60 protein-coding genes and 1 tRNA gene (2 of these 61 only partly in view) are annotated in these 55,675 nt (G+C 53.5%); 34 read left to right on the plus strand and 27 right to left on the minus strand.

From position 1 onward, the window contains the following. The 3 genes from acnA to IE151_RS11615 form a co-directional block, all read left to right on the plus strand. A protein-coding gene (gene acnA / locus IE151_RS11605) for an aconitate hydratase AcnA (protein WP_189490285.1) crosses the window boundary here: on the plus strand, window positions 1-10 show its 3' portion. 2,693 nt of this gene lie to the left of the window's left edge; 10 of the gene's 2,703 nt are visible here — the last part of the coding sequence; its start codon lies off the left edge, out of view; the stop codon is at window positions 8-10. Window positions 11-148: 138 nt separating this feature from the next. Further along, window positions 149-913 carry a DUF1223 domain-containing protein gene (locus IE151_RS11610; protein WP_189490287.1) on the plus strand — a complete coding sequence of 255 codons (765 nt, stop codon included), beginning with the start codon at window positions 149-151 and terminating at the stop codon, window positions 911-913. 253 nt (window positions 914-1,166) lie between these two features. Continuing rightward, entirely contained in the window at window positions 1,167-1,532 is a 366-nt protein-coding gene (locus IE151_RS11615) for a DUF2794 domain-containing protein (protein WP_189490289.1), read from the plus strand. Here the strand turns inward: IE151_RS11615 and IE151_RS11620 are convergent. Together IE151_RS11620 and IE151_RS11625 are read right to left on the minus strand one after the other, a co-directional pair. Then, window positions 1,529-2,122, minus strand: a complete 594-nt coding sequence (locus IE151_RS11620) for a GNAT family N-acetyltransferase (protein ID WP_308430498.1) — start codon at window positions 2,120-2,122, stop codon at window positions 1,529-1,531. The genes IE151_RS11615 and IE151_RS11620 overlap by 4 nt on opposite strands. A 47-nt stretch (window positions 2,123-2,169) precedes the next feature. Next, complete coding sequence (locus IE151_RS11625; RefSeq protein ID WP_210310889.1) at window positions 2,170-2,994, minus strand: lytic murein transglycosylase; 825 nt, start codon at window positions 2,992-2,994, stop codon at window positions 2,170-2,172. 413 nt (window positions 2,995-3,407) lie between these two features. Between IE151_RS11625 and IE151_RS11630 the strand changes: the two genes are divergently transcribed. Next, window positions 3,408-5,849 (plus strand): putative bifunctional diguanylate cyclase/phosphodiesterase, encoded by a 2,442-nt coding sequence (locus IE151_RS11630; protein ID WP_189490291.1) that lies wholly within the window; start codon window positions 3,408-3,410, stop codon window positions 5,847-5,849. A gap of 57 nt (window positions 5,850-5,906) precedes the next feature. Here IE151_RS11630 and IE151_RS11635 read toward each other — a convergent pair whose 3' ends face one another. Beyond that, window positions 5,907-6,941: an aspartate-semialdehyde dehydrogenase gene (locus tag IE151_RS11635; RefSeq protein ID WP_189490293.1), complete on the minus strand. Its 1,035-nt coding sequence runs from the start codon at window positions 6,939-6,941 to the stop codon at window positions 5,907-5,909. A 502-nt stretch (window positions 6,942-7,443) separates the two neighbouring features. On the opposite strand from IE151_RS11635, the gene IE151_RS11640 reads away from it, so the two are divergent. Further along, window positions 7,444-9,324 carry an MFS transporter gene (locus IE151_RS11640; RefSeq protein ID WP_189490295.1) on the plus strand — a complete coding sequence of 627 codons (1,881 nt, stop codon included), beginning with the start codon at window positions 7,444-7,446 and terminating at the stop codon, window positions 9,322-9,324. 70 nt (window positions 9,325-9,394) lie between these two features. Here IE151_RS11640 and leuB read toward each other — a convergent pair whose 3' ends face one another. Both leuB and leuD read right to left on the minus strand, forming a co-directional pair. Continuing rightward, a complete protein-coding gene (leuB, locus tag IE151_RS11645) occupies window positions 9,395-10,507 on the minus strand; it encodes a 3-isopropylmalate dehydrogenase (protein ID WP_189490297.1) in 1,113 nt (370 codons plus the stop codon). A 134-nt stretch (window positions 10,508-10,641) separates the two neighbouring features. Continuing rightward, window positions 10,642-11,247: a 3-isopropylmalate dehydratase small subunit gene (gene leuD, locus IE151_RS11650; protein ID WP_189490299.1), complete on the minus strand. Its 606-nt coding sequence runs from the start codon at window positions 11,245-11,247 to the stop codon at window positions 10,642-10,644. A gap of 109 nt (window positions 11,248-11,356) precedes the next feature. Between leuD and IE151_RS11655 the strand changes: the two genes are divergently transcribed. Both IE151_RS11655 and IE151_RS11660 read left to right on the plus strand, forming a co-directional pair. Next, window positions 11,357-12,226 carry an HpcH/HpaI aldolase/citrate lyase family protein gene (locus IE151_RS11655; protein WP_244636725.1) on the plus strand — a complete coding sequence of 290 codons (870 nt, stop codon included), beginning with the start codon at window positions 11,357-11,359 and terminating at the stop codon, window positions 12,224-12,226. Window positions 12,227-12,228: 2 nt separating this feature from the next. Continuing rightward, window positions 12,229-12,435: a DUF1737 domain-containing protein gene (locus IE151_RS11660; RefSeq protein ID WP_189490303.1), complete on the plus strand. Its 207-nt coding sequence runs from the start codon at window positions 12,229-12,231 to the stop codon at window positions 12,433-12,435. Here IE151_RS11660 and IE151_RS11665 read toward each other — a convergent pair. The 4 genes from IE151_RS11665 to trxA all read right to left on the minus strand — a co-directional run bounded on the left by IE151_RS11665 (window position 12,429) and on the right by trxA (window position 14,785). Continuing rightward, window positions 12,429-12,854: a metallopeptidase family protein gene (locus IE151_RS11665; RefSeq protein ID WP_189490305.1), complete on the minus strand. Its 426-nt coding sequence runs from the start codon at window positions 12,852-12,854 to the stop codon at window positions 12,429-12,431. The genes IE151_RS11660 and IE151_RS11665 overlap by 7 nt on opposite strands. A gap of 62 nt (window positions 12,855-12,916) precedes the next feature. Then, a complete protein-coding gene (locus IE151_RS11670; RefSeq protein WP_189490307.1) occupies window positions 12,917-13,126 on the minus strand; it encodes a Trm112 family protein in 210 nt (69 codons plus the stop codon). 11 nt (window positions 13,127-13,137) lie between these two features. Next, entirely contained in the window at window positions 13,138-13,809 is a 672-nt protein-coding gene (locus tag IE151_RS11675) for an LON peptidase substrate-binding domain-containing protein (protein WP_189490490.1), read from the minus strand. A gap of 19 nt (window positions 13,810-13,828) precedes the next feature. Then, window positions 13,829-14,785 carry a thioredoxin gene (gene trxA, locus IE151_RS11680; RefSeq protein WP_189490309.1) on the minus strand — a complete coding sequence of 319 codons (957 nt, stop codon included), beginning with the start codon at window positions 14,783-14,785 and terminating at the stop codon, window positions 13,829-13,831. Window positions 14,786-15,082: 297 nt separating this feature from the next. Between trxA and IE151_RS11685 the strand changes: the two genes are divergently transcribed. Further along, window positions 15,083-15,157, plus strand: a tRNA-Gly gene (locus tag IE151_RS11685). 100 nt (window positions 15,158-15,257) lie between these two features. Here IE151_RS11685 and holA read toward each other — a convergent pair. Further along, window positions 15,258-16,301, minus strand: a complete 1,044-nt coding sequence (gene holA, locus IE151_RS11690; RefSeq protein ID WP_189490311.1) for a DNA polymerase III subunit delta — start codon at window positions 16,299-16,301, stop codon at window positions 15,258-15,260. A 246-nt stretch (window positions 16,302-16,547) separates the two neighbouring features. Here holA and ffh point away from each other — a divergent pair, with 246 nt between their 5' ends. The 3 genes from ffh to rpsP are packed head-to-tail and all read left to right on the plus strand — an operon-like array spanning window position 16,548 to window position 18,846. Next, on the plus strand, window positions 16,548-18,095 hold the full coding sequence (ffh, locus tag IE151_RS11695; RefSeq protein WP_189490313.1) for a signal recognition particle protein: 1,548 nt from the start codon (window positions 16,548-16,550) through the stop codon (window positions 18,093-18,095). Between the two features lie 11 nt (window positions 18,096-18,106). Further along, complete coding sequence (locus IE151_RS11700; protein ID WP_189490315.1) at window positions 18,107-18,421, plus strand: chorismate mutase; 315 nt, start codon at window positions 18,107-18,109, stop codon at window positions 18,419-18,421. A 50-nt stretch (window positions 18,422-18,471) separates the two neighbouring features. Continuing rightward, entirely contained in the window at window positions 18,472-18,846 is a 375-nt protein-coding gene (gene rpsP / locus IE151_RS11705) for a 30S ribosomal protein S16 (protein WP_189490317.1), read from the plus strand. Window positions 18,847-18,886: 40 nt separating this feature from the next. Here rpsP and IE151_RS11710 read toward each other — a convergent pair whose 3' ends face one another. The 10 genes from IE151_RS11710 to hemE all read right to left on the minus strand — a co-directional run bounded on the left by IE151_RS11710 (window position 18,887) and on the right by hemE (window position 30,438). Beyond that, the gene (locus IE151_RS11710) at window positions 18,887-19,828 is read right to left on the minus strand and encodes a response regulator (protein WP_189490320.1); all 942 of its coding nucleotides are present in this window, start codon (window positions 19,826-19,828) and stop codon (window positions 18,887-18,889) included. Between the two features lie 76 nt (window positions 19,829-19,904). Beyond that, on the minus strand, window positions 19,905-21,884 hold the full coding sequence (locus IE151_RS11715; protein WP_189490322.1) for an ATP-binding protein: 1,980 nt from the start codon (window positions 21,882-21,884) through the stop codon (window positions 19,905-19,907). Window positions 21,885-21,938: 54 nt separating this feature from the next. Then, window positions 21,939-22,805, minus strand: a complete 867-nt coding sequence (locus IE151_RS11720) for a ParB/RepB/Spo0J family partition protein (RefSeq protein ID WP_189490324.1) — start codon at window positions 22,803-22,805, stop codon at window positions 21,939-21,941. Between the two features lie 16 nt (window positions 22,806-22,821). Continuing rightward, complete coding sequence (locus IE151_RS11725) at window positions 22,822-23,634, minus strand: ParA family protein (protein ID WP_189490326.1); 813 nt, start codon at window positions 23,632-23,634, stop codon at window positions 22,822-22,824. Further along, window positions 23,624-24,283 (minus strand): 16S rRNA (guanine(527)-N(7))-methyltransferase RsmG, encoded by a 660-nt coding sequence (gene rsmG / locus IE151_RS11730; RefSeq protein WP_189490328.1) that lies wholly within the window; start codon window positions 24,281-24,283, stop codon window positions 23,624-23,626. The genes IE151_RS11725 and rsmG overlap by 11 nt, the downstream gene beginning before the upstream one ends. Next, on the minus strand, window positions 24,280-26,133 hold the full coding sequence (gene mnmG / locus IE151_RS11735) for a tRNA uridine-5-carboxymethylaminomethyl(34) synthesis enzyme MnmG (protein ID WP_189490330.1): 1,854 nt from the start codon (window positions 26,131-26,133) through the stop codon (window positions 24,280-24,282). The genes rsmG and mnmG overlap by 4 nt, the downstream gene beginning before the upstream one ends. 89 nt (window positions 26,134-26,222) lie before the next feature. Beyond that, the gene (gene mnmE, locus IE151_RS11740) at window positions 26,223-27,518 is read right to left on the minus strand and encodes a tRNA uridine-5-carboxymethylaminomethyl(34) synthesis GTPase MnmE (RefSeq protein ID WP_189490332.1); all 1,296 of its coding nucleotides are present in this window, start codon (window positions 27,516-27,518) and stop codon (window positions 26,223-26,225) included. Between the two features lie 65 nt (window positions 27,519-27,583). Further along, on the minus strand, window positions 27,584-28,849 hold the full coding sequence (gene rho / locus IE151_RS11745; RefSeq protein ID WP_189490333.1) for a transcription termination factor Rho: 1,266 nt from the start codon (window positions 28,847-28,849) through the stop codon (window positions 27,584-27,586). A 141-nt stretch (window positions 28,850-28,990) separates the two neighbouring features. Next, window positions 28,991-29,485 (minus strand): protoporphyrinogen oxidase HemJ, encoded by a 495-nt coding sequence (gene hemJ / locus IE151_RS11750; protein ID WP_189490335.1) that lies wholly within the window; start codon window positions 29,483-29,485, stop codon window positions 28,991-28,993. Further along, window positions 29,482-30,438, minus strand: a complete 957-nt coding sequence (hemE, locus tag IE151_RS11755) for a uroporphyrinogen decarboxylase (protein WP_244636726.1) — start codon at window positions 30,436-30,438, stop codon at window positions 29,482-29,484. The genes hemJ and hemE overlap by 4 nt, the downstream gene beginning before the upstream one ends. A 466-nt stretch (window positions 30,439-30,904) precedes the next feature. On the opposite strand from hemE, the gene IE151_RS11760 reads away from it, so the two are divergent. Genes IE151_RS11760 through dnaQ form a run of 5 tightly spaced genes read left to right on the plus strand, consistent with a single transcriptional unit; the run spans window position 30,905 to window position 34,522 of the window. Next, the gene (locus IE151_RS11760) at window positions 30,905-31,729 is read left to right on the plus strand and encodes a pyruvate, water dikinase regulatory protein (RefSeq protein WP_189490492.1); all 825 of its coding nucleotides are present in this window, start codon (window positions 30,905-30,907) and stop codon (window positions 31,727-31,729) included. Window positions 31,730-31,759: 30 nt separating this feature from the next. Next, entirely contained in the window at window positions 31,760-32,359 is a 600-nt protein-coding gene (locus IE151_RS11765) for a Maf-like protein (RefSeq protein ID WP_189490494.1), read from the plus strand. Further along, entirely contained in the window at window positions 32,352-33,185 is an 834-nt protein-coding gene (locus IE151_RS11770; protein ID WP_189490339.1) for a shikimate dehydrogenase, read from the plus strand. Before IE151_RS11765 ends, IE151_RS11770 begins: the two co-directional genes overlap by 8 nt. After that, a complete protein-coding gene (gene coaE, locus IE151_RS11775) occupies window positions 33,182-33,769 on the plus strand; it encodes a dephospho-CoA kinase (RefSeq protein ID WP_189490341.1) in 588 nt (195 codons plus the stop codon). The genes IE151_RS11770 and coaE overlap by 4 nt, the downstream gene beginning before the upstream one ends. 51 nt (window positions 33,770-33,820) lie before the next feature. Further along, the gene (dnaQ, locus tag IE151_RS11780; protein WP_189490344.1) at window positions 33,821-34,522 is read left to right on the plus strand and encodes a DNA polymerase III subunit epsilon; all 702 of its coding nucleotides are present in this window, start codon (window positions 33,821-33,823) and stop codon (window positions 34,520-34,522) included. 49 nt (window positions 34,523-34,571) lie between these two features. Here the strand turns inward: dnaQ and secB are convergent, their stop codons facing one another. Beyond that, window positions 34,572-35,072, minus strand: a complete 501-nt coding sequence (secB, locus tag IE151_RS11785; RefSeq protein WP_189490346.1) for a protein-export chaperone SecB — start codon at window positions 35,070-35,072, stop codon at window positions 34,572-34,574. A 98-nt stretch (window positions 35,073-35,170) separates the two neighbouring features. After that, on the minus strand, window positions 35,171-35,647 hold the full coding sequence (locus tag IE151_RS11790; protein ID WP_244636727.1) for an FxsA family protein: 477 nt from the start codon (window positions 35,645-35,647) through the stop codon (window positions 35,171-35,173). A 171-nt stretch (window positions 35,648-35,818) separates the two neighbouring features. Here IE151_RS11790 and IE151_RS11795 point away from each other — a divergent pair, with 171 nt between their 5' ends. The 4 genes from IE151_RS11795 to IE151_RS11810 are packed head-to-tail and all read left to right on the plus strand — an operon-like array spanning window position 35,819 to window position 38,572. Beyond that, window positions 35,819-36,532 (plus strand): Tim44/TimA family putative adaptor protein, encoded by a 714-nt coding sequence (locus IE151_RS11795; protein WP_189490348.1) that lies wholly within the window; start codon window positions 35,819-35,821, stop codon window positions 36,530-36,532. A 17-nt stretch (window positions 36,533-36,549) separates the two neighbouring features. Beyond that, window positions 36,550-37,650, plus strand: a complete 1,101-nt coding sequence (gene mltA, locus IE151_RS11800) for a murein transglycosylase A (protein WP_189490349.1) — start codon at window positions 36,550-36,552, stop codon at window positions 37,648-37,650. Window positions 37,651-37,655: 5 nt separating this feature from the next. Continuing rightward, on the plus strand, window positions 37,656-38,201 hold the full coding sequence (locus tag IE151_RS11805; protein ID WP_189490352.1) for a Smr/MutS family protein: 546 nt from the start codon (window positions 37,656-37,658) through the stop codon (window positions 38,199-38,201). Then, the gene (locus tag IE151_RS11810; protein WP_189490354.1) at window positions 38,198-38,572 is read left to right on the plus strand and encodes a helix-turn-helix domain-containing protein; all 375 of its coding nucleotides are present in this window, start codon (window positions 38,198-38,200) and stop codon (window positions 38,570-38,572) included. Before IE151_RS11805 ends, IE151_RS11810 begins: the two co-directional genes overlap by 4 nt. On the opposite strand, the gene IE151_RS11815 is transcribed toward IE151_RS11810, so the two are convergent. From IE151_RS11815 to hslV, 4 genes are all read right to left on the minus strand, one after another. Beyond that, window positions 38,573-39,628: a DUF1402 family protein gene (locus IE151_RS11815; protein WP_382345213.1), complete on the minus strand. Its 1,056-nt coding sequence runs from the start codon at window positions 39,626-39,628 to the stop codon at window positions 38,573-38,575. It abuts the gene before it with no gap. 71 nt (window positions 39,629-39,699) lie between these two features. Then, window positions 39,700-41,010 (minus strand): ATP-dependent protease ATPase subunit HslU, encoded by a 1,311-nt coding sequence (gene hslU / locus IE151_RS11820; protein ID WP_189490358.1) that lies wholly within the window; start codon window positions 41,008-41,010, stop codon window positions 39,700-39,702. 61 nt (window positions 41,011-41,071) lie between these two features. Further along, entirely contained in the window at window positions 41,072-41,659 is a 588-nt protein-coding gene (locus tag IE151_RS11825; protein ID WP_189490360.1) for a DUF2585 domain-containing protein, read from the minus strand. A gap of 15 nt (window positions 41,660-41,674) precedes the next feature. After that, window positions 41,675-42,223, minus strand: a complete 549-nt coding sequence (hslV, locus tag IE151_RS11830) for an ATP-dependent protease subunit HslV (RefSeq protein ID WP_189490362.1) — start codon at window positions 42,221-42,223, stop codon at window positions 41,675-41,677. Window positions 42,224-42,426: 203 nt separating this feature from the next. Here hslV and hisB point away from each other — a divergent pair, with 203 nt between their 5' ends. The 7 genes from hisB to coaA are packed head-to-tail and all read left to right on the plus strand — an operon-like array spanning window position 42,427 to window position 46,987. Then, window positions 42,427-43,035: an imidazoleglycerol-phosphate dehydratase HisB gene (gene hisB / locus IE151_RS11835; protein WP_189490364.1), complete on the plus strand. Its 609-nt coding sequence runs from the start codon at window positions 42,427-42,429 to the stop codon at window positions 43,033-43,035. A 4-nt stretch (window positions 43,036-43,039) separates the two neighbouring features. Then, the gene (locus IE151_RS11840; protein WP_189490366.1) at window positions 43,040-43,465 is read left to right on the plus strand and encodes a DUF2628 domain-containing protein; all 426 of its coding nucleotides are present in this window, start codon (window positions 43,040-43,042) and stop codon (window positions 43,463-43,465) included. A gap of 21 nt (window positions 43,466-43,486) precedes the next feature. Further along, complete coding sequence (gene hisH, locus IE151_RS11845; protein WP_189490368.1) at window positions 43,487-44,140, plus strand: imidazole glycerol phosphate synthase subunit HisH; 654 nt, start codon at window positions 43,487-43,489, stop codon at window positions 44,138-44,140. Continuing rightward, window positions 44,137-44,877: a 1-(5-phosphoribosyl)-5-[(5-phosphoribosylamino)methylideneamino]imidazole-4-carboxamide isomerase gene (hisA, locus tag IE151_RS11850; protein WP_189490370.1), complete on the plus strand. Its 741-nt coding sequence runs from the start codon at window positions 44,137-44,139 to the stop codon at window positions 44,875-44,877. Before hisH ends, hisA begins: the two co-directional genes overlap by 4 nt. Then, on the plus strand, window positions 44,874-45,674 hold the full coding sequence (gene hisF, locus IE151_RS11855) for an imidazole glycerol phosphate synthase subunit HisF (protein ID WP_189490372.1): 801 nt from the start codon (window positions 44,874-44,876) through the stop codon (window positions 45,672-45,674). Before hisA ends, hisF begins: the two co-directional genes overlap by 4 nt. Beyond that, window positions 45,671-46,000 (plus strand): phosphoribosyl-ATP diphosphatase, encoded by a 330-nt coding sequence (locus IE151_RS11860; RefSeq protein ID WP_189490374.1) that lies wholly within the window; start codon window positions 45,671-45,673, stop codon window positions 45,998-46,000. Before hisF ends, IE151_RS11860 begins: the two co-directional genes overlap by 4 nt. Before the next feature lie 24 nt (window positions 46,001-46,024). Then, window positions 46,025-46,987: a type I pantothenate kinase gene (gene coaA, locus IE151_RS11865; RefSeq protein ID WP_189490376.1), complete on the plus strand. Its 963-nt coding sequence runs from the start codon at window positions 46,025-46,027 to the stop codon at window positions 46,985-46,987. Window positions 46,988-47,038: 51 nt separating this feature from the next. Here the strand turns inward: coaA and IE151_RS11870 are convergent, their stop codons facing one another. Then, entirely contained in the window at window positions 47,039-48,646 is a 1,608-nt protein-coding gene (locus tag IE151_RS11870; protein WP_189490378.1) for a phosphoenolpyruvate carboxykinase, read from the minus strand. A gap of 304 nt (window positions 48,647-48,950) precedes the next feature. On the opposite strand from IE151_RS11870, the gene IE151_RS11875 reads away from it, so the two are divergent. The 7 genes from IE151_RS11875 to IE151_RS11905 all read left to right on the plus strand — a co-directional run. Beyond that, window positions 48,951-49,652 (plus strand): response regulator transcription factor, encoded by a 702-nt coding sequence (locus IE151_RS11875; protein ID WP_244636728.1) that lies wholly within the window; start codon window positions 48,951-48,953, stop codon window positions 49,650-49,652. Between the two features lie 53 nt (window positions 49,653-49,705). Then, window positions 49,706-51,487 carry a sensor histidine kinase gene (locus IE151_RS11880; RefSeq protein ID WP_189490383.1) on the plus strand — a complete coding sequence of 594 codons (1,782 nt, stop codon included), beginning with the start codon at window positions 49,706-49,708 and terminating at the stop codon, window positions 51,485-51,487. Further along, on the plus strand, window positions 51,484-51,945 hold the full coding sequence (locus tag IE151_RS17970) for an HPr kinase/phosphorylase (RefSeq protein WP_210310890.1): 462 nt from the start codon (window positions 51,484-51,486) through the stop codon (window positions 51,943-51,945). The genes IE151_RS11880 and IE151_RS17970 overlap by 4 nt, the downstream gene beginning before the upstream one ends. A gap of 159 nt (window positions 51,946-52,104) precedes the next feature. After that, window positions 52,105-52,506, plus strand: a complete 402-nt coding sequence (locus IE151_RS11890) for a PTS sugar transporter subunit IIA (protein ID WP_189490387.1) — start codon at window positions 52,105-52,107, stop codon at window positions 52,504-52,506. Between the two features lie 18 nt (window positions 52,507-52,524). After that, window positions 52,525-52,812, plus strand: coding sequence for an HPr family phosphocarrier protein (locus tag IE151_RS11895; RefSeq protein ID WP_189490389.1), 288 nt, complete (start codon window positions 52,525-52,527; stop codon window positions 52,810-52,812). Window positions 52,813-52,940: 128 nt separating this feature from the next. Continuing rightward, the gene (ahcY, locus tag IE151_RS11900; protein WP_189490391.1) at window positions 52,941-54,332 is read left to right on the plus strand and encodes an adenosylhomocysteinase; all 1,392 of its coding nucleotides are present in this window, start codon (window positions 52,941-52,943) and stop codon (window positions 54,330-54,332) included. A 313-nt stretch (window positions 54,333-54,645) separates the two neighbouring features. Beyond that, window positions 54,646-55,675 carry the 5' end (the start) of a sensor histidine kinase gene (locus IE151_RS11905; protein WP_189490393.1) on the plus strand. The gene runs 1,412 nt beyond the window's last position, so the window shows 1,030 of its 2,442 coding nt (coding positions 1-1,030); its start codon is at window positions 54,646-54,648; its stop codon lies off the right edge, out of view.

A 55,675-nucleotide genomic window follows, 5' to 3' on the forward strand; every position in this document is an offset into this window, starting at 1 on the left:
AGCTGCCTGATCGGAAGAAATTCCTGATAAAGGGCCCGCTCCGCGCGGGCCTTTTTATTGAGGCGTTCTCTCAAGCTAACGTGACTTCTCCGTCATCACATCGACCGATAGATTATGCTGTCCACAAACAGCGTCGTTCCCAATTGACATGATGATCATACGCCACCATCTCGCCTCGCTGACGATAGCTTTCGCTGTCACAATGATGGCTACGTCCGTTCAAGCTCATGACGGATCGATCCGGGGCGTCGTTGAATTCTTCACAAGCCAAGGGTGCAATGCGTGTCCTCCCGCCGATGCAGTCCTGTCCAGTCTCACGAAGGAAAATGACGTCATCGCGCTTGGCTATCACGTTGACTACTGGAACTATCGTGGCTGGAAGGACACTTTCAGCCAGCACGAGAACACGGTGCTACAGGCCGGTTACATGAAGGCCTTCGGCAAACGCGCTTTGTTCACGCCTCAGGCGGTTATCAACGGCCAAGTGGGGGTCAATGGATCAGATATTATGGCGATTCGTTCCCAACTGGTTGCAACTTCTCAGCAATCTTCCTTGGTGTCTGGCCTCCCTCTCAAGATCGAGGTCGGCAACAAAGGCTCCCGCATCGTTGTAAAACTAGTTTCGACGCAGACAGAGATTCCCGCGGATGCAAAGCTGTTCGCCATTCGTGTCGAGCCTGAGCGAAAAGTGCTTATCGAAAGCGGGGAAAACAAAGGACGAATGATCACCTATCACAACATCGTTCGCGAACGGCAACTGCAACATGCAAAACTCGTGCGCGGTGCAGCCATTTCCATCGACCGCCGCAGTCTTCGGAATGGTGAACCCGGTCAATCGGAGTGGGTATTCGTTGTGCAGCGGGTTACCGCTGATGGCTTGCCAGGGCAGATTTTGGGAGCGGGCAGGCTTTAAAAAGGTCCGGCCCGGCATAAGACACTCTAGGGGCGGGGCGTGAGCCAGATGAGCGTCGAAGACCGGACCGGGTTCAGGCAACGAGGCTTAAACTCCCCTAGGAATGTGTCCTGAAATCGCGCAAAAAATGGCCAAAAAAAGGCGCAAGGTCACCTTTCATATCCTTCGATATTAGAGCGTGATCATATTCCATCCTTGTCCTCGTGCCAAGATTGCGGCACGGTTACGCCTGGTTCAATAAAGAGCACGCGCCGTGTCAGACAGCTCCTCAGATCCCTTCTCGGGTAGCGAAAATATTATCTACCTCCGTCAAAAGAATGGGGCGACCCAGGTCACGTTTAATCGCAAGGAACTCGACGCGATTTTGCGGCTTTACAGCCGCATGGTAGCAGCCAATGAATGGCGGGACTACGCAATAGATCACGGCCCGGAGAAGGCACTCTTTGCCGTTTTTCGCCGCTCCAACGACATGCCGCTTTATATGATCGTGAAACAGCCGGCCCTGGCCCGAAAGCAAGGGGCCTATAGCGTAACCACGCCTGCAGGCCTCACCCTCAAACGAGGTCACGATCTTGAAAAGGTACTTTTCGTACTGGAACGTAAACTTAAGCTCGTCTAACTCGGCACAACTCGTTTCGCGAGATTCTCCCGATAGTATCGTTCCGGAACCGAATCCTCGTTCGGAGCGGCCCGATTGCCCTCGTTCAGTTCTAGCTGCATAAAGCCTGTATCCAGCCAGCGGCCATGCTTGTATCCGCTACCTTGAACGATGCCTATATTGCGAAAGCCCATACGCGTGTGCAGCCTGACCGAGGCGCTTTGCGGTGTAGCATCGCCGATAACGGCAAGAAGCTGCCTGTAACCCGCCGCAGTACAGGTATCAATCAAAGTCTTAAGCAACATTTTGCCAAGACCTTTGCCTTGAGCGGCGGGAGACAGATAAATGGAATCTTCGACCATGAAGCGATAGGCTTCGCGAGCTCGAAAAGGGCCGCCATAAGCGTAGCCAATGACGATCTCGTCGAGAGTGGCGACAAGATAGGGATAGCCGTTCGCTCTGAGCATCAGGAAACGCTGCGTCATATCGGCCAGTGTCGGCGGCTCAAGTTCGTATGTCGCGGTGCCGTTTTCCACGGCATGTGCATAAATATCAGTGATTCCAGGCAGATGCATTTCTTCAGCATCTGCGATCTTGATCGTCGTCATCATATGTCCATCAAAGATGGAAAGAGCCGGAGACGCCCCTTCCCCAGAGATTACTTTGCAATCTTACTGGCAAATAGAGCCAGAGCCTGCTGATAAACAGTGGCCCGATTCCAGTCTTGAAGAACGCGGAAGTTGGGTTCGCCAGGCTGATAACCGGCTCCGGCACGCCAGCCGTGCTGCTTCAAGAAGTTCGCGGTGGATGCGAGGACATCTGCGCGGCTGCGAATTAGATCGACATGGCCATTACCATCGCCGTCGACGCCGAATTTATCGTAGTTCGAGGCTAGGAACTGGGTCTGGCCGATTTCGCCAGCCCAAGCACCACGAAGCTGCTCCGGGGTCATATCCCCCCGCTCGACGATGTGAAGCGCTGCAATAAGCTCGTTGGTGAAGAAGGCAGAGCGGCGGCAGTCATAGGCCAGCGTAGACAACGAACGAATGACGCTCATATTACCTGAATTCGCGCCAAAGCCCGTTTCCATGCCCCAGATAGCCATGAGGATTTCCGGCTGGACACCGTAGCGCTGTTCGATGCGGCTCAGAAGCGCGGCGTTCTGCTTCATGAGATTTTTCGCTTTGGTGACATAGGAAGCCGGTGCGCGTCGTTGCATGAATTGGTCGAGCGAAAGCTTGAAGCTTTTCTGGTTGCGGTCAAGCCGAATCACTTGCGGATCATAAGTCACGCCATTCATCGAGCGTGCTAAGGTTCGCTGACTGATGCCCATGCGAAGTGCCTCAGCCTCAAACTGCCTCTTCCAGGTCTCGAAACCGGCAGCATTGTTTCCGCATTGCGCCGCGTTCGCCGCTCCGGCAGCCAGTGAAACCACCGTGAGTCCAGCAAAAATAGCAGTCTTAACCCTGGTCAGCATCGCCATCCTCTGGCCTCCTCGAAAAATGGTCGGCAACATATTATGCCAAGTTCGTCGGCGAATTGGCTAGCGCATACCATAAAGTCAGCAAAGCGCTTTTTCGATCCAAGCATAAAATTGCTTGCACAGAGTCTTTTGCGTGACACCTAAAAAATCTTCACGAACCAGTTACCAACCTCATGCTCAACAATGACAGTCTTATGACAACCGATTTAAGCGCTTGGTAATCGAGTAGTCGTTAGATCACAAGGTACTGGGCCCCTTGCGGCAGGCATGAAGCCGCTCCAGCGCCATTTCGGCATGATCTTTTGCTTACCTCGCCTGTATCTTAACCAGGCGCGATAAAAGAAAGCCGGCCACCGATGCAACCCGATGAAAGTTTCCCGCAGCAGCTCGCCTCACTAGAAGCGGAGCCTTCTATGCTTTTGACGGAATTTGACGACGTAAAACTGCTGCTTTATCGATGGCAACGGGCCATACCGGTCGGCGAGCCCCTGCCCCGATACGAGGACCTCGCTCTAGGCAATATTGGCCGTTTCGCCGACGAGATTGCCATTGTGCATCATGATGATGGCGCTTCCAGGATCACCCGCGCAGGTAACCGTTTCAATGCCGTATCGGGTTGGCAATGCGCAGGCCGCACACTGGATGATCTTCCCGCGCCTCAAGCACAAGCCATACGCGCGGCCATGGCCGCATCACGTAGAACGCAGACGCCGCAGCTTGCCCTGTATCGCGCCGTGCTGGACGGTCTGGTTTCCACCATCGAAATCATCTCCCTTCCAATGTCTTGCCGCTGGAAGGGAGATTTTTTTCTGATTTTTCAGCGACCGCGCGCCAATGCGATCAATCTGGCGCGCCTGCTCATAAACGCGGCGCATCAAGGAATCATAGCACTAAGCCCGACACACGCTTCAGGGGATCGGCGCCAAGATTTTCTGGTTTTATCGATCAATGAGGGAGCGGCAAACCTTCTTGGCGAACGCGCTGACGATCTTCAAAATGTTCGTCTCTCCAGGATACTTGCCAAGCACCGGCTGCGCAGGCTCCTGTCATTGGCACGACGGCAGTATCTAAGAAATCCGAGCAGCCCATTCGAGGTAGATTACCGGCTTGGTACAAAAACCATCTCCCTGCATGTCAGCATCGCGAATGCAGACGGCATTTATGCCGTTACCTTAACCTCGATCGATGAGTTACGTGCAAGGGAAACCCTGTTTCGCTCCATGTTCGACGATAATCCCGTTCCCATGTATTTGCGTGAGCGAAGCGGACAGCGTTTTCTGAACTTTAACGCGGCTGCCCTCCGTCTTTATGGTTGGAATAGAGAGGACATCGTCGGCAGACAATACGGCGATCTCTGTGCCAGCGGTACGGACGAAGTTGTATTTGGTGAGACATCGAAGCGTCATCGCACGCTGCGCGGCGGTGAATTGGAAGTGATCGAGTACAACCGCGAAATCATGGTGGATGATACGCCAGCAATTCTTTCCACCATCGTTGACATGACCGAGCGGAAGAAATCGGAAGCCCATATAACCTATCTAGCCCATCACGATCCGCTCACAGGCGCGGCTAACCGCAATTATTTCACCCAGGAACTGGAGGCAGCGGTCGAGCGCGCGAGTCGGGGCGACGAAAATTTTGCCGTTATCCTGTTCGATCTCGATAATTTTAAGCTCGTAAACGACACACTTGGCCATGCTGCCGGCGATCAACTTCTCAAAGAGGTAACGAGACGCATCAAGAAACTCGTTCGGAAAAGCGACATTGTAGCGCGCCTTGGAGGCGATGAATTTGCGGTGTTGCTTCCCGGCATGTCCTCTCACAAGCAAACGAGTCAGCTTTCCGCCCGCATTCTCCAACAAATCGAGAGCATATCAGAAATCGAGGGCGCACCGATCAGCATAAGCGCATCGATTGGCGCCGCAATCGCCCCCATCGATGCGACGGATGGCGACGCGCTCATCCGGGCTGCTGATCTGGCACTCTACCGCGTCAAACACGATACCAAGGGCGGATTCCTTCATTTCAAAGAAGAAATGGACGCCAGCGTGAAAGCTAAAAGAACACTCGAAGCGGAACTGCGAAACGCCCAGCCGGACGAGCAGTTCGAATTGCACTACCAACCCATTCTCGCCGTGAAAAGCGGTTACCTGCGGGGCTTTGAGGCACTCATGCGCTGGAACCATCCGCGCATTGGCCGCGTGTCGCCCGCCGATTTTATTCCCCTTGCAGAGGAAACGGGTAAGATCCTTGAGCTTGGCGCTTGGGCGCTGCGTGCCGCCTGCATGGAAGCGGCCAGCTGGCCAGGAGATCTGGTCGTCGCCGTCAACGTATCGGCAGTCCAGTTCCGCAACGGCGGGCTTGAAGCAGCGCTCACACAGGCCCTTAGCGACAGCAACCTGCCGCCACATCGCCTGGAAATTGAAATCACGGAGTCGATTCTGCTGGAGCAGACGGATGCCACCATTTCCATGCTGGAGAATATTCGCGCCCTAGGCATTCGCGTCGCGTTGGACGATTTCGGAACTGGTTTTGCCAGCATGAGCTATCTTCGTCACTTCCCATTCTCGCGATTGAAGATCGATCGTTCCTTTATCCAGGAGATAGCCGAAAGCCAGCAGGCACTGGCGATTGTCCGAGCGATAATAAATCTCGGCAACAGTCTCGGCATCGACACGACGGCGGAGGGCGTCGAAACCGATGCTCAGCTCATTGCCTTGCAAGCGGAAGAGTGCGGTGAGTTGCAAGGTTATCTTTTCAGCCCGCCTGTGAATCAGGCTGCTCTGTCGCAGATAATCTCGACCTATCTCCAGCCCGTCCAATGTGACCAGGCGCGCCTGGAACAGGTGGCTTGAAGCTGAAGAACCCGCCGTAGAGACCGACGGGTTCCCAAAAAGCCGGAAACTGCGAACTCAGGCGGCTTGTGCTCGGGGTGCAATCAAGTTGCGCCCGATCAGAAGTTCGGCAATCTGCACCGCGTTCAGGGCAGCACCCTTGCGCAGATTATCGGAAACAACCCACAGGGCCAGGCCATTCTCGACAGTAATATCTTCTCGGATGCGCGAAATATAAGTGGCGTCATCGCCTGCCGCCTCATGAGGCGTGACATAACCGCCATCCTCATGCTTATCGACGACAAGACACCCTGGCGCATCACGCAAAATGTCACGTGCTTCATCCGCGGTGATAGGCTGCTCAAATTCAATATTGACGGCCTCGGAATGACCAATGAAGACCGGAACACGCACGGCCGTGGCCGTCAGCTTGATCTTTGGATCGAGCATCTTCTTGGTCTCCGCGACCATCTTCCACTCTTCTTTCGTATATCCGTCCTCCATGAAGACATCGATATGCGGGATGACATTGAAGGCAATGCGCTTGGTGAACTTCTTCACCGTGACGGGATCCGCGACGAAGACACCACGGGTCTGTTCGAAAAGCTCATCCATGCCTTCCTTGCCCGCACCCGAAACCGATTGATAGGTGGAAACAACTACGCGCTTGATCCTTGCCTTTTCGTGGAGCGGCTTGAGCGCGACGACGAGTTGCGCTGTCGAGCAGTTCGGATTGGCAATGATATTCTTCTTACGGAAACCTGCAATCGCGTCAGGATTGACTTCCGGAACAATCAACGGAACGTCCTGATCATAACGCCACGCAGATGAATTATCGATCACGACGCATCCCTGCGCACCGATTTTCGGCGACCATTCTTTTGATATCGTTCCCCCTGCCGACATCAGACAAATATCGGTATCGGAAAAATCATAATGGTCAAGCGCGCGTACCTTCAGCATCTTGTCGCCGTAGGAAACTTCCTGTCCGGCTGAACGTCGCGACGCCAGTGGAACGATTTCAGAAGTCGGAAACCCGCGCTCTTCCAGAATATTCAGCATCTCGCGCCCAACATTTCCGGTCGCGCCAACGATTGCAATCTTGAAACTCATTTTGCTCTCCATCCCTCTCCACTCGAACCTGCGACCTGCACAGGGACTTTCCCCGGGGCCAACCCGGGAGAGGGTGAGCAGGCCAAGGGAAATCAGACCGTTTTAATGGTCGTTTTAATTGTTTTCGCTTTGGCCGAAATAGATCGGGCAAGACGAATCGAGGCCGAGGCGCTCACGCCTGCCTGGATTGTCACAGAGATGGCCGAATAATCGCGAACCACGTCTTTCTCCCGTTCGAACTGCGTTTTAAGCTCTTTTATTGCGGAGTCAAACTCTATTTGCGTAGCTTTTTGCTCTGCATCCCCTGCCGTTATTAGCCGAAAGGATAAGTAACACTCTCTGTCATTTTACGCCATGATGCCGCCAAGCGCGTTTTTCGCAGGGAGGAGATCTGTGATTCCCGCGCTCCGCGGGCGTCGCATAAGGCGCCACGCTCGTGCCTGTGTTCTGAGAGGATAGAACTGCAACGCAACTGCGATTCAGGTTTGGGAGGACCGGACTAATGGCAATAACGGCAGACGCCAATCAAAATACGCGTCCCATGACGCGCGAGGAGCGAAAAGTCATCTTTGCTTCCTCACTGGGTACCGTTTTCGAATGGTACGACTTTTATCTATATGGCTCGCTCGCCGTTTTCATTGGCGCGGCCTTCTTCAGCGAATATCCAGAGGCGACCCGAAACATTTTTGCCTTGCTTGCATTCGCAGCGGGTTTTCTCGTGCGCCCGTTCGGAGCTCTGGTCTTCGGTCGTCTCGGTGATATTGCGGGACGGAAGTACACCTTCCTCGTGACGATTGTTGTCATGGGTCTTTCGACCTTCATAGTCGGCATTCTTCCGGGATCGGCAACCATTGGCATCGCCGCGCCTATAATCTTGATCGCGTTGCGTATGCTTCAGGGTCTTGCGCTCGGTGGTGAATATGGCGGCGCGGCAACTTACGTGGCCGAGCACGCTCCGAACGGACGGCGCGGCTTCTACACATCTTGGATTCAGACAACAGCCACGCTGGGCCTGTTCCTTTCTCTGCTGGTCATCCTCGGCATCCAAGCCATGCTGACCAGCGAGCAATTCGCCGCGTGGGGCTGGCGCATCCCGTTCCTGATTTCTTTCTTCCTGCTGCTTATATCCATCTGGATTCGCCTACAGATGAACGAATCCCCTGCTTTCAAGAAGATGAAAGAGGAAGGACGGCATTCAAAAGCGCCGCTCTCGGAAGCGTTCGGCCAGTGGAAGAATGCCAAGATCGCGCTCATCGCGCTGTTCGGCCTCACTGCCGGCCAAGCCGTCGTCTGGTACTCCGGCCAGTTTTATGCGCTGTTCTTCCTACAGAACGTCCTGAAGGTCGAGTCCGTCTCAGCCAATATCATGATAGCGATTGCATTGGCCCTCGGCACCGGCTTCTTCCTGGTCTTCGGCTGGCTTTCCGATAAAATCGGCCGCAAGCCCATCATCATGGCTGGCCTCATCCTCGCCGTGCTGACTTACTTCCCGCTCTTCAAGGCGTTGACTCACGCCGCGAACCCGGCTCTCGCCCAGGCGCAGCAGACGGTCCGCGCGACGGTTACTGCGGCACCCGGCGATTGTACCTTCCAGTTCAACCCGGTGGGTACGGCTAAATTCACGACATCCTGCGATGTGGCTACTTCCTTCCTCGCACGCAGCTCCGTATCCTACGATGTAGTCGAAGGCGCACCAGGCTCCGCAGCTGTCGTGAAAGTCGGAGACCGAGAAGTAACGTCGTATGATGCGTCACAGGAAGGCGCCGCCGCCAATGCAGCAAAGTTCACGCATGATATGAACCTCACGCTGCAGGAGGCAGGCTTCCCGCTCATCCGCGACGCGGCTAAAGTGCCCGACTCCAAGCTAGATGCCTTTATCACAGCCAATCCTGAGCTTGGTCTGTCAGCAGACACGGTCCGTGCAGGACAAGCAGAGCAAATGAACGCCGAGCAGCTGGTCGCTTCGAAAGCCATGACGGCGCAGGAAGCAGCGAGCCTGACCGGTCCTCAGGCAGTCTATACAATTCCCGACGCAGGTGCCTTCAAGATGGTGGCAGCTGCAGACGAAGTGAACTGGCCCCTGACGATCCTGATCCTGTTCATCCTGGTTCTCTATGTGACCATGGTTTACGGTCCGATCGCCGCAATTCTTGTCGAGATGTTCCCGACCAGAATCCGCTACACCGGCATGTCCTTGCCCTATCACATCGGCAATGGCTGGTTTGGCGGGCTACTTCCGGCAACGGTCTTTGCCATGAGCGCGGCCAAGGGGGATATCTACTACGGTCTCTGGTATCCAATAATATTTGCGGCAATGTCCTTCGTGATCGGCATGCTTCTGGTCCGGGAGACAAAGGATAGGGACCTGACCGCAGAAGACTGATACAAATCAGCGTCGCAGATAAAAGCCCCGGATCCAGGTCCGGGGCTTTTTGCGATCAGGATGCTTTTACTTAGCTTATCAATTCGCGATATTTTGCAACAATCAGGTCGCCCATCTCTGCCGTTGAAACCTCGCGGAAGCCTTCCGACAGAATATCGCGCGTACGAACGCCGTCAGCCAGGACATCCGCAATCGCCTTCTCTACAAGATCAGCTTCGCGTACCATCTCGAACGAATAACGCAGGCACATGGCAAAAGAAGCGATCATTGCAATAGGATTAGCAATGTTCTTGCCCGCGATGTCTGGAGCAGACCCGTGAACAGGCTCGTAAAGCGCCTTGCGCTTCCCCGTCCTGGCATCGGGAGCACCGAGCGACGCCGATGGCAGCATGCCGAGTGATCCGGTCAACATGGCTGCTACGTCAGAAAGCATATCGCCGAACAGATTGTCCGTGACTATGACGTCAAACTGCTTTGGCCACCGTACGAGCTGCATCCCGCCCGCATCTGCTAGCATATGCTCCAAGGTTACGTCGGCATAACGCTCCTTGTGGATCCGGGTGACTACCTGGTTCCAGAGCACGCCAGATTTCATGACGTTGCGCTTTTCCATCGAGGTCACCTTGTTGCGGCGCGTGCGCGCAAGCTCGAAGGCAACTGATGCGATGCGTTCAATTTCATAGGTGTCGTAGAGTTGGGTATCAATCGCCCGCTGCTGACCGTTTCCAAGATCTATTATCTGTTTCGGCTCGCCAAAATAAACGCCACCGGTCAATTCGCGCAGGATCAGAATGTCCAGTCCCTCGATGACATCCTGTTTTAACGAGGACGAGGCCGCCAAGGCGGGATAGCAAATTGCTGGACGCAGATTGGCGAAAAGATCGAGTTCCTTGCGCAGGCGCAGAAGGCCGGCTTCGGGACGAACCTCGTAGGCGACCTCATCCCACTTGGGTCCACCCACCGCCCCAAACAGAACGGCATCTGCCGATTGTGCCCGCGCCATATCGTCATCAGAAAAGGGCACGCCATAGGCATCATAGGCACAACCGCCGACGAGAGCTTCTTCGGTTACGAACCCCGCATTCTGCTCGATGTTCATGAGATCGATCAGTTTACGGACTTCCGCCATCGCCTCCGGACCGATACCATCACCAGGAAGAAGAAGAAGCTTGCGCGCGCTCATGAAATTTCCTTTCGCTTCCGATTAGAATATTGAAAGCTTTGCTATCGTCAGAAAATAGATTGCGCAAGCTGAGGCCCGCGCAATTTGCTGAATGATTCAGGCGGAAAATCTTTGTGAAGATTACAAGTCCGGCTTCAAATCCATGGTCTGGATTGCTGGATTTTCATTTCATAAGAGTCGATGGACGGGGCTTTCTCCATCGTCAGGCCGATATCGTCTAGGCCATTCAGAAGACAGTGGCGACGGAACGGATCGATATCGAAGGAGATTGTTCCCCCGTCTGGACCGCTGATCTCCTGCCTCTCCAGGTCAATCGTCAGACGCGCGTTGGCGCCGCGCTCCGCATCGTCCATAAGCTTCTCGAGATTTTCGGGCGATACGACGATAGGCAAAATGCCGTTTTTGAAGCAATTATTATAAAATATGTCAGCGAAGCTTGTCGAAATGACGCAGCGTATCCCAAAATCGAGCAAGGCCCAAGGCGCGTGTTCGCGCGAGGAACCGCAGCCGAAATTGTCGCCCGCAACCAGTATTTGCGCACCTTGGTACGCTGGCTTGTTCAAGATAAAATCCGGATTGTCAGATCCATCATCATTGTACCGCTTTTCGGCGAACAGACCCTTGCCAAGACCGGTGCGCTTGATCGTCTTCAAGTAATCCTTGGGAATGATCATGTCCGTGTCGATGTTGATAATCGGCAACGGCGCGGCAATGCCGGTGAGCTTGGTGAACTTTTCCATGGCTTGGCCTTCACGCTTTCAATAGATTGGTTTGCTGACATCCTTATAGTGCGGCTGTAAAGCAAGAAAAAGTCTCTTTTGCGGATACAAATGGGAGGAAATGGCCAGGATGGCACATCGGTCGGCACTTTATGTCCCAGCCGCCAACAGGCGGGCGCTGGCAAAGACGCTTGATTTACAGGCCGATATTGTAATTGCCGATCTCGAAGATGCCGTCGGTCCCGAAGAAAAGGACAATGCCCGCCAAAATCTTCGCCATCACTTCCAAATGTTGAAGGGAAGCGCCAAGCCGGTTATCCGGATCAACATGACGTCCAGCGAATGGTTCGCTGACGATCTTGCCCTGTGCCTTGAACTGCAACCGCGTGCAATTCTTCTTCCCAAGGTAAACAGCCCGGCCGACATTCGGGACCTGGACCAATTTTTGGATGACGCGGACTGCGATCCTGAGCTTAAAATCTGGGCGATGATCGAGACGCCGCGCGGGATCCTCAATATAACGGCCATCGCGGAGCTGGGCTTGACGCCCGCCCGTCGGCTTGAAGCTTTTGTTGTCGGAACGAACGATCTGGCAAAAGAAACTGGCGTGGCGCTTACACCTTTTCGGGAACATATGCATCCGTGGCTCATGCAGATCGTCCTCGCCGCGCGTGCTGCCGGTCTGATCGCGTTGGACGGCGTCTCCAATGATTTCCGTGACCTAGATGCTCTAGAAGAGCAGTGCCGACAATCGGTCAACATGGGCTTCGATGGACGCACGATCATTCATCCTGCACAAGTGGACACTGCCAATCGCGTCTTCTCGCCATCGAAAGACGAAGTTGCCAGTGCGCGCGCAATCGTGGATGCGTTCGAGCGTGAGGAAAACCGTAACAAGGGCGTCATTGCTTTGAACGGCAAGATGGTCGAACGCCTGCACCGGGACATGGCGCTGCGACTACTCGCCCGCGCAACCCAAACCACCAACGGAGAAAGTTAACAATGAAACTCTATCGCCTGATTACCGGCCCTGATGACGCCACGTTCTGCCACCGGGTGACGGAGGCACTGAACAAGGGTTGGCAGTTGCAAGGCTCTCCCGTGTATGGCTTCGACGCAGAGGCCAGATCGATGCGCTGCGGCCAAGCCGTCATCAAGGAAGTCGAAGGGATCGAGTATGATCCGAGCATCAAGCTCGGTGCTTATTGATCGGCGATCGTCTCGATCCGTTCCATGTCCTCATCCGAAAGGCCGAAGTGATGGCCGATCTCGTGTATGAGGACATGGTTTATGATGTCACCCAAAGTTTCTTCATTTTCCGCCCAGTAATCGAGTATCGCTCTGCGATATAAGGTAACTCGGTTCGGTCCTTCCCCTGTCTGAGGATTCCACCGGTCGGCAATTCCTCTACCTTCAAAAAGGCCAAGAAGATCAAACGGGCTTTCCAGAGAGAGGTCGTCCATGATCTCTTCTGTCGGGAATTCCGCAACCTGAATTACGATCTCGCCAGTCAGAGTGCGGAATTCTTCCGGCAGATGCGCATAGCATTCAAGACCCATAATTTCCATCTCTTCGAGAGAGGGTGAAAGCTGGTTATGCCATGCGCGATTTTGATAAATGCGAGCCATTTAAAATCCTTTTGTCGCCCGCATATAGCCTTTTGTTTCTCTCTGTTAAAGTCGAATGCGTGTCATAAAGAAAGAGTCTGAACCTCGTCCTCCGAAAGCCTGCGCGCCTCGGAAGGCAACATAATCGGGATGCCATCGCGAATCGGATAAGCCAGCCGGGCCTTACTCGACCAGAGTTCCGATCTCTCACGTTTCCATACGAGCGGATTCTTGCTCAAAGGACAGACCAGCAGCTCAAGCATCCTCGCATCGATCGCGGTTTCATCAGGCATCGATACTCCTATTACTGTAGTCGCGTAGAACCCGGCTCCGTTGCCTGCTTAGCCAGTTCCATTTCGGTAATGGCGATCAAAGTCTCTGCACGCGATTTCAAGTCAGGTGCCTCAAGAAGTGCCTGCTTTTCGGCGGGTCCGTAGGGTGCCATCATGCAAAGGCTGTTGACGAGAAGCGCGTTATCCGCTTGCCGGATCATCTCCCAATCGGTTTCGAGACCATTTGCCTCTAGATAGAGCTGAAACACCTCAAGCAAACTGTCGCGGTCGACGGCATCACTCTCCAGAGCCTGATCGAGATCGCTTATAAAAAACTTGGATCGTACCTGCCGATAGGGCTTTCCTCCTGATATTTCTTCAGTAACGCGAAAACGAGATATTCCCTCCAGAAGGATCAGGTAGCGTCCGTCACCATTCTCGCTGAACGAGACGATACGACCCGCGCAGCCTACTGGTTTCAGCCCCGGCTCGCCTTCAAGCTCTTCAGTGTCTGCCATTGTCTGGATCATCCCGATCAGCCTGTTGCTGGCCAGTGCATCGTCGACCATGGCAATGTAGCGCGGTTCAAAAATGGTCAGTGGCAGACGTCCCAGCGGCAGAAGAAGTGCCCCGTTCAGCGGAAACACGGGTACGGTTTCCGGTAAGTCGCTGTCCCTACGATAATGAGCATTGCCTGCTTGAATCACTACGTAACACCTCGCCCTACGAAAACAATGCCGTCGAAAGCTTTCTGCGCCCCTTTAAGGTCGCAGGATCGCCGTTCCCCCAAGCTTCAAAGAACTGGAGCAACTGCTGGCGCGCGCCATCCTCACGAAAAGCTCTGTCCTTGCGAATGACGTAAAGCAGATGCTCCACCGCTTCCTCGCGACGCCCCTGCGCATTGCGGATCAGAGCTAGCTGGAAGCGGGCATCTAGATCATCCGGGTTTTCGACCAGCGTTTGCTCGAACTGTGCCGGGTTTCCGAGCTTCGCAGCCTCCTCCGCAAGTGCAATACGAGTGCGTACGGCAGCGACAGTCGGATGACCCTGCGATTCGGCTGGCAGCCGATCCAGGAGAGCGACAGCATTCTCCATCTGATCATGATCGACATAAAGACCAGCCATACCGGCCACAGCTTCGGCATTATGCGGATCGCGTGACAATGCTTCCGAAAAGAGTTGCGCGGCAACGGCATGATTACCTGCGGCAACAGCCGCTTTCGCCTCATCAATGGCGGTGCCAACCGCTTCCGCGGCCGGATCTGCAGCAGCGATCTTTGCAAGAAATTGCTCGATCTGGCTTTCCGGCAAAGCTCCCATGAAGCCGTCAACAGGTTGACCATCCTTGAAAGCAATCACTGCGGGAATGGACTGGATTCCCATTTGACCTGCAATCGCCGGATGCTCGTCGATGTTCATCTTGGTAAGGCGGATCTTGCCTTTGGTTTTCGCGACAGCTTTTTCAAGCACTGGCGCCAATTGTTTGCAAGGTCCGCACCAAGGAGCCCAGAAATCCACGAGGACAGGTCGAGAGCGCGACTCCTCTATGACATCGCGCACGAAGCTCTCCATTGTAACGTCGATCGAGCTCTCGGCTTGTGGGGATGCATCAGCTCCGCCAAAATTGACCGATGCCTCATACGTATTCTGATTTCCGAAGCCGTAGCCTTGCGTGCTCATATAGTCGCCTCAATGATCTAGCTGCCAAACCCATGCGCCACCCTATCAAGAATGCGCAACAGCATCGACTCGAAAACAAGTCGATGCCATGGTCCTACTGGAGGCATGTGGCGACACCGGGTTGAATTATCAACAAGCTCTCACTACGAGATATAGCATGCAGAGCGGCAGGAACCCTCTATCTGCTGGTTTCTGTGAAAACGAGATAAAATTTGCCGACAACGATCATTTTCGCTGTTGCATTCGGTTTTGTCTTCGGCCATATAGCGCGTGTTCGCAAGACATGGCGAACGAAGAGCGGGTGTAGCTCAGGGGTAGAGCACAACCTTGCCAAGGTTGGGGTCGAGGGTTCGAATCCCTTCGCCCGCTCCAAATTGGCTTTAAAAGCTTCGCATTTGCGAAGCTTTTTTATTTTCAGCTTTAGCCGAAAAAACAGCGCCAGCATTCTCCAGATCGGAACATGGCCGCAAATTCAGCGCATCCGCCTGGCTGCCTCCAAGGTCAACGCAAGGAGCGCATGTCGCGTTGCCGCAACGGAAAGATCCTGACGCTGGCGCACGCGCAGCACTGCTGCCTGCAGCGACCGGAGAGCACGCGTGAGCGCCACGCTGTCCCATCGCTCGACCGTTCGTTCGAAAAGCTTGCGTCGAGAGAAAAATATCGGCGGTCTTGCCCCCGCGACTGCGGAAGACGAGGAAACCCGATCTTGCTCCATTTTGCCGCGCAAGGCTAGAAGCGCGTGAAACTGACGCAACGCACTCCCCAGCAACTGGTTGGCAGCCTGGTTGGAGTTTGCGCTTAGCCGCGCGAATGCAAGGTCGAAGGCATTGACCTTTCCTTCCAGCATCGCATCGATGACGTCGTCAGCCGATACCGAAGCCGAATCGGCCGACAGGGCATTGATATGCTCTATCGTGACCTGCGGATCGGACCCCGCGTAAAGAAGCAGCTTTTCGATTTCTCCACGGGAAGCGAGACGATCTCCGCCAAGATTCTGACGCAGCAATTGTCGCGCTTCCATGGAGATTGTCTTGTTCGCTGCCTGAACGCTCGTTTCGATCAGACGGTCAATTGCCTGCCCCTCATCGGCATAGCAAGGCAAGGCCATGGCAATCTTTGCGTTTTCAACGCTGGCACGAAGGGCGGCTCCCTTCTTCAACTCGCCTGCTTCGATTATAATCACGCAGTCTGAGATCGGCTCGGACAGGACGAGTTTCACCGTTTCGGCAAAGCCCTTGTGTGTCCCCGCGTTGCGAATCCAAACGAGCTTCCTGTCCGCAAACATGGCGACGGACTTGACCTCGTCCATAAGGCGACCCAAGTCCTGCTCGATTTCCGAGGCTTCGAGACGTGTAACCGAAAAAGGATCGTCCAGCGGGACCTTGGTTAGAGCCGCAATCATCCGTGCTCGTTCTGAAACAAGCCCGCGATCCGGACCGTAGACAAGATAAAGCGCCTCCCCCAACCTGCCTTGGGAAAGCCAGCTATCAACTTCATGGGCCTTTTTCTCGCTCATGCGCCATGGCTAGCAGTTTGCGTGTCTTTGGCAAGAGTAGAGACGCATCATCCATACAAACTTGACTCTGTCGGCGTTATACTGTTTAGAACTCTAGAAAATCACGAAGCGACGAACTTCGAAAAGCTGACCGGGACGTGATCCCGGAAGTCAACATCCGACAGCGCGATGCGCCCTCGGATGCCAATTTGCTTTGAACGCTCAAGTTTCGTGTTCCCTGATTGATATTAGACAACGGAGCAGCCCGTGTTCGAGACCCTGCAGGAACGCCTTGGATCGATCTTTAATGGATTGACCGGACGCGGCGCGTTGTCGGAAGCCGACGTCAGCGCTGCGTTGCGGGAAATCCGACGCGCCCTTATCGAGGCCGACGTCTCCCTCGAAGTGGTTAAGAGTTTCACGGACAAGGTACGTGAAAAAGCGGTTGGCGCTACTGTCCTGAAATCCATCAAGCCAGGACAGATGGTCGTCAAGATCGTTCATGACGAGCTTGTCGAGATGTTGGGTTCGGAAGGTTCCGAGATTGACCTGAACGCTCCGGCCCCTGTCGTCATTATGATGGTTGGTCTGCAAGGTTCCGGTAAAACTACCACCACCGGCAAAATCTCGAAGCGCCTCCACGAAAAGCGCGGCAAAAAAGTACTGATGGCATCGCTCGACACGCGCCGCCCAGCAGCTCAGGAGCAATTGCGCCAGCTTGGCGAGCAAATCGGCGTCGCTACTCTTCCTATTATTGCCGGTCAGAACCCCGTCGAAATTTCTCGTCGCGCTGTTCAGGCTGCACGACTGGGTGGCTATGATGTAGTCATGCTCGACACGGCGGGCCGCACTCATATTGACGAGCCATTGATGGCCGAGATGGCGGAAATTCGTCATTCGGCTGATCCGCATGAAATTCTGCTCGTTGCTGACTCTCTTACCGGTCAGGATGCCGTCAATCTCGCGCGTAATTTCAACGAACGGATTGGCGTCACCGGTCTCGTTCTGACGCGTATGGATGGTGACGGACGCGGCGGTGCAGCCTTGTCAATGCGGGCGGTCACTGGCAAGCCCGTGAAGCTGATCGGCGTCGGTGAAAAAATGGATGCGCTGGAGGATTTCCATCCTAAGCGTATTGCCGATCGAATTCTTGGCATGGGCGACATTGTCAGCCTCGTCGAGAAAGCTGCCGAAACCATCGATGCCGAGAAGGCAGCAGCGATGGCGCAGAAGATGCAGTCGGGGCAGTTCGATCTAAACGATCTCGCCGAACAGCTGAAACAAATGCAGAAAATGGGCGGTATGGGCGGCATCATGGGCATGCTTCCAGGCATGGGCAAGATGAAGGATCAGGTGGCGGCAGCTGGCTTTGACGACCGCACCTTCGCGCGCCAGCTCGCAATCATCTCTTCGATGACCAAGAAGGAGCGGACGAACCCCGATCTTCTGAAGCACAGTCGCAAACAGCGTATTGCAAACGGTTCTGGCACCAATGCTGCCGACATCAACAAGCTTCTCAAGATGCATCGCCAGATGGCGGATATGATGAAGATGATGGGCGGCAAGGGAGGCAAGGGCAAAGGTATGATGCGTGGCCTCATGGGCGGCATGGCGCAGAAAATGGGCCTTGGCGGAATGGCTGGCATGGGTGGAATGCCGGACCTCGCTAAAATGGACCCTAGACAGCTTGAAGAATTGCAGAAGCAAGCGGAGAAGATGCAGGGCAAGCTCCCGGGCCTGGGCGCTGGCCTTCCTGGATTGCCTGGCGCCCAAGGCGGCTTGCCTGGCCTTCCTGGATTGCCAAGAAAGAAATAGAGGGAGGAGCAATGTCTGATCAGGCAATCAAGCAACTTCTGGAGCTACGGGCGTCGATCGATAATATCGATGCAGCTCTGGTGAATATACTTGCGGAACGCTTTCGTTGCACCAAAGCAGTCGGTGTTCTCAAGGCCAACTACAACCTACCTCCCGCCGATCCGGAGCGGGAAAAAAAGCAAATCGAGAGACTACGCAGACTTGCAAATGAAGCGCAGCTCGATCCAGATTTCGCGGAGAAGTTTTTAAATTTCATTATTCGCGAAGTGATCCGACACCATGAGGCGATTGCAGCCTCTGCGAATACGGATAATCAAACGGCCTAGTAGCCAATCCGCAGACAGACATCTGCGTTCACTATCTAAAGGAAGAAAAAATGGCACTGAAAATTCGTCTTGCCCGCCGCGGTTCCAAGAAGCGCCCGTTCTATCACATCGTCGTTGCTGACGTCCGTGCGCCCCGCGACGGCCGCTTCATTGAAGAAGTTGGTTCGTGGAACCCAATGCTGGCCAAGGATGCCCAACGCGTCGTGTTGAACGAAGAACGCATCAACCACTGGATCGGTAAGGGTGCATTGCCGACCGACCGCGTCCTTCGTTTCCTGGACCAAGCCGGCATTCAGAAGCGTGACACGCGTAACAACCCGACGAAGGGTGAACCGGGCACCAAGGCCAAGGAACGTCTGGCTGCGGCCGAACAAGCCAAAAAGGATGCGGAAGCTGCCGCCGCGGAAGCCGCCTCCGCCGAATAAGATGTGACTTTGAAAGCTGGCACATCTTATTTGCCAGCTTTCATGACTTCGGGTCACCCAGAAGCTTATCGAGGTTCATCAGGTAGTCCGTGATGAGTTGTTCCGCCTTGGCGGTGACCCGTACATATTGACGCCGCCCGTCCTTCGGGTCGTCCCAACGCGTCACAAGTCTTGCCTCCTCCAGATCATCCAGCCGTCGCGATGCCGTCGAAATTGGTACGCCGGAGGCGATATAAAGACTGGAGACGGAAACTTCCTTCTCGAGCAAATTGTTTTCCATCAAGTCAAGCAACATCTGCCATGCAGGGTCTGAGAACAGACGCTCCTTAAAGAAGCGGGGCCTCAACTCGCGAAAGCGCAAGAGCTCCAGTATCCTCTTTTTTGACATTTGCTGAGGAATGTCCGGCTTTGGTGGATTTGCTCGATTTTCCAGGTGAGCGGTCGGTTGCGAAGGACTATAGACGCATTTCAAAGTACTGACGTCCCTCCTCAAAAGCGAGGTAACGAGATCCGATTCCTGCATCAACTGGTCGAGCTTTTCTTTGTTTCTGTCCAGGGCGGCTAACATGAGCCGGTATTTTGATGCACGCTCATGCGCTTTCTCTACTGCCGCAATCAAATCCGATCGATGAACAGGCTTTGAAAGAAAGTCAACGGCGTCCAATCTCATCGCGGTTACGGCGTTATCCAGTGAAGGATGGCCGGTAATAAGCAAGCTCTGTAACCAAGCCCGATCAGCGAAACGGGCTTTCATGTTCTGTAACATCTCAAGTCCGTCTGCGCCTGGCATTCGTATGTCTGAAACGACAACATTAATCGAAGGCGTCGTCTCCAGGACGTTCAGAGCGGAAGCAGCAGAGGTTGCAGAAGCACAGACGAACCCGCTATCTTGCAATGATGTCGTCATGACACTTACGAGTGCCTCTTCGTCATCTACAAGTAGAACGGATTCTTTTTTCTCACTGTTGGTTCTAGTTTCCATGTAATCAACATAATTTTCAATATTTAAGGGTCTATTCTTTGAATTCTTAAATTACCAACTGCCCTATATTTTGCCGCTATGCGGCAGGTAAAATCAGCAAAAATTTTCCTCCATGATCTGTTTCACAATACGACAAGCTACCGTTCATTTCTTTTGCCATTCCATAGCTCATGGAAAGACCCAAACCCATCCCCTGCCCCGTGGCCTTTGTAGAGAAGAACGGCTCGAACATTCGAGTACGTATATGTACCGGAACGCCCGGACCGTCGTCGGCGACGCTGATCAGCACGGTCTGTCGGTCTAACGATAACTCCGCAGATACGACGATAGACGAGGGATGGGCGCGGCTTGCATAAGTAACGATCGCGTCCCGGGCATTGACGAGCAGATTGAGCACGATCTGCTCGGCCAATGTCTGGTTCGCCAGCAGCTTTGGTTCCGGGTGAGAGAGAACGCACCGGACATTAATCTCATCCAATACAAGTTGATTTCTGAGGAAGAGCAGCGCACCCTGAATGATGGAGGACGCATGAATGGGCTCCACCTTGCCGTCCGTGCGGCGGCCGAAAACGCGCATATGCTTTACGATCGTAGACGCACGTTCAAGTTGCTGGGCAATAAGATCAAGCGAACTGTCTATAAATTCGACCGCTGTCACGCCCTCTTGCAAGCGGCTGCGAACGTTCTCCACGGCAAGCGTCATTGCCCCAAGCGGCTGGTTGATTTCATGAGCCAGACCTGTTGCCATCTCCCCGAGAGTCACAAGTTTCTCCGACTGGCGCAAGGCAAACTCGCGTTCCTTCAGTTCCGTTAAATCGAAGCCGACCGCAATATAATGCGAAACCACGCCCTCGGGACTTCGTAGGCTCGTAACGGTCCACGAAATGTGACGCGCCTTCCCTTGTTGGTCCATGATGTGTGCCTGCTCGGTAATTGGAAGCGAAACGTGCTCCACGCTTTGTGAAATCCCTAGCGTGGTTAGAAAATCGATAAGATCGACAACATGGTACAGGCTGTTGAACAGAGTCCGGAACTGGGCATTAGTAACAACAACCTCACCAACATTATTCGTTGCGGCGATCAGAACCGAACTCGTCTCAAGGATGTTTTGGAGAAAGATCTTATCCCGATGTTCCTGCTCCCGTGCATTGTGCAGGTCCAGCAACTTAAGGCGCCGGGCGAGGTGGTTTCGTAGGAAAACGTCACCTACACCAATGCCACACAAGAGCAGGAACAGAATGCCGCCAAGCCACATCATTTGCAGCTTAAATATCTGCTCGAGATCCTGAATGGACTGATGCGCGCTGATCTTCAACGGATACGGCGCCAACGGCTCCTCAACCACCTGTTTCATTGTATCGGCGACCCCGCGTCGAGCGATAGAAATTATAGCGCTTTCCTTCATGTCCCCCGGCGCGGCGGCTGCGGCCCGAATGACATTGTCCTCGCCGACCAATGAAACCTCTGCATTGCTCTCACCCCCAAGGCCATTGTGAAAGCCTTGGAATACTTCCATATTAACTTTGATGATGACAGAGTGCTGGCCGACCGCCCCTGTGCGCGGGCGATAAATAAAGTCCATGAAGAATACATCACCTCCCGATGAGTTGTGCTTCTCCACGGGTCCGACAGAGATTTCCTCCTCAAAGGTCTCTCGTAGCCACAGAAATGAAAACGGGTGCGGTTCCAATGCCGGCCCTTCCCAATCTGATCCTTTGGCAACGACAATCTCTCCGCTCGCGTTAACGACGAATATGGATTGAAGCATCGGCAGCGCTTTCGCGTATGTGATGAGGAGAGCTTCAACAGCCGCGGGGTCATCACCGGAATCTGCATGTTGCGCAGCTGTTTTTGTCAGTACATCGACAGTTGCAAGAATCCGTCTGGAATGAGCGGCAAAAGCTTTGACGATCGTTACGAGATTATCTTGTCTCGTATTGTACCGCGCATCAAATTCGTCTCTGCTCACATGGTGTGCGACCAGAGCGACAAAGACCAGAAAAATGGTCGCACACAATCGATAGGCGACAGTAATGCCGCGGGAAATGGATCGCACAATGATTTCTCAAAAAGATATAAGTATAAGTAAAATAAAATATAATGAAACGTCTTATTGTTGCAATCTTCTGCAAAGGTCGTCGAGTTGGTCAAGCGTCTTATAGATAATTTTCAGATCTCCACCTTTTTCTCTATGAGAAATTTGAACCTTCAAGCCAATTACATCGGTTAATATTTTCTCAAGCGCCAGCGTATCTGCATCTTTTTCGGCGGGCGCAGATTTTTTACTCGGTTCAACAAGTGGAGCTTGCGCGAGCGCCTCGGCCTGGCGAACAGAAAGACCGTTCGCAATGATCTTTTCCGCAAGCGCCGACGGGTTATCGGCTGTTATCAACGTTCGCGCGTGTCCGGCAGAGAGCTGACCAGTAGTGAGCAGCTCCTGGACCTCGTCAGGTAGCTTCAACAGTCGCAACGTATTAGCAACATGGCTTCGGCTTTTCCCAATTACATTTCCGAGATCTGACTGGGTATAATTATGCTCATCAATAAGCTGCTGATAACCCAGCGCCTCTTCAAGTGGGTTAAGATCCGCCCGTTGGACGTTTTCAATAATTGCCAGCTCAAGTGCGACACGATCGTCGACATCCCGCACGATGATGGGAATATGACGTAAACCTGCCTTCTGCGCTGCACGCCAGCGACGCTCGCCCGCGATAATCTCGTAATAAGAGCCATTATCGCGAGGCCTCACAACCACGGGCTGCATTATTCCGTGCTCTGTGACCGAATGTGCAAGATCCGCCAGATCTGCTTCATCAAACTTCCGACGCGGGTTCTTCGGATTTGCTCGAACGAGCTCTATATCAACCTGACCGTCGGCGCGTACGGACTCGCTTTTCTCAACAACAGGCTTATCGATTTCCCCAATCAACGCAGCGAGGCCACGGCCTAGCCGCTTCTTTGAAAAATCTTCATTCATAGCATCTCTCCCGCGCTCATGCTGCCTGCCGTTGCCTGCGTTCACGTTGAATGACCTCCGACGCAAGCTGGAGGTACGCTTGACTTCCGGAACATTTGAAATCGTATAGAATTGCCGGCTTCCCGTGCGAGGGTGCCTCAGAAATTCTCACATTACGAGGAATTACGGTTTGATAAACTCTATCGCCCATATGCGCGCGGACGTCAGCAACAACCTGATTGGCCAGATTGTTGCGGCCATCATACATCGTAAGAACAATCCCCTGGATAACCAGAGCCGGATTGATGGTATTCTTTATCTGCTCAACCGTGTGTAGAAGCTGACTCAGACCTTCCAACGCAAAAAATTCGCACTGCAGCGGCACCAAGACGGAATCTGCTGCAGCCATGGAGTTTAAGGTAAGGAGATTAAGTGATGGCGGGCAGTCGATGAGAACATAATTGAAATTACAATTCATCTCATCAGACAGCTCGAGCGCGTGTTTTAGACGGACTACACGATCAGAAGCGCCCGAGATTTCCATCTCTACCCCAAGAAGATCCAGCGTGGAGGGTACTATCCAGAGTCCTGGCACTGCCGTCTCTATAGCTGCTTGCTGGATGGTACTCTCACCCAGTAATACCTCGTAAGAAGAAAGCTTTCTCTGCCGCCGATCAATACCCAGGCCCGTGCTCGCATTTCCCTGCGGATCAAGATCAACAATCAGCACTTTTTCGCCGATGGCTGCCAAAGCAGTTGCCAGGTTTATCGCGGTGGTTGTTTTCCCCACGCCGCCCTTCTGATTGGCAACAGTGATGACCCGCGGAAAACTACGTAAGCTAGCTGCCATTTGATCCCCCTGCGCCCTCGCAATTACGGACGTTCGATAGAAGAAGAGCAACGCTTTCTTCGTTCGTTACACTTTGGTGTTGTATCAGATCGAATCGCCAGTTTTGACGGCTTTTTTCTATTTCAGAACGATATTCACGACCTTTAAGAAAAAGGGCGGATGCGCCCGCCTTCAACCAAGGTGAGGACAGTTCTAAAAGTACATCAAGCGGTGCTAAAGCCCTAGCAGTTACCATGTCCACGCGAGGTATTTTTTCGTAAGTGTCTTCAATCCGGTGGGGGAAAACAACTGCATTGACGCCAAGAGCACTGGCCGAAAGCGTCAGAAAGCTGGCCTTTTTCCTGTTCGACTCGATAAAATAAAATTCTCTATCGCTGTTCTGCGCGGAGAGTATGCTTAGAATCAGCCCAGGGAAACCGCCGCCCGTACCGAGGTCGACAACTTTCATGGCTCCTGAAATGTGCGGATAAAGCTGTGCGCTATCCACAATATGCCGATCCCATAAGGCATTGACCGTAGACGGGGCGACAAGGTTGATACTTCTGTTCCAATGTTTAAAAAGCTCTTCAAACTTGACCAAGCGCGCAAAGGTTTCACGTGAAACAGGACCTGCGGCTTCTTCGAGAGTTTTCAACTTTTGGTCGCTCATACAACTTCCAAACGTTTAATCCGCGTGAAGATAATGGCCATAGCAGCCGGTGTCATACCTTCGATCTTTTGCGCTTCAGCAATTGATCGCGGTTTACGCGCTTCCAACTTATCCTTAAGCTCATTCGACAAACCCGGTATATTCCAATCTACCTCAGCCGGAATTAATCGCTGTTCTTCCTGTCTCAACAATTGAGCATCGGTTTGCTGCTTTTCCAGATAGTTCGCATACAACGCATGGACCTCGAGAGCCCTACGAGCAGCAGCTGAGAGATCTGATAGCTCAGGCCAGATGGGCAAAAGATCATCAAGTGCAATATCGGGGTAGCCTAAAAAGTCGATCGCCGTGCGTCGGGCTCCATCCTGGTTCACATTCAACCCGCGTTGCAGCGCCTGGGATGAGGTGAGCTGGAGCGACGATGCCAGGATAATTGCGTCATCTATCTCCCTTTGACGCAACGAGAACCTCGACATCCTTTCTGCACCAACCATGCCAAGGTCAGATGCAACGGGTGTAAGTCGTTCATCCGCATTATCGGCCCGCAAGGAAATGCGAAATTCTGCGCGTGACGTAAACATTCGGTAAGGCTCGGACACGCCTCTCGTGGTAATGTCGTCAATCATCACCCCTATATACGCCTGGGAGCGGCTGAGGACGAACTCGCTCTGCTGTCCGCTATAACGGCTAGCATTTATACCGGCGATTAATCCTTGAGCTCCAGCCTCTTCATAGCCTGTCGTCCCGTTGATCTGCCCCGCCAGAAACAGACCGCCGACACGTTTGGTCTGAAGAGTCGCATCGAGCTCCCGTGGATCTACATGGTCATACTCGATTGCGTATGCCGGTTGAAGCACCTCTACGTCTTCCAACCCTGGGATGGTTCGTAAAAACTCGCTTTGTACTTCCTCTGGAAGGGACGTGGATATTCCATTCGGGTAGATGGTCTCGTCAGACAGGCCTTCAGGTTCCAAGAATATTTGATGGCCATCACGGTCGCCAAAGCGTACGATTTTGTCTTCAATAGAGGGACAGTACCGAGGTCCAACGCCCTTAATTTCGCCCGAGTACATCGCCGACAGATGCAAATTTTCTCGGATTATGCGGTGTGTGTTGGCGGTGGTTCTTGTAATAGCACATTCAATCTGAGGAAGTGTGACGGCATCAGTCATTAAGGAGAATGGGACAGGGTCCTTATCCGCGCTCTGGAGATCGAGCATATCCCAATGAATTGACTTTCTAGCTAAACGTGGCGGCGTACCGGTTTTTAGCCGACCAAGCGAGAAACCATGTCTCAGCAGTGAGTCCGATAAGGAGATAGAAGCCTTATCACCCATCCGGCCAGCGGGAAACCTTCGGTCTCCGATATGGATCACCCCCCTGAGAAACGTACCCGTTGTGATAACAACAGCTGGGCAGCGAATGATCTCCCCGTCCGCCAAAGTGACACCGCAAACATGATTTGCGGCATCCACATCAATTGAAGCGACCTCGTTTTCGATTACCTGGAGCGCTTCATGTTCCGCTAAAATATCTTTAACGGCGCGACTATAAAGAACTCTATCTGCTTGCGTTCGAGGGCCTTGAACCGCCGGACCCTTTTTCTTGTTCAACATCCGAAATTGAATGCCCGATCGATCCGCTGCTCTAGCCATCACGCCATCGAATGCATCAATTTCCCGGACCAGCTGACCCTTGCCTATTCCACCGATGGCAGGGTTACAGGACATAACGCCGATCTTTTCTTTCGACATGGTTACAAGTGCCGTTCGTGCACCTGTTCGCGCTGAAGCAGCAGCAGCTTCAGTGCCTGCGTGGCCACCACCAATCACTAAAACGTCGAATTTTCTCATAATGGTCCACAGAATGTTTCACGTGAAACCACGGCAGATACCACAGAATATGTTTCACGTGAATCCAAAAATACTCTGTTTCACGTGAATCATTTCCCTATGCAAAAGCTAGAGAATATGTGCCCTAGTAAGTCTTCGACATCGATCGCACCCGTAATCCGACCCAGAGCATTTGAGGCGTGGCGAAGTTCTTCCGCCTGAATTTCCAGGGACGTCTCCTTTGAGAAGCGCGTTAGATGGGCCGCGCCAAGTAAAAGGTAGTCGACGTGCCTTTGTCGGCTTGGCACAACGTCAGAGAAGTTTCCCACGGCGTTACGCGCCCGCTCGCCTATCATAGTCAAGAGATGATCCAGATTCTCCCCGGTTTTGATGGAGATAGACGTGTCACCAAGACCCTCTACTCCTCTCAGGTCTATTTTGGTCGAAATTCTGATGCAGTCCTTTGCCTCAATTGCGGAGGCCAGCTCGAAATTTTCCGAGTCTGATAGAAGCAACACTAGGTCGGCTAAGGCTATCTGTTCTTTAGCCCTAATTATGCCGAGGGCCTCTACGTGGCCCGCATCCTCCCTTATCCCGGCAGTATCGGATATAACGCATTTGATCCCGTCGATATCCATACTTACCTGGATTACGTCACGCGTGGTGCCCGCCTCTTCACTGACTATCGCAACTTCGCGCTGGCAAAGAGTGTTTAGAAGGCTCGACTTTCCAACGTTAGGCTCACCTACAAGGACGATCTTGAACCCATCTCGGACAATTTCGCTACGATGTGCTTGAGCAACATGGCCTTCGATTTCCTTTAGAAGCCTTTCCATATCCTCTCTAACATTAGAAGACACAGAACCCGGCACATCTCCTTCGTCTGAAAAATCGAGTTCGGCTTCGATCATCGCCCGCGCATGGAGCATTCTTTGTCTCCATTGCGAGTAGATGATCTTTTGCGCGCCCGACGTATTGATCACTGCCTGAACACGCTGTGCTTCCGTTTCTGCATCGATAAGATCCTTTAGTGCCTCGGCACCCGTGAGATCCATCTTTCCATTAAGGAATGCTCGTTTGGAAAATTCGCCTGGTTCTGCCATGCGAGTCCCAGGAATGGCACCCAGAACCTTCAAGGCCGCTGCAATAACAGCCTTGCTCCCATGCAGGTGGAACTCGGCGCTATCCTCGCCGGTAAAGCTACGTGGCCCAGGAAAAAAGCAACATAGACCATGGTCGAGTGTGTTGCCTTTCAAGTCGGTAAACCGTCCGTAAACGAGCATCCGTTCTCCGACCGGACGGGAGAAAAGCTGTTGGATAATAGATGAACAATCCTTGCCGGTGAGCCTGATCACTGCAACGCCGGACGGCAACGAGCCACTGGACAGGGCAAATATCGTATCCATTCGTTTTCCTTACGAAAAAAGGTGAGCATTTGCCCACCTTTTTCATTTCGTTCCCGAATCGAAAGTTAAGTGTTCATTGAATCGAAGAATTCGCCATTATTCTTGGTCTGCTTCAATTTATCGATCAAGAATTCGATCGCATCGGTAGTTCCCATCGGGGACAATATCCTACGCAGCACAAAGACCTTCTGCAGGTCCTGACGGCCGACCAGAAGGTCTTCCTTGCGCGTACCGGATTTGAGAATGTCCATGGATGGGAAGATACGCTTATCGGCAACTTTTCGATCCAAAACAACTTCCGAGTTGCCTGTACCCTTGAACTCTTCGAAGATCACCTCATCCATGCGGCTGCCGGTATCGATAAGTGCGGTTGCGATAATAGTAAGCGATCCACCCTCTTCAATGTTTCTTGCGGCGCCAAAAAAGCGCTTTGGTCTTTGCAGGGCATTGGCGTCAACACCGCCGGTCAGAACCTTGCCGGATGAGGGAACCACCGTATTATAAGCGCGTCCAAGGCGTGTGATCGAATCCAGCAAAATGACTACGTCGCGTCCATGCTCCACGAGGCGCTTTGCCTTTTCGATAACCATCTCGGCAACCTGCACGTGGCGAACGGCGGGTTCATCGAAAGTCGAAGAGACGACCTCGCCTTTTACCGACCGCTGCATATCCGTCACCTCTTCCGGACGTTCGTCAATGAGAAGAACGATAAGATAACATTCCGGATGATTGGTGGTGATCGAGTGGGCGATGTTCTGGAGCAGAACCGTCTTACCCGTTCGAGGAGGTGCAACGATCAATGCGCGCTGACCCTTCCCGAGTGGTGCGACAAGATCAATTACGCGAGCAGATAAGTCCTTTGTCGTCGGATTATCGATCTCCATCTTCAACCGCTCGTTCGGGTAAAGCGGCGTCAAATTATCGAAGTGAATTTTGTGCCGGATCTTGTCTGGATCTTCGAAGTTGATCGTATTGACCTTCAAGAGGGCAAAATAACGTTCGCCTTCTTTCGGACTGCGGATAGGGCCCTCGACCGTATCCCCCGTTTTGAGGGAAAAACGTCGAATTTGCGACGGCGAAATGTAGATGTCGTCGGGACCTGGCAAATAGTTCGCATTAGCCGAGCGGAGAAAGCCGAATCCGTCTTGGAGAACTTCCACAACGCCTTCGCCGATAATTTCCACGTCCTGCTCTGCAAGTTTTTTCAAGATGGAGAACATAAGCTCCTGCTTTCGCATAACAGAAGCGTTCTCGACCTCGAGCGACTCGGCAAAGGCAACCAGATCGGTTGGCTTTTTGCTTTTAAGTTCCTGGAGTTTCATTTCCTGCATAGATGAGGACTCTGAATAAGAAGATTTTGGAGATGTTGCGGCGACGCTGAAACAACATGATTGGCGTGCAAGCATATAAGGAGGGAGTCGCTCTTTAGCGCTACAATCAGCGCCGTACAAGATGCAGACTAGCCACTTATATCAGAATGGCTTTACGACGACAAGGACGACAATCAGGATCATCAGCAATGTTGGAATCTCGTTCACGATCCGCCAGTAACGTTGCGACCTGGTATTTTCATCGCGGCCAAATCTCGCCACAGCTCCAGCGAGATAACCGTGAAGCGCAGATAAAAGAAGAACGAGCGTTATCTTCAGATGCAGCCAGCCGCCTTGAAAGGCAAATCCGTGCCAAGCAAGCCACAATCCGAAACCCCAGGCTGCCATCATGGCCGGATCGATGATCGCCTTCAAAAGCCGGCGTTCCATGGTCTTGAACAGCCCTGACGCTTCTGAACCTTCCGCGATCGCGCTATGATAGACGAATAGTCGAGGGAGATACAACATTCCCGCCATCCAGGCTATGACCGCGACAATGTGTCCTGATTTCACATAGAGATAAAGGCCGGCCGGAAGCGAAAAAAGAAATGCAACGAAAAGGAGGACCGCGACGGGCTGAAGAATTCTCTTACTCATCCTCTTACCCGTCTGATCATTGCCTCAACGTGCTCGATTGGCGTCGCAGGCAATATGCCATGGCCAAGGTTGAAGACAAAGGGACTACCTGACAATTTCGACATGATGGCGTCAATGCCGCGCTCCAAGGCACTCCCGCCAGCGAGAAGACGCAGCGGATCAAGATTCCCCTGGACACATCCCTGATTCGCCAAATGCTTTGCCCGGTTTGGAGGCACTGTCCAGTCCAAACCCAAGGCCGTTACGCCCGTCTTTTCTCGGTAATGTTCCAAAAATTCCGATGCTCCTTTTGGAAATCCTATGATTGGAATATCGGGAAACTTTTCTCTGACCTTGGTCACGATATGACGAACTGGCTCAACACATGCGAGAGCAAAGCTTTCCTCATCGAGTACTCCCGACCATGAATCGAATATCTGCAACACCTCAGCGCCAGCTTCGGCCTGGCGAATGAGATATTCCGCTGACCGCTCGGAGAGAATGCGCATCAAATCCTCAAACGCTTCTCTGTGCTGGTATAAAAACAAGCGTCCAGGTGCCTGATCTGGGGTACCATGACCAGCGATCATGTACGTGGCAACCGTCCAGGGCGCTCCGCAGAAGCCTATTAATGCGGTTTCTGCTGGAAGGGAGTTAGAAAGACGCGATACGGTTTCATAAACCGGCTGAAGTCGATCATGAAATCCTGCTCTGTCGAGGCTACAAATATCGGCAGCAGTGATTGGCTCCAGTAGAGGCCCCCGTCCTTCCTCGAAGCGAAGGTCTCGTCCCAGGGCGTAGGGCACTACCAGAATATCGGAAAAGAGTATGGCGGCATCGAAATTGAAGCGCCTTATTGGTTGAAGCGTAACTTCCTCAGCCAACTCCGGTGAGAAGCACAGATCCAGAAAGCTTCCTGCAGTTTCTCTCGTCGCTCTGTATTCAGGCAGATATCGACCTGCCTGACGCATCATCCATAGGGGGGGCGTGTCTAGGACTTCGCCTGAGAGTGCTCGAAGGAGCTTCTTTCTAGGTCCATGTTGCTCTGGTTTCTCCACAGAGGCCCTCCTTAAAATTTCTATAGATTCTGAATCTTTTGATTCTTAGACTCTGTTAGTTTCGGGAATTGGCTCTTTTGCACAGACGCGCTGAAAAAACGAAGCTTCTTTTCGCCGCAGGATAATGTAGATGCTGTTTAAAACTCCGTGGACGGTTCTCGAAAGAGCGAAATCTATCAGGGCGTTAAGGTTTGGATCAAAAGCCCTTCCGTCGTTCCGATCTTGGGGATAGACAGATTTCTACGCGCAATTTTCCACATTGGGTATCCAATGCTGACAGTACAAGAGTTTGGGGAAAACGACGTGCTTATCCAGACGCCTTTTTAGCGGAGGCGTTTATCTGGTCCTTTGTCCACACTAACGCACGGCTTCAAGAATGGTTGTGAATAATCCTCAAAGTTTCTTCCATTTGCATCTGATTTCCGACGCAACCGGCGAGACTCTCCTTGCTGCGGGGCGAGCGGTCTCAGCGCAGTACAAGAATGCTCGTGCCATCGAACATATCTATCCTTTGGTTAGAAACGAGAAGCAGCTCGAAAAGGTATTTGAGGAAATCGAGCAGGAACCGGGTATCATACTCTACACAACCGTTGACCAGGAACTCGCCAAAAGCATCGATGAGCACTGTCTGAAGATGGGATTGCCGACTGTGTCCCTGCTGGAGCCGGTTTTGACGGTCTTTCAATCTTACTTGGGCACGCCCGCCGGACGCCACGTGGGCGCGCAGCATGTGCTCGATACTCATTACTTTAAGCGCATCGATGCACTTAATTTCACGATGGAGCATGATGACGGACAACTGGCCGAGGAAGTGGATGACGCCGATATAGTTCTTGTAGGCATTTCACGCACGTCGAAGACGCCAACGAGCATCTATCTCGCTAACCGTGGGGTAAAGACCGCGAATATTCCACTCGTTCCAGGGGTACCTATCCCGCAATCGGTTCTGGATGCCAAGCGGCCGCTGATCGTGGGATTGATCGCTTCGGCAGAACGAATCTCGCAAATCCGTCAGAACCGCATCTTGGCGCCCGACATGAATTCGCGCCATCTGGAAAGCTATGTTGACCGCAGCGCCATTGTTGAGGAACTGGCCTATGCGCGTCAGCTCTGTACGCGACAAGGGTGGCCGATCATCGACGTGTCCCGGCGTTCGATAGAAGAAACAGCGGCCGCGATCCTTGCTTTGCGTTCACGCCACCGCTGAGGCACATTATCTCCCTCACACGGAAAGACTCTGATGCAAAAGATCATCCTCGCCTCCCAAAGTCCGTTTCGCCGAACGCTTCTTCAAAATGCGGGGCTGTCATTCGAAACGATCAGCGCCGATATCGATGAAAGAGCTGCCGAGGCACCAATGCGCCAGACTGGCGCTACGCCGGCTGACATTGCCGAAGTTCTTGCAATAGCCAAGGCTATGGATGTCAGTGCCCGGATACCCAGTGCGCTTGTGATCGGTTGCGATCAAACATTGTCCTTGGATGAAGAGATTTATCATAAGCCAGAATCGATGGAGGCGGCCCGCCGTCATCTTCTCTCGCTTTCCGGAAAGACCCATCAACTGAACAGTGCCGTTGTTCTCGTCAAGGACGGCGAATTGATTTGGAGCCATACAGGTGTCGCCGATCTCACGATGCGCAAACTGGATCCAGCCTTCATTGGGCGCCATCTTGCCAGAGTTGGGGATGTTGCGCTGAAAAGCGTCGGCGCTTATCAGATCGAAGGCGAGGGTATCCAGCTCTTCGAAAAAATCGAAGGCGATTATTTTACAATAGTCGGCCTCCCTCTCCTGGCCCTTCTGGAGAAGCTGCGAGAGCTCGGAGCGATCGATGGCTGACATGAAAAAGGCGTTCGTGTGCGGGCATCCCATTTCTCATTCGAGATCACCTAAAATCCACGGCTACTGGTTGAACCTATTTGGCATCGAGGGCAGCTATGAAGCTGTAGACAAGTCACCCACCGAGTTCGCTGCGTTTTTAGCCAGTCTTGAATCATCCGGATTTGCAGGTGGTAATCTTACGATCCCCTACAAACAGGCCGTGATCCCTCTGCTTGACGAGGTTGACGCCGCGGCGAAAGCGATAGGGGCGGTGAATACGATCTGGTTCGAAAAAGGGCGGCTTCTAGGCAGCAATACAGATGCTTATGGATTTGCTGCCAACCTCGATACTCGGGTTCCGGGCTGGGATGCGGGGAAAGTGGCAGTGGTATTGGGAGCTGGGGGTGCCGCGCGGGCGATTCTGTACGCACTCCGTTGCCGGGGTTTTGATACAATTTTCGTTCTCAATAGATCATTGGAACGCGCGCAGGAACTTGCGAATCTGTTCGGTTGTAGAGCGCTGCAAATGTCACAGTTCGAGGAAATTGCGGATCAGGCCGATCTCTTGGTGAATACGACGTCGCTTGGAATGAGGGGGCAACCTGATCTAAACTTGGACATTACCCGGCTTCCTGAGCGTTGTATCGTCAGTGACATTGTCTATGTTCCATTGAAGACTTCTCTACTCGCGGCTGCAGAGGAAAGAGGATTAAAGACAGTAGACGGCCTGGGTATGCTACTGCATCAGGCTATCCCCGGCTTTGAACGTTGGTTCGGGCCACGCCCGGCGGTAACACCGGAGCTTTACAAGCTGATTATCAGCGACATTGTGAGCGGAACATGATCATACTGGCACTGACCGGTTCCATAGGTATGGGCAAATCAACGACTGCGAAAATTTTCTCAGACCAGGGAGTTCCAGTCCACGATTCTGATATGACGGTCCACGAAATCTATGCAGGTGAAGCCGTACCTTTTATAGAAGAGGCTTTTCCTGGCGCTGTGAAACGCGGAATGGTCGATAGAAGCGAACTGGGTGCATTGGTGTTGAATAATCCTGGGGCGATCAAGCGGCTTGAATCAATCGTTCATCCATTGGTTCGATCACATCGGGATCGTTTTCTGAAATATCACAAAGATCAAAACACATCTGCGGTGCTTCTCGATGTTCCGCTGCTGTTCGAAACAGGGGCGGATGCTGAGGCGGATAAGATTGTTGTCGTGACCTGTGATCCAGCGCTTCAGCGAGAGAGAGTTCTGACCCGGCCTGGCATGACGTTAGAAAAATTCGAAGCAATCGTCGCTCGCCAGATGCCGGATGCTGAAAAGCGTGCACGCGCGGACTTCGTGATCGACACAGGAAATGGCTTGGATGATGCGAGGCACCAGGTGCAAGCAGTTCTGCATAGCCTCGGTATAATCACCTGATAATATCAGTGATTCACGTGAAACAGATTTTTAACCATACCGGATTTCAGCATGCGTGAGATCATATTCGATACCGAAACCACGGGTCTTCACAACCGAGAAGACCGGATTATAGAAATAGGCGGAATTGAACTTCTCAATCGTTTTCCGACGGGCCGGACATTTCACGAATATATCAATCCCGAAGGCCGTAAGGTCCATCCAGACGCGCTTGCTGTTCATGGAATTACCGATGAAAGCCTGCGCAACAAACCGACCTTCAGAGATATTTCGGAGAGGTTTCTCGAGTTCTTCGACGGGGCCTATCTCGTTGCGCACAATGCAAACTTCGATATGGGTTTCATTAATGCGGAACTTGGGAGGCTTGGCCGCCCACCCATTGCACCAGAATGGGTCATCGATACTCTGGCGTTGGCGAAACGCAAGCATCCAATGGGCCCCAATTCCCTCGACGCCTTGTGCCGACGCTATGGCATCGATAACTCCCATCGTGAGAAACATGGGGCGCTTCTCGACTCGGAATTACTAGCGGAAGTTTATATCGAGCTTCTTGGAGGTAAGCAGGCGGGCTTCGAACTCGAAACCGTTGTTGAGGTTCAAACCGTGGAGGTGGAGGAACAGATAACGGTTATCGTGGAGCCGCGGGCGGTCCCACTACCTCCCCGTCTGACGCAGATTGAAATAGAAGCGCATACCAAGCTTGTCGCAAAGCTTGGTGAAAACGCAATCTGGAACAAGGTTTTGCAGCAATAAAAAAGCCCGACGAACCGCCGGGCTTTTCGTCACCGTACCGCTTACCTGATCAGGAAGCGGCTTTCGTGGCGTTCTGTTCCTGCGCCATGCGCTGCTGGAACATCTGTGCAAAGTCAATCGGGTCGAGCATTAGCGGCGGAAAACCACCATTGCGGGTAGCATCGGCTACGATTTGACGCGCGAACGGGAATAAGAGACGCGGGCACTCGATGAATAGGATTGGAAGCATGTGTTCCTGTGGGAAACCTGCAATCCGGAAGACACCACCATAAACCAGCTCGACGTTAAAAAGCACCTCTTCCTCGTACTTCGCCTGAGCGCTCAACGTCAAATTGACATCGAACTCGTTCTCGGCGACTGAATTGGCGTTGACATTGACGTTGATATTTATCGCCGGTGCCTTTTCGCGCCCACGGAGGGAGCGTGGGGCGCCGGGATTTTCAAACGACAGATCCTTCACATACTGTACAAGGACATTGAGAGACGGCTGCTGAGCCCCCTCCCCGTTGACGCCATTACCCGCGGTGGGTGCTGCATCATTTTGAGCCATGAGTGGGTCCTTCTGGAATCCGGTAAGCAAGGGTTGCGATTTGTGCCGTGGCTAGCATGTGAACTTTATCAAAACAAGGAGTGAAGGCCATCTCAGGGTCAGTCGCGACCATCGTCCAGTTGCTTGCCCGAACCGTTCGACGACGGCTCACTCCGATAATTATCGGCTTCGAGATCTATAATGGTTTCGCCTGAGCGTCGTCCTCCGGACGAGCCGTACTGATAGCGGCGGACGACCATGTTGCGGCCAGCAGACCGCCAGAGGAAGTTCCTCACCGGCGGTAAAAAGAGCAATAGGCCAGTAATGTCGGTCACAAATCCCGGGATAATGAGCAGAATGCCCGAGATTGTGATAAAGAAACCGTGAAGAAGAGTTGAGCTGGGATCTTCTCCAGCCTCCACTTCGGTGCGAACCCGGGTGAGCACCTGTAATCCTTGCGATCTCAGGGTCAAAATGCCAACAATCGCGGATAATATGACCAGACCAATGGTGCCCAGTACACCAACCGCACCACCCACGATCACGAAACCGGCGATTTCGAGGAGTGGCAGTAGCATTAGAAGCAAAAACGGCAATGTCTGATCCTTTATCAAACGGGGATTCAATTTGGCATTCTTGATAAATCTCAGATAGGAATGCCAGCGCGGAATTTGAATGCTGGTATGATGCGTTCTATATTGCCTAGATGAGCTTTTGAAATGAACGTTGGGCGGTTCCGTGCCGCTTCGTTCCCCCTCAGACGAGAGATGGTCGCTTTGTTGGATTTCGGCACGCTTTTTTTTATTATCGCTGCGGTGGTGATTTTTTTCCAGCTCCGCTCCGTTCTGGGCCGCAGAACGGGGAGCGAGCGGCCTCCTATCGATCCGTTCACAGCGAATCGTACTCGTCCTGCAGTGCCTCGGGAAACGGGCAATGACAATGTCGTCTCGCTTCCCCAGAATCAATCCGGCCCGGTAGAGGTCGTCGATCCCTACGCACAGATCGACGCCTTTGCGAAGGAGGGTACGCCGGTCAATCATGGCTTGCGAGAAATCCGCGACCTTGATTCGAGTTTTGAACCCAAGTCTTTTGTCGAAGGCGCGCGTACCGCTTATGAAGTGATTATCAAGGCATTCGCAGATGGTGATCGCGCAACCCTGAAGAATCTTTTGTCGAAGGAAGTTTATGACGGCTTCGTAGCCGCGATCTCTGACCGCGAGGGCCGGAATGAGAAGATCGAAACTTCATTCGTGGGCTTCAATGAGTCCAGCGTCGTCGCGGCAGGGATGAGGGGATCGGAAGCAAACGTCACGCTGCGTTTTGTGAGTCAGATCATATCGGCGACGCGTGATGCGAATGGAACAGTGATTGACGGCGATCCCGATCATGTCGCGGAAGTGGTTGATGTCTGGACTTTCGCGCGTGACACGCGTTCCAAGGATCCAAACTGGAAGCTTGTAGCAACCGAAGCAGAAGACTGAGATACGGACCGCCGCTAATGGCTATGTCGGAAGATCTAACGCGTTTGTCTTTTGACAGGCTATCGGGCTGGGAAAAGGACACCGCCCTTCTGGGGGCATTCAGAACTTTTTTGCGCTCGGCGGAAGCCGGTCTACGGGCTGCCACCAACCCTGGCACGCTTGGGATTCCGCCAGAAAGCTTTCATCCGGCGTTCGTTGCGGCTACGAACGATCCTTGTCGCAACGAACATGAAGCACGCGCATTTTTCGAGACTTTTTTCAGGCCCTACCTTCTCTCCCCAAAGTCCGGAGAGAAGCCGTTGATTACTGGATACTACCAGCCAACGCATAAGGCCTCACTTGTACAAACAGAGCGATTTCGTCACCCTCTTTATCGTCAGCCTCATGACCTGGTAAGTGTGGAACCGGGGAGCGTTCCGGGATTGCCGCACGATTACGCTTTTGCACGTCAAACCAAAACGGGTCTGATACCGTATTTCGACCGACGCGCCATAGATGAAGGCGCACTTGAAGATCGAGGGTTGGAGGTCGCATGGCTCGAAAGCCGCGTCGATGTTTTCTTCATTCACGTGCAAGGATCCTCCTTACTCGAGCTTCCGGATGGTAGGACGCTTCGCGTTGGTTACGCTGCGAAATCAGGGCATCCCTTCACGGGGATCGGTCGATATTTGATCGACTTGGGTGAAATCTCCGCGGACGAGGTTTCGATGCAGACGATCCGTGGGTGGCTGGACGAGAACCCTGCCCGGACGGACGAGGTTCTTTGGCGGAACAGGTCCTACATTTTCTTCGGAACTCCAGGAGATTCTGGTCACGACGGCCCGGAAGGGGCATCGGGCGTCAACCTCGTTGCAGGACGGTCCGTTGCCGTTGATTCGCAACGACATGTTTGGGGTACGCCCATCTTCATTAGTTCTACATCGCGGATCAATTTCGGGAATGGCGGCGAGCTGCCTCGCTTGATGATTGCCCAGGACACCGGAAGCGCGATTAGGGGAAACTGCCGAGCCGACCTCTTCATGGGAACGGGGGAAGAAGCAGGTGCATTGGCTGGTGGCTTGAAAGAAACTGGTTCGTTCCATCTCTTGATACCCATCACAGCCTCGGGCCGATTGTAGTGGCGATGAAGAGACGCAAACTTACCACGGAGGATCGAACGCTTTGGACGACGGTCGCAAAAACCGTAACACCGCTGCGACCGGACGAGCTGAACAGGCTTCTAGCGAACGAAATCGGCACAGATAAATCCCTTTTGGAAAGTTTCCGCGTGGATCTTTCCCATCTCGCAAATGATCCGGCCTTGTCGTGGCCAAATTCTGCAAAAGCTTCAACAAAGCCGCTACCGTCTCGCCTCGACAAACCTACTCATCAGAAGATCTCAGCAGGTCGCGTTTCAATCGAAGCGCGGGTTGATCTTCATGGACTGACACAGTCGCAAGCTCACGAAGCGCTGCTCTTCTTTCTGCAGCGTTCCTATGCCGAACAACGCCGCCATGTGCTGGTTATCACCGGCAAGGGCAGCGCCGGCTCGGGTATATTACGTCGCGCCGTCCCGGAATGGATAAAGACCCCTGCGTTTAGGCCCTATGTCAGCGGCCTTGATAATGCCGCCCGCCACCATGGCGGCGATGGTGCCCTTTACATCCGTTTACGAAAGCACCCGCGGTGACGCCCTTCGGCGAGAGGCTGCGCGAGCTTCGCGCCCGTCACGGCGTGACGCAGCGTGAGATGGCGCAAGCCATTGGCGTTACCCCCGCTTATCTAAGCGCCCTCGAGCATGGCAAGCGCGGCAAACCTTCCTGGACACTGCTGCAGAAGATCATGGGATATTTTAACGTCATCTGGGATGATGCCGAAGCGCTGTTTGAGCTGGCTGAGCAGTCGCACCCACGCATCAAGATCGACACTGGTGGCCTTTCGCCTGCCGCAATGCGTCTCGTTTACAAGCTAAGCGAAAATGTCCATCGCCTGCCCGCCGAAACATTGGCAGAGATGGAAGTGGTTCTCGATGCCAGCATTAAATCGGCGCGAAAACTCTAGTCAAAGCAATTTTTCAAGTTCGGCGATGCGATCGTTGACCAACCAACCATAGTAATTCTCCTCGGGCAATCGCGGCGCTTCGCCTCGCTCTTTGCGCTCCTGATTTTCGTGAGCAAGCGCGCGTGCTCTCGCCTCCGGATTGCCCACATTGTAAAGCGTCGACGTGATGCCGGGATTCTTTGATATATCGAAACCAGCAATCGCCTTGTAAGCATCAATCGACTTGCGCAGGACCGCAGCCACATAGGGCAAGGTTCGATCCGGATCCATGATTGTTTCATAGACCTTTTGTGGCTCTCGGTAATCAAGTTTCGGGTACCCCGATATGGCGCTTACCATATCGCTCATCTGCAGCGCCGTCAGAGGGTTCATCTGTCCGAGGCCAAAGGTCTGCCCGGCATAAAGCGGTTGGAAGAACGTCGCGCTGAAGCGGTCGTTGGGAAATTTTTTGCCGTCCACGGACTTTCCCTTGAAGGCGCTGTTCCACACCTGCTCACGGCAGGTCCAAAGATCATAAGAATCTTCTTTAGGATCGCATTTCGAGAACTGAGGCCTTTGCAGGAAGGTTTCGGCACTTTCGCCGGCGTAGGAGAAATTGATTGTATTGGTGAGATAGGCCGCGGCCTTTACATAGTACGTCTGAAGACGGTCATAGGCGTCGACATTATAGGTATGCTCCCCCACGATCGCACCAACGATGTGTATAGGATCGATGCCGTAGGAGCGCGCTACCGATCTGACTTTCGAAACAAGCTCCTTGTCCTTTTCAAACAGCCGGTATGCCTTGCGATACTTCGCCTCGAAACTACTGCCGCCTGCCTGAGTGCGTCGTGTGGACGCTCCTGGCACGTGGGGTTGTTTCTCGAAACGATTGCCTTCTGGCACGACCGTCACCGCCATTGCGGTGGAGGTGAGTGCGGTAAGCATAAAAACTGCAAGAATGGCACGCCTCATGTCGTTGTCCCGTTCGGCAAAAAGAAAGTCCGGAAGCGGCTTCTTTTTGCTGATGGTTAACGAAAAGAAAAGCAAAAACGATAATGAAGCGCGGAAAACCATCTCGATAGGCCAGGGAGATGGCCAGTAGGGTGCGGAAATCACGACATCCGCACCAAATCTATCTACTGGGATTAGAGAACAAACCGTGACAGATCGGTGTTCTGCGCAAGATCGCCGACATTGGTTTGCACATAATCCGCATCGATGGTCACGGTGGAACCTGAACGGTCTGGTGCGTTGAAAGACACATCATCCAGAACACGTTCCATCACTGTCTGCAGGCGCCGAGCACCAATGTTCTCAACGGTGCTGTTCAGATCGACCGCGATGGATGCCAGGCGATCGATCGCATCATCGGTGAATTCAAGCTCGACACCCTCTGTCCGCAGGAGCGCTATATACTGCTTGATAAGGCAAGCCTCCGTTTCAGTGAGGATTCGACGAAAATCGTCCTTGTCCAACGCACGCAATTCGACGCGGATCGGAAGGCGCCCTTGCAATTCGGGCAGTAGGTCGGAGGGCTTGGCGACGTGGAATGCGCCCGATGCAACAAAGAGAATATGGTCCGTCTTTACCGGTCCGTATTTGGTTGCCACCGTAGTTCCTTCAACCAGTGGAAGGAGATCACGCTGCACTCCTTCGCGCGATACGCCGGCACCACCAATGCCCTCACGTGTAGCAATCTTGTCAATTTCGTCCAGAAAGACGATGCCGTCATTTTCCGTCAGGCGAAGGGCCCGCTGCACCATTTCTTCCTGGTCTAGCAGCTTGTCTGACTCGTCGTTGATCAGCAACTGGTATGACTCGCGTACGGTGGTCTTGCGCATCTTCGTGCGCTGACCGCCCATCGCCTTGGAAAGCATGTCATTAATATTCAGTACGCCAATGTTTGCGCCCGGCATACCCGGAATTTCGAAGCCGCCTGGGGCACTGCCGGTGTCAGCCAGCTCGATCTCGATTTCCTTGTCGTCCAGTTCATTGTCACGCAGCTTCTTGCGAAAGCTGTCACGGGTCGCAGGACTGGCCGTCTTGCCAACGAGAGCTTCGAGAACACGTTCTTCAGCGTTCAGATGGGCGCGGGCCTTCACGTCTTCGCGCATCTTTTCCCGCACCAGTCCGATGGCCACCTCGACCAGATCGCGAATGATCTGCTCGACGTCGCGACCAACATAGCCTACTTCGGTGAACTTCGTTGCTTCGACCTTGATGAAGGGAGCGCCAGCGAGTTTCGCAAGCCGCCGCGAAATTTCGGTCTTGCCGACACCTGTCGGACCGATCATCAAAATGTTCTTAGGCATGACTTCCTCGCGCATGCCGTCTTCTAGTTGCTGGCGCCGCCAACGGTTACGCAGTGCAATAGCGACGGCACGCTTCGCTTCCTTTTGGCCGATAATGTAGCGATCCAGTTCAGAAACGATTTCGCGTGGAGAGAAAGTTGTCATCGAAAGTCCTCGAATTATCTGTTGCCGTCTAGATAGGAAGCGAAGCGGCGCGCCTCAACTTCTATCCCATTTGCCACTGCTTGATGCCGTCGAGCGGGTAGAGCAGCATGATGATGTTGAGCGTGAGATTGTCGCGAATGACGACACCAGCAAGCAGCTCGAACGCTATTGCGATCGCGAAGGTCGCCTTCGCCGGAAGTTTGGCTGCGGCCACAAAGCCCAGCCCCGCGAAAATCGTATCGCTGACGGAATTGACGATGGAATCGCCGCGATAGTCGAGTGAGGCCGTTCCCTCGCGGTAGCGGTCGATCACCATGTCGGTGTTCTCGACCAGTTCCCAGCTTACTTCTATTCCGATCGCTAGTGCCAAGCGCATCCCTATAGGCATACGTGGCGCGAGCCATGCAAGCAAAGCGTAGAAGATGAAGCCGTGAATTACATGAGAGAGCGTGTACCAGTCGCTAATATGCTGCGAATTTTCGGAGCTTTGAACGATCCCGTGCCACAGCTTTATGGTTCCGCAGCTACAAATCGGTACGCGTCCCATCAGGTACAGGGCCGCTGCTTGGAGGATTGCGAGGATCAGTACGATCCCTGCCCCGGCCACCCACTTACTCCGATGCGGCTCAACCTGTGCGATCAAACTCATATTCCAAACGTGAATTTAGGCCGCGTCCAACGTCTCGATGGTGAAATTGGCGTTCGTATAGACGCAGATCTGGTTCGCGATCTCCATCGCTTTTCGTGCGATTTCCTCGGCGTTCCTGTCGGTGTCGATCAAAGCGCGAGCTGCCGAAAGAGCGTAATTGCCTCCCGATCCAATAGCCATGACTCCGTCTTCCGGCTCAAGAACATCGCCATTGCCGGTCAAGGCAAGGGTCACATTCTTGTCCGCTACAAGCATCATGGCTTCGAGGCGACGCAGGTACCGGTCCGTGCGCCAATCCTTCGCCAGTTCGACGCTCGCACGCATCAACTGATCGGGATACTGTTCAAGCTTTGCTTCAAGACGCTCGAGCAGCGTGAAAGCGTCAGCAGTAGCGCCTGCAAAGCCTGCGATAACGTTTCCCTTGCCAATCCGACGCACCTTGCGCGCGTTCCCTTTCATGATGGTCGGGCCAAGACTGACTTGACCGTCACCGGCAATCACCACCTTGCCGCCTTTGCGGACGGTGACGATCGTGGTTGCATGCATTGAAAGTTTGTCGCTCATTCGATGGCTCCATGAAACGCTCAGACGCGGATAGTATCTCGGTGCCGACTATGTAGGCGCACTAAACTTAAATGCAAACGAGTCATGAACCGGCAAAGACTGGTATTGCAACGAAGAGCTTGATAAAAGCCGTGCTGAACGCAGGGCCACCTCCTTGCGACGAGAACCTGCACTTCAGTGGCGTGATAGCAAGGACGACGAGAATGGCGCAAAGCTCCGAAAGATCGGCAGAGGTAAACCGGAAGACCAACGAGACCCAAGTCGAGCTGAGACTGGATGTCGATGGTACCGGTGTGTTCGATGTTTCGACCGGCGTAGGCTTTTTCGATCATATGCTGGAGCAGCTTTCTCGCCATTCGCTGATAGACATGACCATCAAGACCAGTGGCGATCTCCATATAGACGACCATCACACTGTTGAAGATACTGGCATTGCACTAGGGCAGGCATTAAATAAGGCTCTGGGCGATCGCAAGGGCATCACGCGCTACGGCTCGATGGATCTCGCGATGGACGAAACCTTGACCTCTGCCGCGATCGACGTTTCGGGACGCCCTTTTCTCGTCTGGAACGTAGCTTTCTCGGCGTCGAAGGTGGGCAGCTTTGACACGGAGCTCGTGCGTGAGTTCTTCCAGGCTTTTGCGCAGAATGCTGGCATCACGCTGCATGTGAACCTGCGCTATGGCACCAACAACCACCACATTGCGGAAACCTGCTTCAAGGCAGTAGCACGCGCCCTACGCAAAGCGGTCGAAGTGGATCAACGTCAAAAGGATGTGATCCCTTCCACGAAGGGAACCCTGAAGGGATAAAAGCGTGGCGCGATACGTTGTTCTCGAGCGCAAGGGACCTACGGATGCCATTTTCGTCAAAGATGGCTTCAAGTTGTTGGCCTTTCTGCTTCCGGTGCTCTGGTTTCTGATGCATCGGATGTGGTGGGAAGCGCTCTTTGCCCTCTTTGCGCCGCTTGTTGTTTCGGTCGCTGCGAACTGGCTGGGCCTAGGGCCGGTGTCGGGCTTATTCCTTCTACTGGTGCAATTCGCGATCGGCTTGGAGGCGCAGAACTTGCTCGTGGGAAAATATTTGCGCAAAGGCTTCGTCCAGAGCGTCGCAATTGTCGCTCCCTCGATAGAGATAGCCGAGATTCGCTATTTCCATGTCGCGAGCTTGTCGCGGGACAAGCCGGCGGATGCGGGTCACCGACGCAGCCCGCTCGTTCCTTCCATCGGCCTTTTCACCTAGTTACCAGCGAGTTAGAGTTTCATGCGCGTTGCCATTATCGACTATGGGTCGGGAAATCTTCGGTCTGCCACAAAAGCTTTCGAGCGCGCCGCACGCGAGAGCGGAATCGATGCAACTATTGATTTGACGAGCGATGCAGAAGTCGTTCGCACGGCTGATCGGGTCGTGCTGCCGGGTGTTGGCGCTTTCGCTGACTGCAAAGCGGGTCTGGACGCGGTCGTCGGCATGCGCGAAGCAATTTATGAGGCCGCGATCGAACGTGGCCGTCCTTTTCTGGGAATTTGCGTCGGGATGCAGCTCATGGCGTCGCGCGGATTGGAAAAGACGATAACCGAAGGTTTTGGCTGGATCGCGGGCGATGTGCAGGAAATGTCTCCAGCCGATCCGACCCTCAAGATTCCCCAAATCGGCTGGAACACCATCGAGCTCGGAACAAAAATCCACCCGCTATTTGAAGATATTCCAACAGGCGCGGACGGGCTTCACGCCTATTTCGTTCATTCCTATCACTTGGCAGCCAGAAACGCGGATCAGATAATCGCCACGACAAATTATGGCGGCACAGTAACGGCTGCTGTTGCCCGTGGTAATCTGGCTGGAACGCAGTTCCATCCAGAAAAGAGCCAGCATCTCGGGCTTGCGCTACTGACAAATTTCTTGAGGTGGAAGCCATGATCCTTTTTCCAGCAATCGATCTCAAGGACGGGCAGTGCGTCCGTTTGAAACTCGGCGATATGAATCAGGCGACCGTCTATAATGCTAATCCTGCAGATCAGGCGCTCGCATTCGAGAAGCAAGGCTTCGAATGGTTGCACGTCGTCGATCTCAATGGTGCTTTTGCGGGCAGCTCGGTGAATGGTGGAGCTGTCGATGCCATCCTCAGCGCGACGAAAAACCCGGTTCAGCTTGGAGGCGGGATACGCTCCATCGCCCATATTGAATCATGGCTCGACAAGGGGCTTCATCGCGTCATCCTTGGAACTGTTGCTCTGCGCGATCCTGATCTCGTGAGGGAGGCGTGTCGGCTCTTTCCCGGGCAAGTCGCCGTGGGTATCGATGCGAGAGGTGGCTACGTGGCGGTGGAAGGATGGGCGGAAACGTCCGATCTTTCCGTGCGCGAAATGGCATCGCGTTTCGAAGGAGCCGGCGTTGCTGCGATTATCTACACCGATATCGACCGCGATGGCGTCTTAAAAGGCGTGAATTGGGATGCGACTCTCGATCTGGCGCGCAGCACCTCCATTCCGGTCATTGCGTCAGGCGGTCTTGCATCGATTGAGGACATTGAGCGCATGGTAGAACCGGATGCCGCGATTCTGGAAGGCGCGATTTCCGGCCGGGCACTCTATGATGGTCGCATCGATCCTGCTGAAGCCTTGGCATTACTCAGCTCTGCAAAGGTGTCGTCATGAGCCTGAAGTCCCGCATCATCCCCTGCCTCGACGTCAAGGAAGGACGCGTCGTCAAGGGCGTGAACTTCGTTGACCTGATTGACGCAGGCGATCCTGTCGAAATCGCCAAGGCTTACGATGCTGCTGGTGCGGATGAGCTTTGCTTTCTCGATATCACGGCGTCGTCGGACAATAGGGAGACGATTTTTGAGGTTGTTGCGCGTACCGCCGACCACTGCTTCATGCCGCTAACGGTTGGAGGCGGCGTGCGCGAGATAGGTGATATTCGCAAGCTTCTCCTTTCGGGTGCAGACAAGGTTTCGATCAATACGGCCGCAGTGAAAGATCCGGCTTTTGTTGCGCGCGCAGCGGACAAGTTCGGCAATCAATGTATCGTCGTGGCAATTGATGCCAAACGCGTGTCGCAAACTGGTGAAGAATCGCGTTGGGAAATATTCACCCATGGCGGACGCAATGCCACAGGGATTGACGCGGTCGAATTTGCGCGAAAGGTGGTAGATCTTGGGGCTGGCGAAATTCTGCTGACGTCTATGGATCGCGACGGCACCAAAGTCGGCTACGAGCTTGAAATGACGCGTGCGATTGCGGATGCGGTGCGTGCACCCGTTATAGCGTCGGGAGGTGTTGGTAATCTGGATCATCTTGTCGACGGCGTTCTAAAGGGACATGCAAGCGCCGTTCTTGCGGCGTCGATCTTCCATTTCGGCACTTACACTGTCCAGGAAGCCAAGGAGCACATGGCGAAGGCTGGAATTGCGGTGAGACTTGATTCCATTCCAGAGGGTGGTGTTGCATGAACAAGACGGGATTTTCGTTGACGGACCTCGAGACGATCATTGCGGAGCGCGCCACCGCCTCTCCCGAGGAGTCCTGGACAGCTCAGCTCCTCGCGAGCGGAGTGGAACGCGCATCCAAGAAACTGGGTGAAGAGGCAGTCGAGACTGTCATTGCCGCTGTTTCCGGCAAGAAAAGTGACCTTACCAGTGAGGCCGCGGACCTCCTTTATCATCTGCTCGTGGTCTTGAAGATTGCCGATATACCGCTGCGGGCAATTTTGGAGGAGCTGGAGAAGAGAACGACGAAATCCGGCATTGCCGAGAAAGCTTCACGCAAGCAGAATTGATTTCTGGAGGGGGAGGAAATCGGGATGAATGAGCTGGCCATGAGCGAGAAATACTCTCCCTATCGCTTTTTCACCGCCGAGATGTGGTCCGGTTTCCGTGCCGACACACCGATGACCTTGTCGGAAGAAGAGGTTCAGCGTCTTCGTTCGTTAAACGATCCTGTGGACCTTGAAGAAGTAGAGCGGATTTATCTTTCCATCTCCCGATTGCTTTCGACGCATGTCGAGTACACTAAGGAATTATTTGAAAAACGTAGCCAGTTCTTCTCCAGCGAACTGAGAATCGGAAAAACGCCGTTTATCATCGGCATCGCAGGATCAGTTGCTGTTGGAAAATCCACAACCGCCCGTATTCTGAAAGAACTTATGACGCGTTGGCCCGCAAGCCCGAAAGTCGATCTCATCACGACGGATGGCTTTCTGTATCCCAACGAGATTCTGCGCGAAAACAATCTCATGGAGAAGAAGGGCTTCCCCGAGAGCTACGACATAGGTGCCATTCTGCGTTTTCTTTCGCGCATCAAGTCCGGTCAGGCGCGTGTAAAGGCGCCTGTCTATTCACATCTGGTCTACAACGTGGTTCCGGACGAGTTCGTAACGATTGATCAACCGGATATCCTGATCTTCGAAGGCCTGAACGTTCTTCAAACCGGCGAGCTTCCCAAGGATGGCAAGGTCATTCCCTTCGTTTCGGACTTTTTTGATTTCTCGATCTACATCGATGCGGAAGAGCATTTGATTCATCAATGGTATATTGAACGTTTCATGCGGCTGCGCGAGACGGCCTTTCGCGATCCCCGCTCCTTCTTCAAGCGTTATGCAGAACTCAATGAATACAGCGCCCGGACCATCGCCGAGGGACTGTGGAACAATATCAATCTGAAAAACCTGCGCGAAAACATTCTTCCGACGCGACCGCGTGCTGACCTTATCTTACGTAAAGGGGCAAATCACCGCGTTGAAGAGGTCGCATTGCGCCGATTGTAAAATAAAAACCCGGCTAGGCGCCGGGTTTTTATGAGCTGAAGCAATGACAGGTTATTCTGCTGCTTCCTTAGTGCCAGGAGCCGCATTGATGACTGCATCGTCCACGTGATCTTCGAACTTTGCAAAGTTCGCCACAAACATCGAGACTAGTTTTTCCGCCTGGCGATCGTAGGCGTTGCCATCAGACCAGGTTGAGCGCGGGTCCAGAATTTTGCCGTCGACACCGTCTACTGCAACTGGAACCTCAAACCCGAAACTCTCGTCCCTGCGCATTTCAACGCTATTGAGAGACCCATTGAGCGCCGCAGCAAGCAACGCTCGTGTCGCCTTGATCGGCATGCGCTGGCCTTCCCCATATGCACCGCCAGTCCAGCCCGTGTTTACGAGCCAGCAATCAACATTGTGCTTTGCGATTAGATCGCGCAGCAGATTCCCGTACTCCGATGGATGACGAGGCATGAAGGGGGCGCCAAAGCAGGTCGAGAACGTGGCTTCCGGTTCCGTGACGCCTTTTTCGGTGCCTGCAACTTTCGCCGTGTACCCGGACAGGAAGTGATACATGGCCTGTGCGGGCGTAAGTTTCGCAATCGGGGGCAGCACGCCGAACGCATCTGCCGTCAACATGATGATATTCTTTGGCTGGCCAGCCTTGCCGCTTCCACTTGCATTGGCGATGAAATCCAGCGGATAGGCGCAACGTGTATTCTCCGTCCGGCTGCCATCGTCGAAATCAGGAACACCATTTTCGTCGAGGATGACGTTTTCCAGAACCGTGCCGAAACGCCGGGTGGTACCGAAAATCATCGGCTCGGCTTCTTCCGACAGGCGGATCGTCTTGGCGTAGCAGCCACCCTCGAAATTGAAGATGCCATTATCGCTCCAGCCATGTTCGTCGTCGCCAATGAGTGTACGGGACGGGTCGGCCGAAAGCGTAGTCTTGCCCGTACCGGAAAGGCCAAAGAAGACAGCGACATTATCCTCAGCGTCAGTGTTGGCCGAACAATGCATCGGCATGACGCCCTTGGCTGGCAGCAAATAGTTCAGCGCCGTAAACACCGACTTCTTCATTTCGCCAGCATAGGAGGTGCCTGCGATGAGGACGATCATGCGAGTCAGGTCGAGAGCGATCATGGTTTCGCCACGGCTACCATGACGAACGGGATCGGCCTTGAAATCCGGCAGATCAATGATCGTCATCTTCGGCACGAAGCTCTCCAGCGTCGTGCGATCTGGGCGGATCAGCAGATTGCGAATGAATAAGGAATGCCATGCCAGGCGCGTAATGACGCGGGTAGGCAGCTGATGATCTATATCGGCGCCGCCGATCAGATCCTGTACGAAGAGATCTTTGTCCGCGACAAAATCCTGAAAATCGGCAAGCAGGTTTTCGAACTGCTCCGGCGTGATGGATTTATTATTGTCCCACCAGATTTCGTCCTTGGTTTCAGCCGTCAGAACAACGAATTTGTCTTTGGGCGAACGGCCGGTATGTTGGCCCGTGTCTGCAAGAAGTGCGCCATGAGCGGTAAGTCTTGCTTCACCGCGTGCAAGCGCCTGCTCGTAAAGTTGAGCGGGAAGAAAATTATAAAAGACGTCTCCCGACGTTTTAAGGTTCTGAGCTTCAATGCCGCAGTGCGGATTGCGTTTCCCGCTTTCCATGCTTTGTTCTCCAGACGTCCAACAGGCCGTGAAAATCGACTTTTCTCGATGCGATGGTCGGCCAAAGCAGAAAAAACGAAATATATCAATTATTTAATCGATTTAAAAAGTTTAAATTTTGTTTAAATCGGTTTTAAATCTGTGAAAATCCGTACGGGAGAACCATCTGCCGGGGGCCAAGGTGCCAGCATCTCAACCAAGGCGATTGTTCCGCATTAAAAGATGTGCCACATTTTGTACTCAATTTGTACGCCATTACAGAGGCTGAACAGATTGAGGAGTGCTTATGGAAGGAGCCGCGAGCATGGCAACCGTAGCGTTAGTGGATGATGATCGCAATATTCTCACATCGGTGTCGATTGCACTCGAAGCCGAGGGATATCGCGTCGAAACATACACTGACGGCGTTTCCGCTTTGGATGGCTTGTTGGCGCGTGCGCCGAACCTGGCGATCCTTGATATAAAGATGCCACGCATGGACGGCATGGAATTGCTCCGCCGTTTGCGGCAGAAAAGCGATTTGCCAGTGATCTTTCTCACGTCGAAAGACGATGAAATTGATGAACTTTTCGGCCTCAAAATGGGAGCGGATGATTTTATTCGCAAACCGTTCTCGCAGCGTTTGCTGGTCGAGCGCGTGCGTGCTGTATTGCGTCGCGCAAGCGCTCGTGATGCCGCGGTTAAAACCCCGACGCAGGCGAGCCGTTCCCTTGAAAGAGGTCAACTCGTCATGGATCAGGAGCGCCATACCTGCACCTGGAAGCAGGAACCTGTTACCTTGACCGTCACGGAATTTCTTATCCTTCACGCTTTGGCTCAGAGACCGGGCGTGGTGAAAAGCCGTGACGCTCTTATGGACGCCGCGTATGACGAGCAGGTTTATGTAGACGACCGCACGATCGACAGCCACATCAAGCGTCTGCGCAAAAAGTTCAAGGCGGTTGACGATGACTTCGACATGATCGAAACGCTTTACGGTGTGGGGTATCGTTTCCGCGAACTCTGAGCAGGCAATCAGCGCGGTGTGCCATGCGTGGAGTGCGCTGACGGATATTAACAATGGCAGTTGAAGCTTCAGGTGAAAGCGTGGTCCCCAAGCCTCGAACGAGACCGCGCCCTTCTCTGGCGGGGCGCATAACGGTGCCGCTACGCCGCTTCTTCGGTCATTATATTTTTTCAAGCCTCACTCGTCGCATCGTGTTTCTCAACATGGCGGCGCTCGGCGTTTTGGTTGTGGGCATATTCTATCTCAACCAGTTTCGCGATGGCTTGATTGAAGCGCGCGTCGAAAGCCTGATGACTCAGGGCGAAATTATCGCAGGTGCGATCGCGTCGTCAGCAACGGTGGAGACCGATTCCATCAGGATCGATCCGGAGAAACTCCTTGAACTCCAGGCCGGGGACAGTCTTACGCCGAACTCCGATCAATTGGAGAATCTAGATTTTCCGATAAATCCGGAAAGGGTGGCGCCCCTTTTACGGCGCCTGATTTCACCAACGCATACGCGGGCTCGCATCTTTGATAGAGATGCAAACCTTCTTCTGGACTCGCGCCATCTTTATTCCCGGGGCCTAGTCCTTCGTTATGATCTTCCTTCCGTCGAGCCGAAGGAAGAGGACTTTCTTGAAAAGCTCGAACGGTTTTTATCGGGCTTATTTCGCAATACGAGCATCCCAATCTATCGCGAGCAGCCGGGTGGATCTGGCGCGGGTTTCCCCGAAGTCGTGAGTGCGCTCAACGGGTCTGCATCATACGTGGTACGTATCACCGAACAGGGTGAGCAAATTGTCTCTGTCGCCGTTCCTATCCAGCGCTTTCGTGCAGTGCTGGGAACATTGATGCTATCGACGCAAGGCGGCGACATCGACAAGATCGTGGCTGCTGAACGCATGGCCATTCTGCGCGTCTTCGGGGTTGCCACATTGGTCAACATTGTTCTTTCAATGTTGCTGGCTTCGACCATTGCCAATCCGTTGCGTCGGTTGGCGGCAGCAGCAATTCGGGTTCGCAGAGGAGTGAACAGCCGCGAGGAAATTCCGAACTTCTCGCATAGACAGGACGAAATCGGCAATCTGTCCGTCGCTTTGCGGGACATGACGAATGCCCTCTACGGCCGCATCGAAGCCATTGAAAGCTTTGCCGCGGATGTTTCACATGAGTTGAAAAATCCTCTCACCTCTTTGCGCAGCGCAGTCGAGACTTTGCCTGTTGCGAAGACGGAAAGCGCTAAGGCACGTCTGATGGAGGTTATTCAGCACGATGTGCAACGTCTCGATCGCTTGATTACCGACATTTCCGACGCGTCGAGGCTGGATGCGGAATTGGCTCGAGTGGACGCGACCAAGCTCGACTTGAAGCCCTTCATCGAGGAGGTGCTGCAAAATGCGCGCGAGGTTAGCCGCCACAAGAAACCGGTAGCGATCGATCTTTTTGTAGAGAAACCTGTGACGGGCGGAGCGACGCCTTTTGTCGTGACGGGACACGACTTGCGCCTTGGTCAGGTCGTCACGAATTTGATCGATAATGCACGATCCTTCGTAGACGAAGAGGCAGGACGAATACAGATCAGCTTGGCACGTCACGCCGGGAATATCATCATTCAGGTGAGTGATAATGGTCCTGGAATTCACGTGGAGAACATAGAGCGAATTTTTGAACGCTTTTATACCGACAGGCCCTCAAACGAGGCGTTTGGCCAGAATTCGGGCCTGGGCTTGTCGATAAGCCGTCAAATTGTTGAAGCCCACGGCGGAATGCTGACCGCAGAAAATATCATTAGTGATAGCGGCAAAGTTGAAGGGGCAAGGTTCACGATCATCCTGCCTGCTGACCGAAAATGATAAGTGTGCCTTGCGAGAATATTCACGCGACGCTGATTGTCTTGGATGACAAAGGTGTTTTGTTGCGAGGTCCCTCCGGTTCAGGAAAATCAACTCTCGCCTATGCGTTGATTGATGCATATGTTGGACAGAACAGACTTGCGCGCCTTGTTGCCGATGATCGTGTCCTCGCCGAGCGACATGGAGAACGTCTTATCGGAACCTGCCCCCCAAGCATTTGTGGACTCATGGAGGTCTCCGGTGCCGGGATAACCCGCTGGCCAGTGCTTGGTGCCTGCGTTATAGACTTCTGCTTCGATCTGGTCGATCCAGCGCTTGTAGAGCGGTTGCCCACGCCGCGCTGGACGGCAGTTTGCGGTCTGGAGCGGCCGCTGTTTTATCTGCCGGAACGATCCATGATGACCGCTCGCAATATTGTGAGAGGCTGCATTTCCGCTTCCCTCATCGCGGATGCGTGATGAGGGAAGCATTTATGGTTGTTGATTTTTTGCAACGACCGGAGCAGTCTTGTTGGTAGGATACCGTTAACGCGGGTGCTTTACGCAGGATTCTATGCAAGATAGATCACTTGATCGATACATGATTTTCTTCCCGCCGATGACTGGAGCCTGCATAGCATGATTGGACTTGTGCTGGTTACGCACGGTAATCTGGCTGACGAATTTTCTCGGGCGGTAGAGCACGTTGTCGGCAAACAGGACAGATTCGAAACGTTGGCCATCGGACCGGACGACGATATGGAAGGTCGGCGCAGCGATATCGTTGCTGCTTGCGAGCGTGTTGATGACGGGAACGGCGTCGTTATCTTGACGGATATGTTTGGCGGCACCCCCTCCAACCTTGCCATTTCAGTTCTGCAAGCTGGCCGGATCGAGGTTATCGCAGGCGTGAATCTCCCCATGCTCATCAAGCTTTCCAGTGTTAGAAAGCAAAATGACATGAAGCTCGCGCTCACTGAAGCGCAGGAAGCGGGACGTAAATATATAACCGTGGCCAGTCAGCTTCTGACCGCAAAGTAACCCATACAGTTCGGCTTCATGTCAGAGAAAAACTCTCCCCAAACGCGGATCTTTGAGATCGTCAACCAGCGCGGTCTTCATGCGCGTGCCTCAGCCAAGTTTGTCGCCTTAGTCGGCGCTTACACGTCGACGGTTTCCGTGGGGAAAGACGGCACAAGCGTTAACGGCCTATCCATCATGGGGCTGATGATGCTGGCTGCAAGCCCGGGTTGTTCGATCGAAGTAACTGCCGAGGGCGAAGATGCGGAGGAGTTTCTCGACGCGGCGCAAGCTCTGATCGCCGATAAATTTGGTGAAGAGATTTAAGCTCCGCATATAACATATAGGCATAAAGATTTCTTTATATCTGTTGTCTGCACTGGCGCCATCTGGTAGGAACCCTGCCAAAGAAGGCTGCGTCGTCAGCGAACTCATTGGCTCAAGGAGAGTATTCCATGTCTGATTTTGTCGTCAAAGATCTGTCGCTGGCCGATTGGGGCCGCAAGGAACTCGACATAGCGGAAACCGAAATGCCAGGCCTCATGGCCGCTCGTGAAGAGTTTGGCAAAAGTAAGCCGCTTAAGGGTGCACGTATTTCCGGATCGCTCCACATGACGATTCAGACAGCGGTATTGATCGAGACGCTGAAGGAACTGGGTGCAGATGTTCGTTGGGCGTCGTGCAACATCTTCTCGACGCAGGATCATGCGGCAGCGGCGATTGCAGCAACGGGAACCCCGGTTTTCGCCGTCAAGGGCGAGACACTGGAAGAGTATTGGACCTATACGGATCAGATTTTCCAGTGGCCGGACGGTGAGCCGTCCAACATGATCCTTGATGATGGTGGCGATGCGACCATGTATATTCTTCTTGGCGCGCGGGCCGAGGCTGGAGAGGATGTCCTCACGAATCCAGGCAGCGAAGAGGAAGAGATCCTTTTTGCCCAGATCAAGAAGCGCCTGGAGCAGTCTCCGGGCTTCTTCACCAAAACCCGTGACGCGATCAAGGGCGTAACGGAAGAGACCACGACGGGCGTCAACCGCCTCTATCAGTTGCAGAAGAAGGGTTTGCTCCCCTTCCCTGCGATCAACGTCAACGACTCTGTCACGAAATCAAAATTTGACAATAAGTATGGCTGCAAGGAATCGCTTGTGGATGGCATACGTCGCGCAACCGACGTTATGATGGCCGGCAAGGTTGCAGTGGTTTGCGGCTATGGTGACGTTGGCAAGGGGTCGGCGGCATCGCTCTCGGGTGCAGGCGCTCGCGTGAAGGTGACGGAAGTCGATCCAATTTGCGCCCTTCAGGCGGCCATGGATGGATACGAGGTTGTAACGCTGAAAGATGCTGCGCCTCACGCCGACATCGTCATTACGACGACTGGGAACAAAGATGTCGTGACGCTCGATGACATGCGTGCGATGAAGGACATGGTCATCGTTGGCAATATCGGCCACTTCGATAATGAAATTCAGGTAACGGCTCTAAAGAACTTTACCTGGACCAATATCAAGCCGCAGGTGGATATGATCACCTTTCCCGATGGCAAGCGAATGCTCTTGCTCTCGGAAGGACGTCTGCTCAATCTGGGCAATGCGACCGGTCATCCGAGCTTCGTCATGTCGGCATCCTTCACCAATCAGGTCCTCGGTCAGATAGAACTTTGGACGAAGGGCGAGCAGTATAAGACCGAGGTGTATGTTTTGCCCAAGCACCTTGACGAAAAGGTCGCACGCCTGCATCTCGACCGGCTGGGTGTTAAACTCAGCACGCTCTCCGAAGAGCAGGCAGCATATATTGGGGTTACGCCGCAAGGGCCATTCAAACCGGAACATTATCGCTACTAAACGCTAGCGCTTCAAAAAAAGACGGCGTCCTTTTAGGAGCCGTCTTTTTCGTTCTTTGTTCCGCTTCACGCTTCCGGACGAAAGAGGTAGAGTTCATTGATTCGCGCGGCGTAACCAGTTTGTTCGTCGTGGCTTGCTTGCCTGCCGGGAAGCCAGGTGGTGGCAATCGTGACGCAAGCTGATAAGTCTTACTTTGCTGCATGAATCGATTGGGCTGCCAGCGCTTCAACAAGCGGTCCGGACGAACGCTCGACAATCGGTAATATTTGAACGGAGTGGGGATGAAAGCTGGAAACGGGCACAGGGAGCCGCAATGCGCGTCTTGCTAAGCTTAGTGCCGGTATCGGCAGGACTCTTCCTGGCCACCTCGCCCGCCACCGCACAGTCACCATCTTCCCTAAGCTTCGGGCCATCCGAGGTCGTTCAGCTGTCTGTGATCGCGGGTATCATCGGCGCGGCTTTTGTTTGTGCTATTTGGCTTATCAAGCAGAAAAACAAACTCGATCGGCGCAACCGTGAACTCGGCCGCCGTCTGATCGATTTGAATGTGCAGCTTCAACGCTCGAATGCGCTTCTGAACCTGACTGGCGAGAGAATCTTGATCTGGTCCAATGATCAGGATCGTCCGGAACTCCTTGGTTCCATGCAAGATCATTCGGAAATTCCGGAAGAACTGTCAGGCATGCTGGCATTTTCACGGTGGCTGACGGCATCCTCGGCTACCAGTGTGGAGCGCGCAATCACCACTCTCAGAGCACAGGGCATTGCTTTCGAACTCATCTCGGAAACCCTGTCTGGAACGTTGCTAAGAGTTAAGGGCTACAAGCCTATGAGCCAGGCATTCGTGCGGTTCGAGGTGCTCGGCGATGACAGAGAAGAGATTGAGCGGTTAAGGCAAAGCAACGAAGAGCTCTCCACGGCGCAGGAGGGGCTTTTCCGGGCGCTTGACCTCCTGCCCTTGCCGCTGTGGCTACGGGATGCCGATCTGCGGCTTCGTTGGGTAAATACGGCCTATCTGAAGATGGTCGACGCGAAGGACAAAACCTCTGTTTTGCATCAGGATGTTGAACTGTTGGGGCAGCAGGCTCGTTCAATGATTGAACGTTCGCATCTGGAGCGGGGGATTTTCGCGGAGAAGCTCAATGCGGTTGTTTCCGGAGATCGGCGGGTTCTCCAGGTGACGGACATTCGAACCGTATCGGGCTCTATAGGCTCGGCGGAGGACATCACCGAGGTTGAGAACCTGCGCGGCCAAATACTGGATGCGCAGCGCAGCCATTCGGAAACGCTGGATCAGCTCACGACGGCCATTGCCATATTCGATAATGATCGCCGGCTCAGGT

It is taken from the genome of Limoniibacter endophyticus (genome assembly GCF_014652835.1).
Lineage (GTDB): Bacteria > Pseudomonadota > Alphaproteobacteria > Rhizobiales > Rhizobiaceae > Limoniibacter > Limoniibacter endophyticus.

What these genes read in the sequence shown, in the direction of transcription:
- IE151_RS11655 (WP_244636725.1), top strand. Translation starts at nt 11,357, where the DNA reads ATGGCACATCGGTCGGCACTTTATGTCCCAGCCGCCAACAGGCGGGCG.
- IE151_RS11720 (WP_189490324.1), bottom strand. Translation starts at nt 22,805, where the DNA reads ATGAATGAAGATTTTTCAAAGAAGCGGCTAGGCCGTGGCCTCGCTGCG.
- IE151_RS11630 (WP_189490291.1), top strand. Translation starts at nt 3,408, where the DNA reads ATGCTTTTGACGGAATTTGACGACGTAAAACTGCTGCTTTATCGATGG.
- dnaQ (WP_189490344.1), top strand. Translation starts at nt 33,821, where the DNA reads ATGCGTGAGATCATATTCGATACCGAAACCACGGGTCTTCACAACCGA.
- IE151_RS11670 (WP_189490307.1), bottom strand. Translation starts at nt 13,126, where the DNA reads ATGCCTGATGAAACCGCGATCGATGCGAGGATGCTTGAGCTGCTGGTC.
- IE151_RS11880 (WP_189490383.1), top strand. Translation starts at nt 49,706, where the DNA reads ATGGCAGTTGAAGCTTCAGGTGAAAGCGTGGTCCCCAAGCCTCGAACG.
- hisB (WP_189490364.1), top strand. Translation starts at nt 42,427, where the DNA reads ATGGCGCAAAGCTCCGAAAGATCGGCAGAGGTAAACCGGAAGACCAAC.
- IE151_RS11640 (WP_189490295.1), top strand. Translation starts at nt 7,444, where the DNA reads ATGGCAATAACGGCAGACGCCAATCAAAATACGCGTCCCATGACGCGC.
- leuD (WP_189490299.1), bottom strand. Translation starts at nt 11,247, where the DNA reads ATGGAAAAGTTCACCAAGCTCACCGGCATTGCCGCGCCGTTGCCGATT.
- ahcY (WP_189490391.1), top strand. Translation starts at nt 52,941, where the DNA reads ATGTCTGATTTTGTCGTCAAAGATCTGTCGCTGGCCGATTGGGGCCGC.
- hisF (WP_189490372.1), top strand. Translation starts at nt 44,874, where the DNA reads ATGAGCCTGAAGTCCCGCATCATCCCCTGCCTCGACGTCAAGGAAGGA.
- IE151_RS11665 (WP_189490305.1), bottom strand. Translation starts at nt 12,854, where the DNA reads ATGGCTCGCATTTATCAAAATCGCGCATGGCATAACCAGCTTTCACCC.
- rpsP (WP_189490317.1), top strand. Translation starts at nt 18,472, where the DNA reads ATGGCACTGAAAATTCGTCTTGCCCGCCGCGGTTCCAAGAAGCGCCCG.
- IE151_RS11710 (WP_189490320.1), bottom strand. Translation starts at nt 19,828, where the DNA reads ATGGAAACTAGAACCAACAGTGAGAAAAAAGAATCCGTTCTACTTGTA.
- mnmE (WP_189490332.1), bottom strand. Translation starts at nt 27,518, where the DNA reads ATGGATACGATATTTGCCCTGTCCAGTGGCTCGTTGCCGTCCGGCGTT.
- hemJ (WP_189490335.1), bottom strand. Translation starts at nt 29,485, where the DNA reads ATGAGTAAGAGAATTCTTCAGCCCGTCGCGGTCCTCCTTTTCGTTGCA.
- IE151_RS11610 (WP_189490287.1), top strand. Translation starts at nt 149, where the DNA reads ATGATGATCATACGCCACCATCTCGCCTCGCTGACGATAGCTTTCGCT.
- IE151_RS11625 (WP_210310889.1), bottom strand. Translation starts at nt 2,994, where the DNA reads ATGGCGATGCTGACCAGGGTTAAGACTGCTATTTTTGCTGGACTCACG.
- rsmG (WP_189490328.1), bottom strand. Translation starts at nt 24,283, where the DNA reads ATGAGCGACCAAAAGTTGAAAACTCTCGAAGAAGCCGCAGGTCCTGTT.
- mltA (WP_189490349.1), top strand. Translation starts at nt 36,550, where the DNA reads ATGGCTATGTCGGAAGATCTAACGCGTTTGTCTTTTGACAGGCTATCG.
- leuB (WP_189490297.1), bottom strand. Translation starts at nt 10,507, where the DNA reads ATGAGCGCGCGCAAGCTTCTTCTTCTTCCTGGTGATGGTATCGGTCCG.
- holA (WP_189490311.1), bottom strand. Translation starts at nt 16,301, where the DNA reads ATGAGCGAGAAAAAGGCCCATGAAGTTGATAGCTGGCTTTCCCAAGGC.
- hisH (WP_189490368.1), top strand. Translation starts at nt 43,487, where the DNA reads ATGCGCGTTGCCATTATCGACTATGGGTCGGGAAATCTTCGGTCTGCC.
- IE151_RS11770 (WP_189490339.1), top strand. Translation starts at nt 32,352, where the DNA reads ATGGCTGACATGAAAAAGGCGTTCGTGTGCGGGCATCCCATTTCTCAT.
- coaA (WP_189490376.1), top strand. Translation starts at nt 46,025, where the DNA reads ATGAATGAGCTGGCCATGAGCGAGAAATACTCTCCCTATCGCTTTTTC.
- secB (WP_189490346.1), bottom strand. Translation starts at nt 35,072, where the DNA reads ATGGCTCAAAATGATGCAGCACCCACCGCGGGTAATGGCGTCAACGGG.
- IE151_RS11795 (WP_189490348.1), top strand. Translation starts at nt 35,819, where the DNA reads ATGGTCGCTTTGTTGGATTTCGGCACGCTTTTTTTTATTATCGCTGCG.
- IE151_RS11825 (WP_189490360.1), bottom strand. Translation starts at nt 41,659, where the DNA reads ATGAGTTTGATCGCACAGGTTGAGCCGCATCGGAGTAAGTGGGTGGCC.
- IE151_RS11725 (WP_189490326.1), bottom strand. Translation starts at nt 23,634, where the DNA reads ATGGCAGCTAGCTTACGTAGTTTTCCGCGGGTCATCACTGTTGCCAAT.
- IE151_RS11805 (WP_189490352.1), top strand. Translation starts at nt 37,656, where the DNA reads ATGAAGAGACGCAAACTTACCACGGAGGATCGAACGCTTTGGACGACG.
- IE151_RS11875 (WP_244636728.1), top strand. Translation starts at nt 48,951, where the DNA reads ATGGCAACCGTAGCGTTAGTGGATGATGATCGCAATATTCTCACATCG.
- hslV (WP_189490362.1), bottom strand. Translation starts at nt 42,223, where the DNA reads ATGAGCGACAAACTTTCAATGCATGCAACCACGATCGTCACCGTCCGC.
- coaE (WP_189490341.1), top strand. Translation starts at nt 33,182, where the DNA reads ATGATCATACTGGCACTGACCGGTTCCATAGGTATGGGCAAATCAACG.
- hemE (WP_244636726.1), bottom strand. Translation starts at nt 30,438, where the DNA reads ATGATGCGTCAGGCAGGTCGATATCTGCCTGAATACAGAGCGACGAGA.
- IE151_RS11660 (WP_189490303.1), top strand. Translation starts at nt 12,229, where the DNA reads ATGAAACTCTATCGCCTGATTACCGGCCCTGATGACGCCACGTTCTGC.
- IE151_RS11620 (WP_308430498.1), bottom strand. Translation starts at nt 2,122, where the DNA reads ATGATGACGACGATCAAGATCGCAGATGCTGAAGAAATGCATCTGCCT.
- IE151_RS11860 (WP_189490374.1), top strand. Translation starts at nt 45,671, where the DNA reads ATGAACAAGACGGGATTTTCGTTGACGGACCTCGAGACGATCATTGCG.
- IE151_RS11895 (WP_189490389.1), top strand. Translation starts at nt 52,525, where the DNA reads ATGTCAGAGAAAAACTCTCCCCAAACGCGGATCTTTGAGATCGTCAAC.
- rho (WP_189490333.1), bottom strand. Translation starts at nt 28,849, where the DNA reads ATGCAGGAAATGAAACTCCAGGAACTTAAAAGCAAAAAGCCAACCGAT.
- hslU (WP_189490358.1), bottom strand. Translation starts at nt 41,010, where the DNA reads ATGACAACTTTCTCTCCACGCGAAATCGTTTCTGAACTGGATCGCTAC.
- IE151_RS11815 (WP_382345213.1), bottom strand. Translation starts at nt 39,628, where the DNA reads ATGGTTTTCCGCGCTTCATTATCGTTTTTGCTTTTCTTTTCGTTAACC.
- hisA (WP_189490370.1), top strand. Translation starts at nt 44,137, where the DNA reads ATGATCCTTTTTCCAGCAATCGATCTCAAGGACGGGCAGTGCGTCCGT.
- IE151_RS11700 (WP_189490315.1), top strand. Translation starts at nt 18,107, where the DNA reads ATGTCTGATCAGGCAATCAAGCAACTTCTGGAGCTACGGGCGTCGATC.
- mnmG (WP_189490330.1), bottom strand. Translation starts at nt 26,133, where the DNA reads ATGAGAAAATTCGACGTTTTAGTGATTGGTGGTGGCCACGCAGGCACT.
- IE151_RS11890 (WP_189490387.1), top strand. Translation starts at nt 52,105, where the DNA reads ATGATTGGACTTGTGCTGGTTACGCACGGTAATCTGGCTGACGAATTT.
- IE151_RS11870 (WP_189490378.1), bottom strand. Translation starts at nt 48,646, where the DNA reads ATGGAAAGCGGGAAACGCAATCCGCACTGCGGCATTGAAGCTCAGAAC.
- trxA (WP_189490309.1), bottom strand. Translation starts at nt 14,785, where the DNA reads ATGAGCACGCAAGGCTACGGCTTCGGAAATCAGAATACGTATGAGGCA.
- IE151_RS11635 (WP_189490293.1), bottom strand. Translation starts at nt 6,941, where the DNA reads ATGAGTTTCAAGATTGCAATCGTTGGCGCGACCGGAAATGTTGGGCGC.
- IE151_RS17970 (WP_210310890.1), top strand. Translation starts at nt 51,484, where the DNA reads ATGATAAGTGTGCCTTGCGAGAATATTCACGCGACGCTGATTGTCTTG.